41 protein-coding genes, 1 tRNA gene and 2 pseudogenes are annotated in these 41,217 nt (G+C 44.1%); 32 read left to right on the forward strand and 12 right to left on the reverse strand.

Annotation, left to right across the window (positions count from 1 at the left end):
* Positions 1-47 precede the first annotated feature (47 nt).
* The gene (locus tag RAC86_RS09210; protein ID WP_222593570.1) at positions 48-1,256 is read right to left on the reverse strand and encodes a multidrug efflux MFS transporter; all 1,209 of its coding nucleotides are present in this window, start codon (positions 1,254-1,256) and stop codon (positions 48-50) included.
* Between RAC86_RS09210 and RAC86_RS09215 the strand changes: the two genes are divergently transcribed.
* Together RAC86_RS09215 and kapD are read left to right on the forward strand one after the other, a co-directional pair.
* On the forward strand, positions 1,159-1,362 hold the full coding sequence (locus tag RAC86_RS09215) for a hypothetical protein (RefSeq protein ID WP_041521190.1): 204 nt from the start codon (positions 1,159-1,161) through the stop codon (positions 1,360-1,362). The genes RAC86_RS09210 and RAC86_RS09215 overlap by 98 nt on opposite strands.
* A gap of 75 nt (positions 1,363-1,437) precedes the next feature.
* Positions 1,438-2,055 (forward strand): 3'-5' exonuclease KapD, encoded by a 618-nt coding sequence (gene kapD, locus RAC86_RS09220; protein ID WP_014114965.1) that lies wholly within the window; start codon positions 1,438-1,440, stop codon positions 2,053-2,055.
* Positions 2,056-2,081: 26 nt separating this feature from the next.
* Here kapD and kapB read toward each other — a convergent pair whose 3' ends face one another.
* The 3 genes from kapB to patB all read right to left on the reverse strand — a co-directional run bounded on the left by kapB (position 2,082) and on the right by patB (position 5,092).
* Positions 2,082-2,468: a kinase-associated lipoprotein KapB gene (kapB, locus tag RAC86_RS09225; protein ID WP_061188042.1), complete on the reverse strand. Its 387-nt coding sequence runs from the start codon at positions 2,466-2,468 to the stop codon at positions 2,082-2,084.
* Between the two features lie 45 nt (positions 2,469-2,513).
* On the reverse strand, positions 2,514-3,800 hold the full coding sequence (gene kinB, locus RAC86_RS09230; RefSeq protein ID WP_072565197.1) for a sporulation sensor histidine kinase KinB: 1,287 nt from the start codon (positions 3,798-3,800) through the stop codon (positions 2,514-2,516).
* A gap of 128 nt (positions 3,801-3,928) precedes the next feature.
* On the reverse strand, positions 3,929-5,092 hold the full coding sequence (gene patB, locus RAC86_RS09235) for a cystathionine beta-lyase PatB (protein WP_072565196.1): 1,164 nt from the start codon (positions 5,090-5,092) through the stop codon (positions 3,929-3,931).
* 86 nt (positions 5,093-5,178) lie between these two features.
* Between patB and RAC86_RS09240 the strand changes: the two genes are divergently transcribed.
* The gene (locus tag RAC86_RS09240; RefSeq protein ID WP_014114961.1) at positions 5,179-5,439 is read left to right on the forward strand and encodes a YugE family protein; all 261 of its coding nucleotides are present in this window, start codon (positions 5,179-5,181) and stop codon (positions 5,437-5,439) included.
* 27 nt (positions 5,440-5,466) lie between these two features.
* Here the strand turns inward: RAC86_RS09240 and RAC86_RS09245 are convergent, their stop codons facing one another.
* Entirely contained in the window at positions 5,467-6,288 is an 822-nt protein-coding gene (locus tag RAC86_RS09245; RefSeq protein WP_014114960.1) for an alpha/beta fold hydrolase, read from the reverse strand.
* Positions 6,289-6,436: 148 nt separating this feature from the next.
* Here RAC86_RS09245 and RAC86_RS09250 point away from each other — a divergent pair, with 148 nt between their 5' ends.
* The 3 genes from RAC86_RS09250 to yugI all read left to right on the forward strand — a co-directional run bounded on the left by RAC86_RS09250 (position 6,437) and on the right by yugI (position 8,693).
* Entirely contained in the window at positions 6,437-6,937 is a 501-nt protein-coding gene (locus tag RAC86_RS09250) for an Lrp/AsnC family transcriptional regulator (RefSeq protein WP_003220765.1), read from the forward strand.
* Entirely contained in the window at positions 6,938-8,098 is a 1,161-nt protein-coding gene (locus tag RAC86_RS09255; RefSeq protein ID WP_014114958.1) for an aminotransferase, read from the forward strand.
* 202 nt (positions 8,099-8,300) lie between these two features.
* Positions 8,301-8,693 (forward strand): S1 domain-containing post-transcriptional regulator GSP13, encoded by a 393-nt coding sequence (gene yugI / locus RAC86_RS09260; protein ID WP_003228864.1) that lies wholly within the window; start codon positions 8,301-8,303, stop codon positions 8,691-8,693.
* A gap of 204 nt (positions 8,694-8,897) precedes the next feature.
* Here yugI and RAC86_RS09265 read toward each other — a convergent pair whose 3' ends face one another.
* Positions 8,898-9,134, reverse strand: coding sequence for a DUF378 domain-containing protein (locus RAC86_RS09265; protein WP_003220771.1), 237 nt, complete (start codon positions 9,132-9,134; stop codon positions 8,898-8,900).
* Between the two features lie 230 nt (positions 9,135-9,364).
* On the opposite strand from RAC86_RS09265, the gene RAC86_RS09270 reads away from it, so the two are divergent.
* From RAC86_RS09270 to RAC86_RS09290, 5 genes are all read left to right on the forward strand, one after another.
* Complete coding sequence (locus RAC86_RS09270) at positions 9,365-10,528, forward strand: iron-containing alcohol dehydrogenase (RefSeq protein ID WP_072182185.1); 1,164 nt, start codon at positions 9,365-9,367, stop codon at positions 10,526-10,528.
* 103 nt (positions 10,529-10,631) lie between these two features.
* Positions 10,632-11,804, forward strand: coding sequence for an iron-containing alcohol dehydrogenase (locus RAC86_RS09275; protein WP_014114956.1), 1,173 nt, complete (start codon positions 10,632-10,634; stop codon positions 11,802-11,804).
* Between the two features lie 111 nt (positions 11,805-11,915).
* Positions 11,916-13,268 carry a glucose-6-phosphate isomerase gene (locus RAC86_RS09280; protein WP_003220778.1) on the forward strand — a complete coding sequence of 451 codons (1,353 nt, stop codon included), beginning with the start codon at positions 11,916-11,918 and terminating at the stop codon, positions 13,266-13,268.
* A gap of 58 nt (positions 13,269-13,326) precedes the next feature.
* Positions 13,327-13,698 carry a hypothetical protein gene (locus RAC86_RS09285; RefSeq protein ID WP_072566771.1) on the forward strand — a complete coding sequence of 124 codons (372 nt, stop codon included), beginning with the start codon at positions 13,327-13,329 and terminating at the stop codon, positions 13,696-13,698.
* 59 nt (positions 13,699-13,757) lie between these two features.
* Positions 13,758-14,162 carry a YugN-like family protein gene (locus RAC86_RS09290; protein ID WP_072565195.1) on the forward strand — a complete coding sequence of 135 codons (405 nt, stop codon included), beginning with the start codon at positions 13,758-13,760 and terminating at the stop codon, positions 14,160-14,162.
* Here the strand turns inward: RAC86_RS09290 and kbfO are convergent.
* Together kbfO and mstX are read right to left on the reverse strand one after the other, a co-directional pair.
* Entirely contained in the window at positions 14,159-15,145 is a 987-nt protein-coding gene (kbfO, locus tag RAC86_RS09295) for a potassium channel protein KbfO (protein WP_072565194.1), read from the reverse strand. The two genes, RAC86_RS09290 and kbfO, sit on opposite strands and share 4 nt — an antisense overlap.
* A complete protein-coding gene (gene mstX, locus RAC86_RS09300; RefSeq protein WP_014114951.1) occupies positions 15,142-15,474 on the reverse strand; it encodes a biofilm formation protein MstX in 333 nt (110 codons plus the stop codon). Before mstX ends, kbfO begins: the two co-directional genes overlap by 4 nt.
* A 46-nt stretch (positions 15,475-15,520) precedes the next feature.
* Here mstX and RAC86_RS09305 point away from each other — a divergent pair, with 46 nt between their 5' ends.
* The 8 genes and pseudogenes from RAC86_RS09305 (at position 15,521) to RAC86_RS09340 (ending at position 21,475) form a co-directional block, all read left to right on the forward strand.
* Entirely contained in the window at positions 15,521-15,784 is a 264-nt protein-coding gene (locus tag RAC86_RS09305; protein WP_014114950.1) for a YuzI family membrane protein, read from the forward strand.
* A gap of 44 nt (positions 15,785-15,828) precedes the next feature.
* Positions 15,829-16,506, forward strand: coding sequence for a zinc metallopeptidase (locus RAC86_RS09310; protein ID WP_003220791.1), 678 nt, complete (start codon positions 15,829-15,831; stop codon positions 16,504-16,506).
* Positions 16,507-16,550: 44 nt separating this feature from the next.
* Complete coding sequence (locus RAC86_RS09315; protein WP_014114949.1) at positions 16,551-17,843, forward strand: hemolysin family protein; 1,293 nt, start codon at positions 16,551-16,553, stop codon at positions 17,841-17,843.
* Between the two features lie 126 nt (positions 17,844-17,969).
* Complete coding sequence (locus tag RAC86_RS09320; RefSeq protein WP_072565193.1) at positions 17,970-19,634, forward strand: glycoside hydrolase family 13 protein; 1,665 nt, start codon at positions 17,970-17,972, stop codon at positions 19,632-19,634.
* Positions 19,635-19,660: 26 nt separating this feature from the next.
* Positions 19,661-19,793 (forward strand): annotated as a pseudogene (locus tag RAC86_RS09325) (hypothetical protein).
* Positions 19,753-20,151: a secondary thiamine-phosphate synthase enzyme YjbQ gene (locus RAC86_RS09330; RefSeq protein WP_072182189.1), complete on the forward strand. Its 399-nt coding sequence runs from the start codon at positions 19,753-19,755 to the stop codon at positions 20,149-20,151. The pseudogene RAC86_RS09325 and the gene RAC86_RS09330 overlap by 41 nt, the downstream one beginning before the upstream one ends.
* A gap of 13 nt (positions 20,152-20,164) precedes the next feature.
* Positions 20,165-21,196, forward strand: coding sequence for a nitronate monooxygenase (locus RAC86_RS09335; RefSeq protein ID WP_014114946.1), 1,032 nt, complete (start codon positions 20,165-20,167; stop codon positions 21,194-21,196).
* Positions 21,197-21,220: 24 nt separating this feature from the next.
* Positions 21,221-21,475 carry a hypothetical protein gene (locus RAC86_RS09340; protein ID WP_014114945.1) on the forward strand — a complete coding sequence of 85 codons (255 nt, stop codon included), beginning with the start codon at positions 21,221-21,223 and terminating at the stop codon, positions 21,473-21,475.
* A 12-nt stretch (positions 21,476-21,487) separates the two neighbouring features.
* Here the strand turns inward: RAC86_RS09340 and RAC86_RS09345 are convergent, their stop codons facing one another.
* The gene (locus RAC86_RS09345; protein ID WP_072565192.1) at positions 21,488-22,225 is read right to left on the reverse strand and encodes a protein-glutamine gamma-glutamyltransferase; all 738 of its coding nucleotides are present in this window, start codon (positions 22,223-22,225) and stop codon (positions 21,488-21,490) included.
* Positions 22,226-22,384: 159 nt separating this feature from the next.
* Here RAC86_RS09345 and mcpB point away from each other — a divergent pair, with 159 nt between their 5' ends.
* From mcpB to rhaA, 10 genes and pseudogenes are all read left to right on the forward strand, one after another.
* Positions 22,385-24,373 (forward strand): methyl-accepting chemotaxis protein McpB, encoded by a 1,989-nt coding sequence (gene mcpB, locus RAC86_RS09350; RefSeq protein ID WP_072565191.1) that lies wholly within the window; start codon positions 22,385-22,387, stop codon positions 24,371-24,373.
* A gap of 175 nt (positions 24,374-24,548) precedes the next feature.
* The gene (tlpA, locus tag RAC86_RS09355) at positions 24,549-26,540 is read left to right on the forward strand and encodes a methyl-accepting chemotaxis protein TlpA (protein WP_072565190.1); all 1,992 of its coding nucleotides are present in this window, start codon (positions 24,549-24,551) and stop codon (positions 26,538-26,540) included.
* A gap of 266 nt (positions 26,541-26,806) precedes the next feature.
* Positions 26,807-27,703: pseudogene (locus RAC86_RS09360) on the forward strand (cache domain-containing protein); the annotation flags it as partial.
* On the forward strand, positions 27,698-28,648 hold the full coding sequence (locus RAC86_RS09365) for a methyl-accepting chemotaxis protein (RefSeq protein WP_373861660.1): 951 nt from the start codon (positions 27,698-27,700) through the stop codon (positions 28,646-28,648). The pseudogene RAC86_RS09360 and the gene RAC86_RS09365, both read left to right, overlap by 6 nt.
* A 112-nt stretch (positions 28,649-28,760) precedes the next feature.
* The gene (locus tag RAC86_RS09370) at positions 28,761-30,749 is read left to right on the forward strand and encodes a methyl-accepting chemotaxis protein (protein WP_014114939.1); all 1,989 of its coding nucleotides are present in this window, start codon (positions 28,761-28,763) and stop codon (positions 30,747-30,749) included.
* Between the two features lie 135 nt (positions 30,750-30,884).
* Positions 30,885-32,954 (forward strand): bifunctional aldolase/short-chain dehydrogenase, encoded by a 2,070-nt coding sequence (locus RAC86_RS09375; protein ID WP_072565188.1) that lies wholly within the window; start codon positions 30,885-30,887, stop codon positions 32,952-32,954.
* Between the two features lie 59 nt (positions 32,955-33,013).
* Entirely contained in the window at positions 33,014-33,790 is a 777-nt protein-coding gene (gene rhaR, locus RAC86_RS09380) for a rhamnose catabolism operon transcriptional regulator RhaR (protein ID WP_014114937.1), read from the forward strand.
* Positions 33,791-33,794: 4 nt separating this feature from the next.
* Positions 33,795-35,255, forward strand: a complete 1,461-nt coding sequence (gene rhaB / locus RAC86_RS09385) for a rhamnulokinase (RefSeq protein ID WP_072565187.1) — start codon at positions 33,795-33,797, stop codon at positions 35,253-35,255.
* 14 nt (positions 35,256-35,269) lie between these two features.
* Positions 35,270-35,584 (forward strand): L-rhamnose mutarotase, encoded by a 315-nt coding sequence (gene rhaM / locus RAC86_RS09390; RefSeq protein WP_061188059.1) that lies wholly within the window; start codon positions 35,270-35,272, stop codon positions 35,582-35,584.
* Positions 35,585-35,609: 25 nt separating this feature from the next.
* Positions 35,610-36,884, forward strand: coding sequence for an L-rhamnose isomerase (rhaA, locus tag RAC86_RS09395; RefSeq protein WP_072565186.1), 1,275 nt, complete (start codon positions 35,610-35,612; stop codon positions 36,882-36,884).
* 40 nt (positions 36,885-36,924) lie between these two features.
* On the opposite strand, the gene iolU is transcribed toward rhaA, so the two are convergent.
* Positions 36,925-37,911 carry a scyllo-inositol 2-dehydrogenase gene (iolU, locus tag RAC86_RS09400; protein WP_072565185.1) on the reverse strand — a complete coding sequence of 329 codons (987 nt, stop codon included), beginning with the start codon at positions 37,909-37,911 and terminating at the stop codon, positions 36,925-36,927.
* A gap of 180 nt (positions 37,912-38,091) precedes the next feature.
* On the opposite strand from iolU, the gene RAC86_RS09405 reads away from it, so the two are divergent.
* The 3 genes from RAC86_RS09405 (at position 38,092) to RAC86_RS09415 (ending at position 40,358) form a co-directional block, all read left to right on the forward strand.
* Positions 38,092-39,258, forward strand: a complete 1,167-nt coding sequence (locus tag RAC86_RS09405; protein ID WP_014114932.1) for an AI-2E family transporter — start codon at positions 38,092-38,094, stop codon at positions 39,256-39,258.
* A gap of 92 nt (positions 39,259-39,350) precedes the next feature.
* Entirely contained in the window at positions 39,351-40,181 is an 831-nt protein-coding gene (locus RAC86_RS09410; protein WP_014114931.1) for an undecaprenyl-diphosphate phosphatase, read from the forward strand.
* Positions 40,182-40,285: 104 nt separating this feature from the next.
* A tRNA-Ala gene (locus RAC86_RS09415) sits at positions 40,286-40,358 on the forward strand.
* A gap of 107 nt (positions 40,359-40,465) precedes the next feature.
* Here RAC86_RS09415 and cdoA read toward each other — a convergent pair.
* Together cdoA and RAC86_RS09425 are read right to left on the reverse strand one after the other, a co-directional pair.
* The gene (gene cdoA, locus RAC86_RS09420) at positions 40,466-40,951 is read right to left on the reverse strand and encodes a cysteine dioxygenase (RefSeq protein ID WP_061188063.1); all 486 of its coding nucleotides are present in this window, start codon (positions 40,949-40,951) and stop codon (positions 40,466-40,468) included.
* Between the two features lie 82 nt (positions 40,952-41,033).
* A partial coding sequence (locus RAC86_RS09425) for a hypothetical protein (protein ID WP_377885529.1) occupies positions 41,034-41,217 on the reverse strand: 184 nt, incomplete at its 5' end.

The raw sequence follows: 41,217 nt of genomic DNA on the forward strand, positions 1-41,217 counted from the left end.
TTTACGAGAAGGTTAAATTTAGAAGATTCCTCAGTTTTTTCTGAGAATCAGCTTGCTTTGGCATAAGAATCTTTCCGGAATTTCTGCATGATCCAAAGCATGCAGGCGCCGGCGAAAAAGAGAAACGCTGTGACATAAAAGGCGGCTGAAATTGTAAAATGGCTCGATATGATTCCGCCCAGAAGAGGCCCGAGCACGTTTCCTAAAAAGCGAAAGCTGACATTGTAGCCGAGTACTTCTCCTTGAATGCTGCCGGGAGCCTGAACGCGGATCGCTGCCGTGATGCATGGCAGCAAACCGCCCATCGCCATTCCGAATAAAAATCTGAAAACAAGGAGCACGTTGAGTGAGGACGCGAGCGCCTGCGGAATAAAAAAGAAAGAGGCGGCAAGTAAAAGTCCGATTAAAATGCGGCGGTGGCCGTAGCGGTCGCCCAGATCACCCCATTTTCTAGCCAGCAGCAAACTTCCGAGTCCAGTTGCTGAAAATGCCATGCCGGAGAAAAAGGCCAGGTTGACAGGTCCGTGCAGCTCATTTACATATAAAGCGAGCAGCGGCTGGATACTGAAATTGCCTGTTTGAATCAGCATGGTTAACAGCATCATGACCCAAAGCGCCGGCTGGTGAAAAATATAGGAGAGCACTTCTTTTCTCGTGTAAGAGGTACGTTTGGCTGTCTTCTCTGCAAGGGGTTTTTCTTTGACACCGAATAACACGAGAAGAACAGATAAGAAAATCACAAAGGATGTGATAAAAAAGGTATACGTAAAGCCGAAATTATCAGCAAGCATGCCCCCCAAAAGCGGGCCGAATAAGCTTCCGGACACTTGCCCCATTTGCAGCGTGCCGAGTGTTTTACCGGCTGAGCTCTTCGGAGTCTGTGCCGAAATCATCGCAAGAGATGTCGGGATGAATCCGGTTACAAGCCCCATTGCCATACGCAGAAAAAACAATTGGTACACCGATGTAACAAAGCCCATTAATAAAATGCTGAGGGCTATGCCCGTTCCGGTTGCCATAAGAATTTTCTTGTATCCGCGTTTGTCTCCGAACCGCCCCCAAAACGGGGATACCAAAAACGCCATGAGAAATGTAATGCCGAACACATAGCCGCTCCACCTTTGCACAAAGCCGTTTGAAAAAGTGCTGAGCGTCTCAATATATAAGGAGAGAAAAGGAACGATCATCGTTGTGCTGGCAGAGACAAAAAAGTTGGCCAGCCACACAATGACAAAGTTTTTCTTACGGATAGAAATAACATCACCTTCTTATTATTTCGGGTTCCTTACTAATTATAAAGAAACGATTCACAATTTAAAAGAAACAAAGCGGCTGGGAAAATTCATTATTTTTAGAAAATGAAGAAAGGTCGAGAAGGGAAATAGATATACTATAAAGATAGCATTTTCTGATCGGAGGAAAGGCAGGTGTAAAAAGGTGACGACAAACAGCTTACTCATTATTGATTTCGAATTTACGATGCCCGAAGGAAAGTACAGCCCGCAAAACTTTTTCCCGGAAATCATTGAAGCAGGAATTGTAAAGTCGGTTGATGATGAAGTAGTTGAGACGTTTTCTAGCTATATCAAACCGAAAAAATTCCCGAAGCTGACGAAACGCTGTAAATCATTTTTGAAAATAACACAAAAGCAGGTAGACGAGGGGATGAGGTTCGAAGATTTTATCCGTAAACTAAACGAGCTTGATCCTGAGAAAAACAGCACGATTATTACGTGGGGAAACATGGACATGAAAGTTCTGAAGCAAAATTGTATGTTTAACCATATTCCTTTCCCATTTAAAGGAGAAATGAGAGATTTATCGCTTGAATACAAAAACTTTTTTGGAGACCGCACGCTCACGGGTTTATGGAAAGCTGCCGAAGAGTATGGAGATACCGGAACCGGCACCCATCATAAAGCGCTTGATGACGCCCTCACTGCTTATAAGCTTTTTAAGCTTGTCGAGCAGGATAAGCAGTATCTCGAAAAGCCAAAACCTCCGACAATCGGCGAAAGAATCGATTTATCCGAACTGTTCAAGCGCGCAACATAAAAAACCCAATCTTTTGTCAGACTGGGCTATGGCCGGTTAAAATATTCTTTTTCTAAAACGTCCAGATTATTCAGGGAGCGCTTTGCCCACTCCGAACCATCCTCATTCAATTTGGCTCTCAGTTGTGCTGCCGCCTCCCGCAGAGACTCGGTATAATCCGGCACTTCACCGTCATATGGCTTCACCATATGATGGGGGATATTGGTCTGTTCGCCGTATGCGAGCGCTTTTCTCTCATGAAAAAAAGGCACATCAGCCTGTTTTGGATGATGAAGGTCTCCTTGAGTGGGATGGGTGAGAACCGCTTTGATTTTCACTAAATAATGCTGTGGCCTGCAAGCAGTAATTTCTCCTATGTATACACCTGTTTTGTAAAATCCTTTAACGATAGAGCCAGTTTCAAACGTGCTCATCTTTCATCACCTCGCATTTATTCTATAAAAGTTCCAATCGATTTGCTAGTGAGGAAGATCAGCGGGAAGCTTAATTGTCACCGTGGTGCCTCTTTGGAAGCTGCTGTTAAAAGAAATGGTCCCGTGATGATGTTCAATAATTGAAAAGGTCACAGTAAGCCCGAGTCCCGTTCCGTTCGTTTTTAATGAGTAATAAGGTTCGCCGAGTTTTTGCATTTGATTGTCTGTCATGCCGACTCCATTATCTGAGATGTTAATCGTAATCGTATGGCTGCTTCTTTTGGCAGATATGTGGATCAACCCCTTCCCGTGGGGAACGGCTTCAATGCTGTTTTTCATCAGGTTGATGACAGCCTGCTTCAGCTTTGTTGCATCTCCGTATATAAAAAGGTCCGGCTCTGCTTCAGCCTCGACGGTTACAGACTTGTAATTGGCATACGACACCATAAGGGAGCTTGTCTCTTTGATAAGAGCTGATAAATCAAAGACCTCTTTTTCGTACAATTGCTGTTTGGCCATATCGAGATAGTTTGTAATAATGTCTTGCGCCCGATCAAGCTCTGACAGTACAAGCTTTTTGTAATCCGCACTCGACTTGTTCTGAAGGGTTTCGTCATTAAAAAGCAGCTGGACAAACCCGCGGACAACTGTCAGTGGATTCCTGACTTCATGAGCGACGCTCGCTGCCAGTTCACTTACAATCGTCATTTTTTCTGAATGGATAAGCTGTGAACGCAGGGCGATATTTTCGGCGATGCTTTCTATAATATAGATGCTTAAAAGAAGAACGCTGGAGCGGAACAGCCCTGAGACAGCTGCCTCACAAAGTAAAATTCCTGATTTTTGAAAATTTAAAATATTCAAGGTGGAAAAAATCCAGCTGGAGGCGAAAAATAAGAAGATCTCCAAGCAGCTGATCAACAAAGACAGCAGCAGTTTTTTCGCTTTGGACATGAATGGCCATTTTTTCTGAAATAAGATTGGGATGATGATAAGAAAAGGCAGCAAAGTGAAAACAAACATTGCGGAAGGTTCGTAAAACAGCAGTTCAAAACATAAGACAGCTGCGGCGACTGTAAGGCCGGAAGCAGTACTAATGTAAAATAAACAAATGATAACGGGAATCATCTGAAGGCCGTATTGTATGTAGTCCATTTCATGAATAGGGAATATAATGCATAAAACAGAGGCGCCGCAGGCGAATAACGTGACCAACCCGCTGTTTATTTTGGGCACAAGGATCGCCGGCTTTCCAAGCCAAAACACTTGGTAGAGAAGAATAGGAAACAAAATAAAGCAGATATGCAGGAGATAGTCTTTTAGAATTTCCATTCGTGTGAAATCCTTTCGTATAAAATATGAATCTATTATAACACTAAATATTAGAAGTAAAATATAAAATTCCTTTATAAAGAACGCCTTTACGAATGTAGACGTAAAGGCGTTTAACAGGCTATATTTTACGCTAAGGCTGCTTTGATGCGGCGCAGGCCGTCCTGCAAGGTTGCGAGAGAGCATCCCGCGTTTAGGCGCATAAATCCTTCTCCGCCAGGCCCGTATTTCGTTCCGGGCTCTAAAATAACTTTTCCTTTTTTCAGCATCCTTTGCTGAAGCTCCGCGTCGGACAAGCCGTAAGCGCTGAAGTCGAGCCAGATCAGGTAAGATGCGTCCGGTCTCATCATTTTGACTTTCGGCAGCTCGGTGCTCAAAAAGGCTTCAGCTTCGTTCATGTTTTTCTCAAGGTAAGAGATCAATTCATCGAGCCATGGTCCGCCTTTTGAGTAAGCAGCTTCGATCGCTGTGACGGCAAATGCGTTCAGTCCACCTAAACCATTGCGCTGCAGGCTTGCGGAAAACTTGGCGCGCTTCAGCCGGTCCGGAATAATGATGGCCGACGCCTGCAATCCGGCGATATTAAATGTTTTGCTTGGTGCAGCACATGTCACAGATATCTCCGCGAAATCGTCAGAGAGAGAAGCGAACGGCGTGTGTTTATGTCCGTACAGCATGAGGTCGGAATGGATTTCATCCGACACAACTGTAACCCCATGCTCAAGACACAATTCGCCGAGCTTCAGTAAATCTTCCCGTCCCCATGAACGTCCTGAAGGGTTATGAGGATTGCATAAAATAAACAATTTGACGCTTGGATCACTAAGCTTCGTCTCCAAATCTTCAAAATCCATTGCATACGTGCCGTCTTTTTTTTGCAGCGGATTATGTAAAATGCGCCGGCCGTTTTTCTCAATCATATGGTAAAAAGGTGTATAAACAGGAGGCTGGACAACCACTTGGTCTTCAGGCTCTGTGAAAGCTTGTACCGCCATGCCCAAAGCTGTGACAACGCCCGGGCTGAATGTGATGCTTTCTGGGTTCACCTTCCAGCCGTGCCTGTTTTGCATCCATCCGCACACAGCATCCTTTGTTTTTTGATCTGGAGCCGTATAACCGAAAATCCCGTGGTCAAGGCGCTCTTTTAATGCTTCAGTTATCGCTTCCGGCGCGCGAAAATCCATATCCGCCACCCACATCGGGAGTGCGTCTGTAACGCCGAATAATTCGCCTGCTTTGTCCCATTTGACCGATTGGGTGCCAAGGCGTTCTTCTCGTTTATCAAAGTTCATTCTGTTACCCCCTCATGTATGTTTATTCTTCTTAACGTAACTATGATAAAATTGAACTGCAAATTTTATTATAAGCGGTGATGAATATGGAAGAAAGTCAAGCGGTCAGGGAAATGATCAAGATCATTGCCAAATGGGACCCGTTTAAATATGGAGAAGAGTTTTACGAAACGGAGGCTGTTGATGTCGTGCAGGCTGTCTATGATGAAGACGATCCCGACGTGCTGGCAAAAAGCATTCAGCATATATTTGAAGCTTCTTTTGAACAAACGCTGCCGATTGACAGTTGCCGGGAAGTGGCTGGCCAGCTTTTATTCATTAAAGACAGCAGCTCCTGCACGCCTTAAAAAACCGGTTCAGCACCGGTTTTTTTGTTATTTGATAAACTCTGCAATGTGTTCGGAAACGAATTCAGGCCGTTCCTCAGGCACCAGATGTCCAGTCTGACCTAGTGAGTACAGCACGGAATCGGGCAAATCTCCGTGCAGCCGTTTACCAATCTCCACAGGGACGATTCGGTCCTCCTCGCCCCAAATCAATAAAGCAGGCTTGTTCATTTTCTTTAATTGCTCGGGTTCTAAATCTCCTTCTCTATGACGGATAAACCTTGTCATGGCTTTGAAAATCTGCTCGTCTTGAAACGGCCTGCCATAGCCGTCAATCATTTCTTCATCGATCAGCGATTTGTCATGCACAACATTTAATAAATTTTTCATCACGCCTTCTTTCGAAAGCCAGCGCTTGATATAAAGATGAAAATACGGGAGGTGGGTCCCGAAAATGATCGATGGGTGCGAACGTTTTAAATACCCTGAACTGCAAAGCAGCACAACCTTTGAAAAAAGCTCCGGCTTTTGGAGAGCAGCGGCCAGCGAAATCTGTCCGCCCATAGAATGGCCGACAAGCGCAGCCTGCTTGACTTGCAAGTGTTCCAAAATCCCAATGACAAGCTTAGCGAGGTTTTGATAGGTATAGATAAAAGTTCTTGATTTTTCAGATTGGCCGAAAGGAGGCAGATCAAGCGCGATGATGTCGTACCTGTCCCGAAGGAGAGGGATGACTTTTCTGAAGCTGAAAGCAGACGATAAAAAACCATGTATGCAAACCAGCGTGTGCCTGCCCGGATTTTGATAATGTTCGTAGTATACATTTACGCCATCGACTGTAAGCCGCCTTGTTGGTGAAACCGCCTCCATTCTATGTCACTCCCTTTCATGTGATGTCTGTATTGTGCCCTGAAATTGTCAATTCTAGCGGAAGTTTCTCCTCGTTTTTTCTTAGCATTCGTCAAAAAACGTGATATAATGTCATGAGATTTCTTGACATTGCAAAGGTGTGAATCGAATGAAATTGACAGAAAAAGAAACAGAAATATTAGAAATTTTAGACGAAAACAGCCGCGCCGATTTAGAAACAATCGCAAAGATGGCGGGTATCCCTGTAAATGAAGTACAAACAATTATTGACAAGCTGGAAAAAGAAAAGGTTATCATCGATTATTCCGCTATGATTGACTGGCGAAAAGTCGACGGACATGAAGGCGTCACAGCCATGATTGACGTTAAAGTAACGCCGAAGCGGGGAGTCGGTTTTGATGAAGTGGCGGAACGGATTTACCGGTTCCAAGAGGTTGAATCAGTTTACCTGATGTCAGGCGTGTACGATTTGTCTGTCGTGATTCGCGGCAATTCGATGTCTGACGTAGCGCGTTTTGTTTCAGATAAACTATCCACGCTTGATTCAGTTGTATCTACGACAACCCATTTTATCCTGAAAAAATACAAGCATGACGGCAAAGTGTTTGAAACAGGAGACGACGACAAAAGAATCGTGGTGTCACCGTAAATGACTTCGTATTTATCTGACTATGTACAACAAATAAAGCCGTCCGGCATCCGCAAATTCTTTGATTTGGCGGCAACGATGGAAGGCGTCATTTCTTTAGGCGTCGGCGAACCTGATTTTGTTACCGCATGGAATGTCCGCGAAGCAAGCATTCTCTCCCTTGAACAAGGATATACGTCATACACTGCAAATGCCGGCTTATACTCATTGCGAGAAGAAATCAGCCGTTATTTGAGCAGCAGGTTTGACCTTAGCTATTCGCCAGACAATGAACTGATTGTGACAGTAGGAGCAAGTCAAGCTTTGGATATTGCGATCCGCGCCATTGTGAATCCAGGTGAGGAAGTCATCATTCCTGAGCCGTGTTTTGTGGCGTACGATGCGCTTGTTTCCTTGGCAGGAGGCATCCCGGTTCACGTTCATACAACGGCAGACAAAGGATTTAAAGCAACGGCTGCGGATTTTGAAGCGGCAGTCACTGAAAAAACAAAAGCCATTCTCATCTGCTCGCCATCGAATCCGACAGGTTCGGTTTATTCGAAGGAAGAGCTGAATGAGATTGCTGAGTTTGCCAAAAAACATGATGTCATCGTCTTAGCCGACGAGATCTACGCGGAGCTGACATATGATGAGGAATTTACAAGCATAGCGGCTTTACCGGGAATGAAGGAACGGACGGTTGTCATCTCAGGCTTTTCAAAAGCGTTTGCGATGACGGGCTGGAGGCTCGGTTTTGCCGCAGCACCACCTGTGCTTCGGGATGCAATGCTTAAAATTCACCAGTATGCGATGATGTGCGCGCCGGCAATGGCACAGTTTGCCGCCCTTGAAGGCTTGAAGAACGGCATGGAAGACGTAGAAAAAATGAAAAAAAGCTACCGAAGAAGACGGAATTTGTTTGTGGAAACGCTCAATGAAATCGGCCTCAGCTGTCATCATCCGGGCGGCGCTTTCTATGCTTTTCCATCCATCAAAAGCACGGGAATGAGCTCGGAGCAGTTTGCCGAAGAGCTTCTGACGCAGGAAAAAGTGGCTGTTGTTCCGGGAAGTGTGTTTGGTCCGAGCGGTGAAGGGTATATCCGCTGTTCATACGCAACCTCGATCGAACAGCTTCAAGAAGCGTTAGTCAGAATGAAACGCTTCCTGCATAAAACAACATAAAAAAAAGATACGAACCTTTTGTTCGCATCCAATAAAAGGGGGGAATACTAGAAAGCCTTTGGTATTTTCAGTTTACCCCCTTTTTGCTGTGCATAAACCTGATTTTTTAATAAAAAGTTTTCTTTGCGGAAATAAGACATGTGTGATATAATTTTAAATTGCGTATAAACAGATATTTAATTTAACTTAGGAGTTGTTATGAATGGCAGCAAAATTTGAAGTGGGCAGTGTTTACACTGGTAAAGTTACAGGATTACAAGCGTATGGTGCGTTTGTTGCATTAGATGAAGAAACTCAAGGTTTAGTACACATTTCTGAAGTGACTCACGGTTTCGTAAAAGATATCAACGAGCACCTTTCAGTTGGCGACGAAGTACAAGTAAAAGTACTTGCTGTTGATGAAGAAAAAGGAAAAATCAGCCTTTCAATTCGTGCGACACAAGCTGCGCCTGAGAAAAAAGAAAGCAAACCAAGAAAACCTAAAGCTGCGCAAGTAAGCGAAGAAGCTTCTACACCACAAGGTTTCAACACATTAAAAGATAAGCTTGAAGAGTGGATCGAAATGTCCAACCGCAAAGACCTTATCAAAAAATAAGCATGAAAAAAGCACCGGGCAGGAATGTCCGGTGCTTTTGTTTCTTTTTTCAGCGTGATTGAAAACCTTTGAAGTCTAGGAAGGGCGAGCATTGGAGCACAGCGAATGTACAATTCGTGAGCACCGACGCACAGACCTGACAACGAATGCGAAGGTTTGTCAACTCGCTGAAGCACCGACAGGAATGTTCGGTGCTTTTTTATCCTATCGCATTTCAGGATTTGCTGCCTCTTCACGTGATCTTTCCTCGTTTGGTTTAAACAGCAGACCGAGGTTGATTAAGCCGGCGATTCCGACAAGTCCGTAAATGATGCGGGAAAGGGCTGACCCTTGGCCGCCGAAGATGGCCGCTACTAAGTCAAATTGGAAAAATCCGATCAGTCCCCAGTTAATAGCGCCAATGATCGTTAAAACAAGACAAATTCTTTGGATGGTACTCATGTTTTGCAACCTCCTCCATGAATTATTAAAACAGTTATAGATTGTGACATATTGGAGAATCTATACATGCATTCTCCATATTGAGGGAAACGGGTCTGCCCTCACCTATATCAGTTTCTTTCCCAGCATCTTGCCATATAAAACCATGCCATATGTTGGCCGGTGAGAGCTGATTGCTTTACATGTAGTGAGGACATTCTGCATAATAAAAAATCTAAGGAGGAGATGTCATGCAAAACTTTACATACTGGAATCCGACCAAATTAATTTTCGGGCGCGGAGAAGTGGAAAGACTGCCAGAGGAACTCAAACCGTACGGGAAAAACGTATTGCTTGTCTACGGAGGCGGAAGCATTAAACGCAGCGGCCTGTATGACCAAGTGATTGAACAGCTGAATAAAGCCGGAGTGACCGTGCATGAATTAGCAGGTGTAGAACCGAATCCGCGTGTGTCGACTGTTAATAAGGGTGTTGCCATCTGCAAAGAACATAACATTGATTTCTTGCTTGCTGTCGGCGGCGGAAGTGTCATCGACTGTACAAAAGCGATTGCCGCAGGAGCGAAGTATGATGGTGATGCGTGGGATATCGTCACGAAAAAGCATCAGCCGAAGGATGCTTTGCCATTCGGAACCGTATTGACTCTTGCTGCAACTGGTTCTGAAATGAACTCAGGCTCGGTTATTACAAACTGGGAAACAAAAGAAAAATACGGCTGGGGCAGCCCGCTCGTATTCCCTAAATTCTCGATTCTTGATCCGGTGAATACGTTCACCGTTCCTAAAAATCACACGATCTATGGTATGGTTGACATGATGAGCCACGTATTCGAACAATACTTCCATCATGTATCAAACACGCCGTATCAGGACCGTATGTGTGAATCACTTCTGCGCACAGTCATTGAAACAGCGCCTAAGCTGATCAATGATCTCGAAAATTACGAATTGCGTGAGACGATCCTGTACACAGGAACAATTGCATTAAACGGCATGCTTTCTATGGGTGCAAGAGGGGATTGGGCAACTCATAATATTGAACATGCAGTATCAGCCGTTTATGATATTCCTCATGCCGGCGGACTGGCGATTCTGTTCCCGAACTGGATGAGACACACATTGTCTGAAAACCCTGCCCGCATGAAACAGCTTGCAGTTCGCGTGTTTGGAGTAGAAGAAGCTGGTAAAACAGATGAGGAAATCGCACTTGAAGGTATCGATAAGCTGTCTGCGTTCTGGACAAGCCTTGGCGCTCCGAATCGTCTTGCTGATTATGATATCAATGATGAGCAGCTTGACACAATTGCTGACAAGGCTATGGCGAACGGTACATTCGGCCAATTTAAATCGCTCAACAAAGAAGATGTGCTTGCCATTTTGAAAGCATCTCTATAAAAAAAGGGGAAACAGCCGTTTGGCTGCTTCCCTTTTTCTTTTTGCCTGCTTATGTTACAATGGAAAATCTGTTTTTTTACCAGCATTATTTGGAGGTTTTACAATGGAAAATTTCACTTATTATAATCCGACGAAGCTGATCTTCGGAAAAGGTCAGATTGAACATTTAAGAAAAGAATTAAAACAATACGGCAAGAAGGTGCTGCTTGTCTACGGAGGCGGCAGCATTAAACGCAACGGTCTCTATGATCAAGTTACAGGCATTTTAAAAGAAGAAGGCGCTGTTGTTCATGAGCTGTCAGGTGTAGAGCCGAACCCGCGTCTTGCAACAGTGGAAAAAGGCATAGCCCTATGCAGAGAGCATGACATTGATTTTCTGCTTGCTGTCGGCGGCGGGAGTGTCATTGACTGCACAAAAGCGATTGCTGCCGGCGTCAAATACGACGGCGACGCTTGGGATATTTTCAGCAAAAAAGTAACAGCAGAAGATGCGCTGCCGTTCGGCACTGTTTTAACTCTTGCTGCGACAGGTTCTGAAATGAACCCTGATTCCGTAATTACAAACTGGGAAACAAACGAGAAATATGTTTGGGGCAGCAATGTGACTCATCCGCGTTTCTCGATTTTAGATCCTGAAAATACGTTCACTGTCCCAGAAAATCAAACAGTATACGGCATGGTTGACATGATGAGCCACGTATTTGAACAATACTTCCATAATGTTGAAAATACGCCGCTTCAGGACAGAATGTGTTTTGCGGTTCTGCAGACGGTCATCGAAACAGCTCCTAAGCTTCTTGAAGACCTGGAAAACTATGAACATCGTGAAACGATTTTATATGCAGGTACAATCGCTTTAAACGGCACGCTCCAAATGGGCTACTTCGGCGACTGGGCTTCTCATACAATGGAACACGCTGTTTCAGCTGTGTATGATATTCCGCATGCGGGCGGACTGGCGATTCTGTTCCCGAACTGGATGAGATACACGCTTGATACAAATGTCGGCCGCTTTAAAAACCTCATGCTCAACATGTTTGACATTGATACTGAAGGCAAAACAGATAAAGAAATTGCGCTTGAAGGCATCGACAAGCTGTCTGCATTCTGGACAAGCCTCGGCGCGCCTTCCCGACTTGCCGATTACAATATCGGAGAAGAAAAGCTTGAGCTGATTGCTGATATCGCAGCCAAAGAAATGGAACACGGCGGCTTCGGCAACTTCCAAAAACTGAACAAAGATGACGTGCTCGCCATCCTTCGCGCGTCTCTATAAACCCAGAGGGCGGAATACAGTCATTCCGCCCTTTCTTCTTGACTTGATTTCACAGATAAGTTCATATAAAGTGAAAGATGAAAACATTATACCGTTATGGAGGGACAAGCAATGACGCATGTACGCTTTGACTACTCAAAAGCGTTGACTTTCTTCAACGAACATGAACTTACATACCTGCGGGACTTTGTAAAAACAGCACACCATAATATTCATGAAAAAACAGGCGCGGGCAGCGATTTTCTAGGCTGGGTGGACCTCCCTGAACATTATGATAAAGAAGAATTCGCGCGCATTAAAAAAAGCGCGGAAAAAATCAAATCTGACTCTGATGTATTGCTTGTTGTCGGCATCGGCGGTTCTTACCTTGGGGCGCGGGCAGCGATTGAAGCGCTTAATCACGCGTTTTACAACACCTTGCCAAAAGCAAAACGCGGTAATCCGCAAGTTATTTTCATCGGAAACAACATCAGTTCATCTTATATGAGAGATGTCATGGATCTTCTTGAAGATGTTGACTTCTCTATTAATGTGATTTCTAAATCAGGTACGACAACTGAACCTGCAATCGCTTTCCGTATTTTCCGCAAGCTTCTTGAAGAGAAATACGGCAAAGAAGAAGCGAAAGCGCGGATTTACGCGACAACTGATAAAGAGCGCGGCGCATTAAAAACGCTATCTAACGAAGAAGGCTTCGAATCATTTGTCATTCCTGATGATGTCGGCGGCCGTTATTCTGTATTAACAGCTGTAGGCCTCTTGCCGATTGCTGTCAGCGGCGTCAACATTGACGACATGATGAAAGGCGCACTGGATGCGAGCAAGGATTTTGCAACATCTGAATTGGAAGAAAACCCTGCATACCAATATGCGGTCGTTCGCAATGTGCTTTATAATAAGGGCAAAACAATCGAAATGCTCATCAACTACGAACCAGCGCTTCAATACTTTGCAGAATGGTGGAAGCAGCTGTTCGGAGAAAGTGAAGGGAAAGATGAGAAGGGCATTTATCCTTCTTCAGCTAACTATTCAACAGACCTTCATTCATTAGGCCAGTATGTACAAGAAGGCCGCAGAGATTTATTCGAAACGGTACTGAATGTAGAGAAACCTAAACATGAGCTGACAATCGAGGAAGCGGATAACGATCTTGACGGCTTAAACTATTTAGCCGGAAAAACGGTAGATTTCGTTAACAAGAAAGCGTTCCAGGGCACGATGCTTGCTCATACAGACGGAAATGTTCCGAACTTAATCGTCAACATTCCTGAGCTGAATGCATATACTTTTGGATACCTTGTATACTTCTTCGAAAAAGCCTGCGCGATGAGCGGTTATCTCCTTGGCGTCAATCCGTTTGACCAGCCTGGAGTAGAGGCATATAAAGTCAATATGTTTGCATTGCTTGGCAAACCTGGCTTTGAAGAGAAAAAAGCTGAGCTTGAAAAACGTCTGGAAGATTAATGTGAGAAAGCTGACTGGCATTTGCCGGTCGGCTTTTTATAAAATCAGAAAGGTGCTGATGTTCATGAAACAAATGGTTAAACATCTCATCATTGCCGGTTTTTCTGCGGCTGTTCTAAGTATCCTCATCTCCTTCGATGCCGTGTATACAGAGTTTTCTTCAAACTTTGGCGGCACGTTATCACACTTCTTCATCCACGCCTTTCTTCTTATTGGTTTGCCGCTTGCGCTTTTTACCGATGCGGTACACCGGATGATGCAGTTAAAACGATCTCATACTCTTTTCACTAAATTAGGACTCTATGCCGCAGTTGTTTATGTTTCATGGGAATCTGCTGCAGGGCTTGCAGCGGCAATGGCTGTTTACTTTTTAATTGAATGCGCTTTCTTTTCTGTTAGCCGCACCAAAGAAACAACGATTTCCATGTAGTGCGCCTCTGAATGAAGTCTTGTTCGGCAGGACAGGATAAGTGAAAAAGGGGCATTTTGATGATACCAATACCTTCCGCGATAGATGGGCAGTCTTTTCTGCTTCAAGAATTGGAACAAGTAATGAAGCCGCTCGGTTATGTGATAAACGGCGGCTGGGAATACGATCACGGCTACTTTGATTATAAAATTGATGATACAAATGGCTATTTGTTTTTAAGGATTCCAGTCAACGCGGTACAGGGCAGTCTCAATGAACGCGGGGCGGCCGTTCGGATCGGAACGCCGTTTATGCTGAGGCAGGTGTTTCAGGCGGATCTTGACGATTATGCCGAGGGAGGTCCTTTCCAATCACTCTTTAATCAATTTTCCGAGCCGGAAAGGCGCGACGCGGAAATTGATCCGGCGTATTTGGATATCGGCGCCTCCCTTGTGAAAGAATTGGAGGATGTTCTGCTGCATTAGATCGCAAGAAATTGGTCTGTTTCGAGCACCTTGTATGTAAGAGGAGGGGAAATCATCGGCCCTTCCTCTTTTTGTACGCCGATAATTGTCGTGTTGTGATCAAGGAAATAGAGGACACACGTTTTGTAAGCGGCTCCCCTTAGATCGTCAGGAACAGGAAGAAGCTTCACATGCTGATCAAGTGTCAAATTGATTCCATTCTGCTGTTTAGACGGCCGTAATTTGATTTGGTAATGCTGCAGCATCGCCCGGCTGATAAATTCTGAAGTTCCGATGATTTGATTAGCGCCTGCCCGCTCTGCATTGGTGACAAACCGGTCAGTCAAAATCTCAACGATGCAGTAAGCAAGGGGATTAAGCCCTTTAACTGATAAAAGAATCAGCACTGACAGCATATCTGCTTCAGCTTCACTTTTATACTGATCGGCTGTAATCATCACTGATTCCGCTTCAGTAATATTGGCCCGTTTCAGTGTCTCATCATCGGCTGCGTGCCCGCGTATGAAATGGACGTTTTCGATAAGCGGGCCTTCTTTTAAAGATTCATCGATCAGTACAACCGTTTTGGAAGGGGCCGTAAACTGCAGGTCCTTCAGAAGCCGGTTTGTTTTTTCATTCCACCCGATCAGAATGATGTGGCCGCGCCCTTTGTAAGCAACTTTTCCTTCGATGTAACGGTGCTGTCTGCTGAATGCGGCCGCTGATAACGTGGCGAAATATGCAGTGACAAAGCTTGCCCCGCTCAAAATCAGCAGTATTCCGGCCGCCTGTCCCAGCGGCGTGTGCGGCACATAATCTCCATAGCCGACTGTCGAAACGGTAACGACAGCCCACCAAATGCCCTCAAAAACCGAAGTGAACTGCTTCGGCTCAAGAATATAAATGATTTGGCCAAACAAAAGAATCAGAAATAAAATAATAACCCCGATTCGGATAAATAACGGCCATTTGAGCCATGAAATAAATATCCGATTTGATTTCATTCTTTTTCTCCTTCTTCAGATAATGAGATGGATAAAATCTGTTTAATAATCGTATTTAATTTCTCGTTTAGCTTTTCCTGGCCGTACATATCTCGGGCCTGCTTCATTAAATCGGCTGTATCATCATCAAGCTGAATAAGCGGCTCATCGATTTCCGATTCATTATAAAGCTGAATAAATGCGTCCAGACCTTCATTCATTCGGTCGATTGCTGTGCTCAGCTGTTCCTTTTCCTCACTCGTCACTTTCATGGCTTCCATCACACCCGTGCTTTTTTCTAACAGTATGTCCCACTTCCGGTGATGTTTTTCAAAAAATGAACAAAACATATAAAACGGATTTCTCCATAAACTAAAACAAAAAGGATGAAAAAAGATGACGATCATTCAAAGAACGATCGTGGTTTTGATCGGTACGCAGCTGGCGGCATCCGCGGTGATTTTGTTTATTTTCGATTTGAATTCATATAATCACTTTTCCGGCAGCTTCTCCTGGCTTCGCTTTCTGAAAGAGCTTGTCGGCAGCTTTGCCTTTTATTTGTTTTCAGCAGGCCTGCTCTTTCTGCTGATTGGAATGTGTGCTCCGAGCCGGAAGAAGAAGCGCTTTTCTGTACACGAGAAAGAAAACTCATTAAAATAATTGTAATAAAGAAAGATTTGATTATGGAAAAAGGATGATGAAAAATGCTGTTTATATTTTTAACAATAGCCGCATTGGGATTGTCGTTTTGGGCACAATTTAAAGTGAAGAGCAACTTTGAAAAATATTCAAAAGTGGAAGCCTCAAGCGGACGTACAGGGGCAGAAACGGCAAGACGGATTTTAGATATAAACGGTCTTTACGACGTGCCGGTCGAACCGGTAAGAGGCACTTTAACAGACCATTACGACCCGACAAGACGGGTGGTGCGTTTATCTGAGCCGGTCTATTATGGCCGCTCAATTTCCGCCATCTCCGTAGCTTCCCATGAAGTCGGACATGCCTTGCAGCATCAGGAGTCATACGGTGCGCTTGTGCTGAGACATAAAATCTTCCCAGTCGTGAATTTTGCATCCGGTGTAGCTCCTATGCTTTTCTTAGGAGGTATGCTTCTCGGCAGCCTGAATTTGATCGGGCTTGGCATCATTCTATTTTCAGCCGCTGTCTTTTTCCAGCTGATTACATTGCCTGTCGAATTCAATGCAAGTTCACGCGCGAAGCAAATTATTGTGTCAGAAGGATTCATCCGGAACAATGAAGAGAATGGGGTAAATAAAGTGCTGAGCGCCGCCGCTTTAACGTATGTGGCCGCCGCCCTGGTTTCCCTGTTTGAACTTCTTCGCTTTGTGATGATCTTCTTAAACGGTCGTAATGAGAATTAACGTTAAGGAGGTGGCCCCTTACCATTTATGGTAAGGGTTTATTTTTGCTTATTTTACAATTGATCGCCATTTTTGTTTTGATCGGCATTACGGCTGTTTTCGTTGCAGCGGAATTTGCAATCGTCAAAATCAGAGGTTCAAAAATCAATCAGCTCATCGAAAGCGGTGACAGCCGGGCGCTTGCCGCACATAAAATCATCTCCAATCTTGACGAGTATTTATCAGCCTGCCAGCTCGGGATTACGATTACAGCCCTCGGCCTTGGATGGCTTGGTGAACCGACATTTGAACGCATTCTTCATCCCTTATTTACAGCGACAGGCATACCGGAACCGTTTAACCACATTGTCACATTTGTAATTGCATTTATCATCGTCACTTTTTTGCATGTGGTAATGGGTGAGCTTGCCCCGAAAACGGTTTCCATTCAAAAGGCTGAAGCTGTCAGTTTATGGATTGCAAAGCCGCTGATCTGGTTTTATAAAATCACGTATCCGTTTATTAAAGCATTGAACGGCTCTGCAAGTTTTCTTGTGAAATTGTTTGGCTTTCATTCAGTGAAGGAGCATGAGGTTGTCATAAGCGAGGAGGAACTGAGGCTGATCCTTTCAGAAAGCTATGAAAAGGGAGAAATCAATCAGTCTGAATTCCGCTATGTGAATAAGATTTTTGAATTCGACAACCGTGTAGCAAGAGAGATTATGATTCCGCGGACAGAAATTGCGGTCATCTCTCTGGAGCAGTCGCTTGAAGAAGCGATTCATCACATCATTAATGAACGGTATACACGTTACCCTGTCATTAAAGAAGACAAAGATCATATTTTAGGGATCATCAACAGCAAAGATATGTTTAAAGCTTATTTTCTCGGACAGCCGATTAAGCTGAAGCAGATTATGAGGCCTGTCATCAGAGTCATTGAAAGCATCCCTGTTCAGCAGCTTTTGATTCGCATGCAGAAGGAGCGGATTCACATGGCCATTCTCGTAGATGAATACGGGGGAACGGCGGGGCTTGTCACTGTCGAGGATATTATAGAGGAAATCGTCGGGGAAATCCGCGATGAATATGATCAGGATGAAACGCCGCATATTTTGAAAAAAGGCGAGCATCATTATGTAATGGATGGAAAAGCGTTAATAGACGAAGTAAACGATCTGTTCGACATTGCGATTGAAAACGAAGAAATTGATACGATTGCAGGCTGGCTTCTGACGCAAAAAATGGAGCTGAAAGCAGGAGATGTGATACACGCGGAGGGGTGTGAATTTAAAATCCTCGACGCCGAAGATCATCACATCCGTTTTGTAGAAATTAAAAAAACCGACTTTTTATAAAAAGCAGCCGGAGATTGAACGGCTGTTTTTTTTTATGACGGCTGGCGGTTTTCAGAAAAAGCAATGCTGTAAAGCCTTTTTTCTACATAAGATATATAGACCACACACTTAGAAGGGAGTGGCTGTATGAAAAAGGCTTGGTGGAAGGAATCGGTTGTCTACCAAATTTACCCCCGCAGTTTTAAAGATTCAAATGGCGACGGAATCGGGGATATTCAAGGAATCAGATCCAAACTTGATTACATAAAAGAGTTGGGCGCTGATGTCATCTGGATTTGCCCGCTGTATGATTCGCCCAATGCGGATAACGGCTATGATATCAAGGATTACAAAAACATATTAAGCGATTTCGGCACCATGGAGGATTTCGACCAGCTGCTTGGTGACATTCATGAGCTGGGCATGAAGCTGATTATGGATCTTGTCGTGAACCATACAAGCGACGAACATCCATGGTTTATCGAATCCCGTTCATCCATACACTCCGAAAAGCGCGACTGGTATATTTGGAAGGACGGCAAAAACGGAAAAGCGCCGAACAATTGGGAAAGCATTTTCGGCGGACCGTCATGGCAATATGATCAAAAGACTAGCCAGTATTATCTTCACCTTTTTGATAAAAAACAGCCTGATTTGAATTGGGAGAATGAAAAGGTGAGAAATGCCGTTTACGACATGATTAATTGGTGGCTTGATAAAGGAATTGACGGATTTCGGGTGGACGCCATTACGCATATTAAGAAAAAAGAAGGGCTTCCCGATATGCCGAATCCAAAAGGGCTGGACTGCGTTCCTTCCTTCCCCTATCATATGAATGCTGACGGCATAATGGATTTACTAAGAGAGCTGAAAGAAAACACATTTTCCCGCTATCCGATTATGACAGTCGGTGAGGCAAACGGTGTCGCTGCAAAGGAAGCGGCAGATTGGGTTGGAGAAAAAAACGGCATCTTCAGCATGATTTTTCAATTTGAGCATCTCGGCCTGTGGGATGTAGAGATCAATGAAAGCATTGATATCGCTTCCTTCAAACGAATTCTAACTGACTGGCAGGACAGTCTTGAAGGGATCGGCTGGAATGCTTTGTTTATGGAAAATCACGACCAGCCCCGTTCTGTTTCTGTGTGGGGAGATGACGGAGTGTACCTGAAGGAAAGTGCAAAAGCGCTTGCCACTGTCTATTTTCTCATGAAAGGCACACCGTTTATTTATCAGGGGCAGGAACTCGGCATGACAAACGTGGCATTTCCGTCTATTGAGGACTATGATGATGTCGCAATGAAACGCCTATATGAAATAGAAACGGCGAAAGGCGCATCACACGAGGACGTGATGAAGATTGTCTGGAAAAAGGGAAGGGACAATTCACGAACGCCGATGCAATGGAATGCCGATCCATACGCCGGATTTTCTGAAGCCGAACCGTGGATCGGAACCAATGAGAATTACAAATGGCTGAACGCCGAGGCGCAAATAAACGATAAAACATCTGTATACCACTTTTACAAGAGCCTGATCAAGCTGCGCCAAACATACGATGTTTTTATCAATGGGACATATACGCTCATTTTACCGGAAGATCAGCAAATCTTTGCATATCTTCGGAAAAACGATAGCCATACTGCACTGATTGCAGCCAATCTGACAGGAACGCCGACCTTATTTAAGCACTCCGGATTGCCATTGTCATCAGGCGCACTCCTATTGTCAAATGTGGAAACAGACCCGCATAAGCACATGACATCAGTACTGTTAAAGCCGTATGAAGCAAGAATATATCTATGGCGCTAAACTCCAGCCAGAGACTGGAGTTTTTTATTTTTTATCAGGTTTATGAGAGCGGTTTAACAGGAAAAAAAGAACACAGAACGAATTAGCAAATAGAGCGGACAAATGAAAGGAGAAACAAATGCTGAAAACACTGCAAATCAACACGAGCAAACGAGATGAAATGATTGAAATCACCAGCGAGGTGGAAGCGTTTCTTCAAGAAACAGGTGTAACGAGCGGCGCGGCGCTGATTTACTGTCCTCATACGACAGCGGGCATTACAATTAATGAAAATGCCGATCCGGATGTCAAAACAGATATGCTCAGAAGGTTTGATGAGGTGTATCCGTGGGAACACGAGCTGGACCGCCACATGGAGGGCAATACTGCTGCGCACATGAAGTCGAGTACGGTGGGAGCTTCACAGCTTGTCATTATTGAAAACGGCCGGCTGATTCTAGGAACATGGCAGGGCATTTATTTCTGTGAATTTGACGGCCCGCGTACACGGACTTGTTATATCAAAATCATGGGGTAACAGGAGGGTTTTCATGACGGAATGGATGAAAGTATTATCGCTGACAAAACCTGTCATCCAGGCGCCAATGGCCGGGGGGCTTGTCACGCCCGTCCTGGCAGCCGCTGTGTCAAATGAAGGCGCGCTTGGAAGTCTGGCATCCGGATATCTCAGTCCCGACATGCTCGAAAAGCAGATCATTGAGATGCAGCAGCTGACTGATCGAGTATTTCAGGTGAATGTGTTTGTTCCAGAAAGCAGAAAAGAACCGGATGAGGACATCGTTCAAACTTGGAAAAATAAGATTCCGTGCGCCGAACAGGCTCCTTCATTCTCTTCAGAGGAAGAAGAATGGGACGACTTCCATAAAAAAATGAACATCATTCTCAAACACAATGTAAAAGCCTGTTCATTTACGTTTGGCATTCCGCCGGATGAAAGCATTCAAGCGTTAAAGAAAAATGGCTGCTGTCTCATCGGGACAGCTACGACTCCGCAGGAAGCCGTTCTGCTTGAAGAATGCGGAATGGACATCATTGTACTGCAAGGTAGCGAAGCGGGCGGCCACCGCGGGTCTTTTCTGCCGGTCAGCGGAGAATCGACACTTGGCCTCATGTCGCTCATTCCCCAAGCGGCAGACGCCGTTTCCGTTCCAGTGATCGCGGCAGGCGGAATTGCCGACCGGCGCGGTGTCCAGGCCGCTCATTGTCTCGGAGCCCAAGGCGTACAGATCGGGACGCCGTTTCTCATGTGTGAGGAATGCGAAGTATCTGAAGCGTACAGGCGCGAATTAAAAAAAGCGCAAGGAACAGACACACGCCTCACCGCATTGTTTTCAGGTAAGCCTGCAAGGGGTATAGTCAATCAATGGATGAAAGAGCAGCAGGCTGAGGAGGCAAACGTGCTGCCTTATCCATTGCAAAACACGTTAACAAAGCCGATGAGAAAACACGCAGCCAAAGAAAAAGATTCCGGGTACATGTCTTTGTGGGCTGGGCAATCTGTCGGAATGCTGAACAGGCCCGCTGATGTGAAAACGCTGTTAGCCGAGCTTTGCCGAACGTAACTTGATAAACAGAGGTGACAGATGATGAACATTCTTCAATATTCTTATAAAAAAAGAGGGAAAATTGAGTTTGTATTTGAAGGCTGGCCTCACTCAAAAGTTACAATGGCTCCTATCAAAGGCTACTATTTTGTCCGCTTTATCAAATGGAGCAGTCTAGATCCAATTGTGACAAGACATGACCTTGAAAAAATGGAGTGGGCTGCGAACCAGTTTTTCGGCACAGCCCCTTTTTATCGAAAACGAAAAGCATTTGAAACCCCATCGTCTCGAAAATAGGCGATGGGGTTTTTAGCGGACGATGCGGTAAAGAGACGGAACATCCAGTCTGGTCGCCTGAGACAGAAGGTAGGCTGGCTGTATGGCTCCTTTTCTTCTAAAAGAATTCAGCTTATCGATAATTTGCTGTCCGCTTAAGATTCCGAGGCCATGGGCGAAATATTTATCTTCTCGCAGTAAAATCACATTTTCGCCTCTCCACTGGGCTTTTTGCGGATCAAATTCAGGATTTTTAAAATACAAACAATCTCCGAGAAAAAAGTGATGTCCTGTTTCCGTATATATCGGCAATTTCTCATAATGCCAGTCATATAAAATAATTCTGTTAAAGGTGGCATCAAATTTTTCTTCCCCGATGGTATCGATCAAGGCCAAGTAATAAATGACAACAATTGCGGTCGCACATTCAAACGCGTAAAACGGGCCGTTTTCAGCTATGTCCCGAATCGCTTTTGAAGGCGGCATTCTGTATTTCAGCTCTAAGGCGCCTTCCGGTGAAACCCTCCAATGCGCTGTATTCCCGTATGTTTTTAAAAAAGTGGCAAACTTCGCCCCGCTTTTGTGCAGCGTTTTAGCAGCTGCAACGATATTCATCCGCAGTTTAAGCTCAAACATCAGTTCTGCAATTGAATGATAATCAAACTGAACAGGCGTCTCAATCATCTCTTTTAACAGAGGATTTAGATTCTCATCAATCTGCCAGTTTTCAATATCTTGGGGACGGAGCAATTGTCCGGATACAATAATCATCTTTAGCCCCCCTTGTTTTTTATAAGATATGCAAAGGGCTTGGGCAATGAAAGTTAAAAAGACAGAAGACAGCCGAAAAAGAACTTCTTCCATTTTTTATTTTAAAACTTTTTTAAGCAGCCGATATATACTGTATCAAACCTGAAGGAGAAACTGGACATGAAGACTTTTATCAATTGGCTGAAGAAACCGTCTATCTCAAGAAAATTAATCGTCTCATTTATTGCGATTCTCATTATCCCTATTCTTATATTGGAATTTAGTTCTTATCGAAGCGCAAGCGGAAAGCTGGAACAGGAAATTATGGGAAATGCGAAAAGCAGTGTCGATACATTTAATACAACCGTTACAAATGATCTGGGAACAAAAGTGACAGCGGTCACCTTTTTCAGTGAAACTCTTAAAAGCTCCGCATTCAAAGGAAAGTCTAATCAAGAAGAGCTCAAGGCCAAATTTTCACAATACGTATCTATCAATCAAGGGGTAGCCAGAATTTATGGAGGCGCAGAAAACGGCACCTACGTACAAGCACCCAAAGAACAATTGCCGGATGGATACGATCCGAGACAACGCCCTTGGTACCAAGATGCGATGAAGGCAGGCGGTGAAATTGTCGTGACAGATCCTTACGTGGCAGCGAGTGACGGAAGTATGGTCATTACCATTGCCCAGAAGCTGAAGGACGGATCTGGCGTTGTCGCCATGGATATCACCATTGATAAATTGTTAGAACAGATGAAACAAATCAAGGTCGGAAAAGAAGGCTATGTTTTCATTGCAACGAAAAACAAAACCTATGTTGCCCACCAGAACCATAAGGCTGGAGAAAAGCTGTCAGGAGACTGGGTTGCCAAAATGTATGCCGATAACAGCGGTGAACTCCAATACACTCTGGGTAACGAAGATAAAAAGATGACCTATACAACAAATGAACTGACTGGGTGGAAAATAGCCGGCACAATGTATATGGATGAAATAAAGGATGCCTCAAAGTCTGTGCTCATAACAGGCATGATCGTGCTGATCGCTTCCATTGTGGCAGGCGGGTTTTTAATTCTGTTTATCGTTCGTTCGATTACAAAACCGTTAAAACGTCTCGTTCAATCATCGAAAACGATCAGCAGCGGGGATCTGACAGAAACGATCAAAATCCGTTCAAAAGATGAGCTTGGAGAGCTTGGGGTGAGCTTCAATGAAATGGGACAATCTCTCCGCTCACTGATCAGTGCTATTCAGGACTCGGTAAACAATGTGGCTGCATCGTCCGAACAGCTTACTGCATCTGCCGGACAAACAAGTAAAGCCACCGAGCATATCACGATGGCGATTGAGCAGTTCTCAAACGGAAACGAGGAGCAAAGCGAAAAGGTTGAATCCAGCTCTCATCAGCTGAACTTAATGAATGAAGGGCTCCAGCAAGTCTCACAAACATCATCAGACATTGCAAAGGCGTCTATCCAATCAACGGAAATCGCCGGAACGGGTGAAAAGTTTGTCCAGCAGACAGTCGGACAAATGTACTCGATTAATCAATCGGTTCAGCAGGCTGAAGCTGTTGTCAAAGGCTTAGAAGGAAAATCAAAAGACATTACAAGCATTTTGAGAGTCATAAACGGCATCGCTGACCAAACAAACCTGCTGGCATTAAACGCAGCCATTGAAGCTGCGCGTGCTGGAGAATCAGGACGCGGCTTCTCTGTCGTTGCGGAGGAAGTGCGCAAACTGGCTGTTCAATCAGCCGATTCAGCAAAAGAAATCGAAAAGCTGATCCAAGAAATTGTAGCAGAAATCGAAACTTCTCTTCACATGTTTAAAGAGGTCAATCAGGAAGTACAGTCTGGACTTGTTGTCACAGACAATACAAAAGAAAGCTTCCAGAGCATTTTCAGCATGACAAACGAAATCGCGGGCAAATTGCAGACGATGAATTCCACCGTCGAACAGCTGTCAGGCCGTTCACAGCATGTTTCAGCAGCAGTCAGCGGCATTGCCGATGTGTCGAAAGAAAGCTCGGCAAGCATCCAAGACATTGCCGCATCAGCCGAGGAGCAGCTTGCCTCTATGGAAGAAATCAGTTCATCAGCGACCACTCTTGCGCAGATGGCAGAAGAGCTTCGTGATCTGACGAAGCAATTCAAAATCGAATAAAAGCAGAAAAACAGCGCTTATCAAGGCGCTGTTTTTTCGTGAAGGAAATAATCCTAAAGACCTTATATCAACGGTGATATTAGAACTATTTTTCATTTTTACCTTCAATTTCAATGTAATATAAAGGAAGAACCGCCGATATAATTTGTAAATTATTGAAAGAAGGTTCAATAGGATGAAAAAAACACTCACCACTATTCGCAGGTCATCAATTGCCAGGAGACTTATTATTTCTTTCCTGCTGATCTTAATTGTTCCCATTACCGTCCTTTCGGTAAGCGCTTATCAATCAGCAGTTGCCTCTCTTGATATACAGATGACGCAAAGCGCAAAGGAAAATGTTCAAATATTAGATCATATCATTGATGATAAAATCAGCACGACTGAAAAAAGCCTCGCGTTTTTCAGCGATTGGGCTACAGCAGATAAGTTTAAGGATAAAAAGAAAACAGAGATGAAACAGGAATTCAAACAATTTATTCAAATGAATGACAATGTAGCTGCGGTATTTTCCAGCAGTAAAGACGGAGAATTCACACGTTATCCGTACGCAGACATGCCGAGTGACTTTAATGCTTTAGAACGAGATTGGTACAAAGAAGCAATGGCCAATAAAGGCAAAACAATCGTCACTGAGCCTTATGAATCTATTTCATCAGGAAAAATGGTCGTCACCATTGCCCGACAGACGGAGGATGGATCAGGCGTTGTCGCTATTGATATGAAAATTGATGATCTGGTCACAACTGCTAAAGGAATTAATATCGGCAAAGAAGGCTATGCTTTTATCTTAAGCCCAAATAAAAAAGTCATTGCCTACTCCGGAGAAAAAGCGGGAACAGAGTTAAAAGGGGACTGGGTTGATAAGCTCTACAAGAATAAAAGCGGCGACTTTGAATATACGTACCAAGGCAAAGAGAAGAAAATGGCGTTTGCCACAAGCGAAACAACAGGCTGGAAAATCAGCGGAACGATGTATACGGATGAGATCCGCGATGCTGCAAGCAAAGTTCTGACCATGGCTTCAATCGTTCTGGCGATTGCCATCGCAGCTGGAATTACGGCAATTTATTTTGTAATTCGGTCGATCACAAAGCCATTAAGACGCATTGTCACATCAGCTGAAAAAATCAGTGAAGGCGATCTAACCGAAACGATTGAAATCAATTCAAAAGATGAACTCGGTGTTCTGAGCCAGAGCTTCAATCATATGGCCCACTCGCTTCGCTCACTCATTCACGGCATCAAAGATTCAGTAGAACACGTTGCTTCATCATCAGAAGAATTGACTGCATCCGCTGACCAGACAAGCAGAGCTACTGAGCATATTACGATGGCCATCGAGCAATTTTCAAACGGCACCGAAAGCCAAAGCGACAAAATTGAGACAACAACCGGGCAAATTAATGAAATGAACGATGGATTGGCTGAACTGGCGCGGGCTGCCGCAGTGATTACAGAAACATCCGCAAATTCCACAGAAGCATCAAGCGAGGGTGAGACACTTGTACAGAAAACAGCCGGCCAAATGAATACGATTGACCACTCAGTAAAAGAAGCGGAACAAGTGGTGAAGGGGCTGGAAGTCAAATCAAAGGATATCACGAATATTTTGCGGGTTATCAACGGCATTGCAGATCAAACCAATCTTTTGGCTTTAAATGCCGCCATCGAAGCGGCCAGAGCGGGAGAATACGGCCGGGGCTTCTCCGTCGTCGCTGAGGAAGTGAGAAAACTCGCGGTACAATCAGCTGACTCGGCAAAGGAAATTGAATCACTGATCAGCGAAATTGTGAAAGAAATTCACACATCATTGAACGTGCTTCAGTCCGTAAACAAAGAAGTTGAAACAGGGCTTGTCATGACAGGTGAAACAAAACAAAGCTTCAAACATATATCTCACATGACCAATCAAATTGCTTCCGAACTGCAAAACATGAATGCGACGGTTGAGGAGCTGTCAGCAGGAGCTCAAGAAATTTCCGCTGCTTCAAATGATATCACAGCCATTTCTAAGGAAAGCTCGGACGGCATCCAAGATATAGCCGCTTCAGCCGAGGAACAGCTGGCATCCATGGAGGAAATCAGTTCATCGGCACAGACGCTTGAAAGAATGTCTGAAGAACTCCGTGATCTGACAAAACGATTTAAAGTGGATAAGGAATAGTGCTAAATAACTATCTATTTATGGGAAATTAGTTACTTTCGTTAAATTTCTTCTTTTTTACTGTATATATTTACCCATTTCCTGCCGATATGAAGGGTAGCATAAAAAAGGAGAAATGAATGATGAAAAAAATACTCCAACTAATAAAACAAAGATCTATTACACGGAAGCTACTCGTTTCCTTTCTGTCGATTCTCATCATACCGGTTGTCATATTGGCTGCCATTGCGTATCAATCGGCAAGCAGCTCGCTCGACAGACAGATGATGGGGAGCGCATTAGAAAATGTACAGCAATTAAACGAAATCATTAACACCAGCATCGGTGAAAAAGAAAACAGCGCTGCTTACTTCAGCGAATGGCTGACAAAAGAGAGATATAATGCAAAAAGCAATGCAAGTATTAAAGAGAAATTCTCACAATATATCAGCATAAACAAAGATGTAGAATCCATTTACACAAGTGACAAAAACGGGCGCTTTACCCGTTACCCGGATCTTCAGATGCCGAGCGATTATAACCCGGTTGAACGCGACTGGTACAAAAAAGCGGTTGCGAATAAAGGGAAAGTCGTGGTTACAGACCCGTATAAAACAGCCTCTACGAACACAATGGTTGTGACAATCGCTCAACAGACAAAAGATGGTTCAGGCGTTATCGCAATCAACATGACGATTGAAAATCTGCTGAAAACAACTAAAAAAGTCAACATCGGCAAACAAGGCTACGCATTTATCATGACGAAGGACAATAAGGTTGTCGCCCATCCTAATGAAACCTCAGGAACTGAATTGAAAGGTGACTGGACCGATAAAATGCTAAATGCTGATAAAGGCGATTTTCAATATACCATGGACGGCGATAAGAAAAAAATGGCCTTTGACACAAACAAGTTAACGGGTTGGAAAATTGGCGGCACCATGTATTTGGATGAAATCCATGAGGCAGCCCAGCCTGTCCTTCATCTTGCTTTAATTGTCTTGGCCGCAGCTATTATCATAGGAATTATTGTCATGACACTGATCATTCGGTCGATTACAACGCCGCTGAAACAGCTTGTCGGTTCCTCTAAGCGGATCAGCGAGGGAGATTTGACTGAAACCATTGATATCCGTTCAAAAGATGAATTGGGCGAACTCGGCAAAAGCTTTAACAATATGGCGTCGTCACTTCGTTCTCTCATCCACGCTATCCAGGATTCCGTGGACAATGTTGCTGCTTCCTCTGAGGAGCTGACCGCATCAGCCGCGCAAACGAGCAAGGCAACAGAGCACATTACATTGGCGATTGAACAATTTTCTAACGGCAATGAAAAACAAAACGAAAACATTGAAACTGCAGCAGAGCACATTTATCAAATGAATGACGGATTGACGAATATGGCCCAAGCTTCTGAAGTCATCACAGATTCATCTGTTCAGTCAACAGAAATTGCAAGCGAAGGCGGCAAGCTTGTTCATCAAACCGTCGGCCAAATGAACGTCATTGACAAGTCTGTAAAAGAAGCAGAACAAGTCGTACGCGGATTGGAAACGAAATCGAAAGACATTACCAATATTTTGCGTGTGATTAACGGTATCGCAGACCAGACGAACCTGCTTGCCTTAAACGCAGCAATTGAAGCGGCGCGCGCAGGCGAGTACGGCCGAGGCTTCTCCGTTGTAGCGGAAGAAGTGAGAAAACTGGCAGTTCAGTCAGCAGATTCAGCAAAAGAGATTGAAGGATTAATCATCGAAATTGTGAAGGAAATCAATACATCTCTCGGCATGTTCCAGTCTGTCAATCAAGAGGTGCAAACAGGCCTTGACATCACAGATAAAACAGAAATAAGCTTTAAACGCATTTCTGAAATGACGAACCAAATCGCCGGCGAACTGCAAAACATGAGTGCAACGGTTCAGCAGCTTTCTGCCAGCTCCGAGGAAGTTTCTGGAGCGTCCGGGCACATTGCATCGATTTCAAAAGAAAGCTCAGCTCATATACAAGATATCGCGGCGTCAGCCGAAGAGCAGCTTGCTTCCATGGAAGAAATCAGCTCGTCAGCAGAAACCCTTTCGTCGATGGCGGAAGAGCTTCGCGATATGACAAAACGATTCAAAATCGAATAGTAAGCCAAAACACCCGGGCCTGTACGCTCGGGTGTTTTTTTTAGTTTTTTTATTAAACCTTTTATCCTAGTTTGACGATATTAGATTTAGCTTAAAGGAGGAGTCAACTAGAATGGGAAAAATGATACAATGGATCAAACAGCCATCGATCAGCAAACCGCTTATCGCTGCGTTTCTGGCAGTGCTTATTTTGCCGGTTGGGGTTTTAGCATATTTCAGTTATCAATCAGCTTGGAACGCACTGGACAGGGAACTTACGAGTAGTGCAATGGGGAACGTTGAAGAGCTCAACAGCACCCTGCAAAACAAATTGAATAATAAAGTAAAAGCAATTGATTATTACAGTGAGACGATCGATAAAGATCTATTACAAGGAAAAAATAAAACCTCACTAAATGAGAAATTTAAGCAGTATACAACATTGAATGCCGATGTAGGCGCAATCTATGTTGCTTCAGAAGATAAGAAGCTTTACAAATATCCGGATAGCGGCGTTCCTAAAGGCTTCGATCCGACAGGGCGTGACTGGTACAAACAAGCCGTTGCGAAAAAAGGACAGGCTGTTTTCTCAGAACCGTATACTGATGAAGCAACAGGGGATATGGTTGTCACAATTTCAAAACAATTAAAAGACGGTTCAGGGGTTATAGCACTTGATTTAAATCTGGATGAAGTGCTTTCCGCTTCACAGAGAATCAAAATCGGCAAAAACGGCTTTGCCTTTATTACAACGGGCAACAAAAAATATATCGCCCATCCGACGATTAAGCCTGGGACAACTGGATCCGGCGACTGGACAAACCAAGTATATTCCAAAGGAGAAGGCTCATTTGAATATACTTTCGAAGGCAAAGAAAAGAAAATGGCCTTTACGACAAATAAACTGACAGGCTGGAAAATCGCGGGCACGTACTTTGTCAGTGAATTGCAAGATGCTTCAAGCCCGGTTCTGAACACAGCGATTATCATTCTATGCGTGTCACTTGTCATCGGCGGCATACTTATTCTCTTTATTATCAGTGCCATTACCAAGCCGTTAAGAAAACTGGTTTCTACATCCGCGAAAATCAGCAGCGGAGATCTGACAGAAGTCATTGATATTCACTCGAAAAACGAGTTTGGACAGCTTGGCGATAGCTTTAACGAAATGTCTGCCTCATTGCGTTCTGTGATCGGGGTTATTCAAACGTCTGTAGAAAACGTCGCTTCATCTTCTGAAGAGTTGACGGCAAGTGCAGCCCAAACGAGCAAGGCAACCGAACATATCACACTTGCCATCGAACAGTTCTCAGATGGCAACGAGGCGCAAAGCGAGAAACTGGAAACAAGTTCAAACCATCTTTCTCAAATGAACGATGGGATTTCAAAAGTGGCTCAGGCTTCTTCAACGATTACGAAGTCATCGATCCAGTCCTCCGAGGCAGCAGGCAGCGGAGAAAAACTGGTGGAGCACACAGTCGGTCAAATGAAAACAATCGATCAATCCGTTCAAAAAGCGGAAGCGGTGGTGAAGGGTCTTGAAACAAAATCGCAAGACATCACAAGTATCTTGAATGTGATTAACGGCATTGCTGATCAAACCAACCTGCTGGCATTAAATGCTGCGATTGAGGCGGCAAGAGCGGGAGAATACGGAAGAGGCTTCTCAGTAGTTGCGGAAGAGGTCAGAAAACTTGCCGTACAATCAGCAGGCTCTGCCAAGGAAATTGAAGGGTTAATTCAAGAGATTGTCAGAGAAATCAGCACTTCGCTTGCGATGTTCCAATCTGTGAATCATGAAGTGAAGGAAGGCTTGCAGATTACTGACCAAACAGCGGAAAGCTTTAAACAAATCTACGAGATGACAACCCAAATTTCTGGTGAATTGCAAAACCTAAACGCAACGGTTGAACAGCTGTCAGTTGGATCGCAGGAAGTGACAAGTGCGGTTGAAGACATTTCTGAAGTGTCGAAAGAAAGCTCAGCAGGCATTCAGGACATCGCAGCTTCGGCGGAAGAACAGCTTGCTTCCATGGAAGAAATCAGCTCTTCAGCTGAAACATTGGCAAACATGGCGGAAGAACTTCAGGACATCACGAAGAAATTTAAAATTGAATCATAATAATGAAAGAGAAAGCGGCATCAGCTGCTTTCTTTTTTTATTGAAAACAAAAATAAACAAAAACAATTCAAAAATAAACAAATATCATATATAATGAAAACGGATACAAATAAAAGGGACGGAGGAATATCAAATATGGTGAAACATGTATGGGATTCAGAGCGTGCTGCACAGCTGCCGAAAGGTGTAGAGGAATTGGTGTACAGGTCCAATCTGATCGGGTCAGATCGCACTGTCTGCAACTGGGGTGGCGGGAATACGTCTATGAAAACAACGGAAAAGGATTTCAGAGGCCGTGAAACAGAAGTCATGTGGGTGAAAGGAAGCGGTTCAGATTTGGCAACAATGACAGCGCATAACTTTACCGGTTTAAAATTAGATGACATCCGCCCGCTGATTGAAAGGGACCACATGTCAGATGAAGAAATGGTAGACTACTTGTCTCATTGTATGATAGACAGCAAACATCCCCGTCCTTCAATTGAAACGCTGTTACACGCTTTTCTGCCATACAATCATGTTGACCATACCCACCCCGATGCGATTATCAGCATTTGTTGCGCTGATAATGGAAAACAAATTGCAGAAGACATTTACGGAAACTGGTTTGTATGGGTGCCATACGTCCGCCCTGGATTTACTTTGTCTAAAATGATCGCTGAAGGCGTAGCGAACAATCCCAACGCCGAGCTTGTGTTAATGGAGAAACACGGCTTAGTCACTTGGGGAGAGACGTCTGAAGCATGTTATGAAAAAACGATATCCATCATTCAAGAAGCCGAGCAGTATATTAACGACCGGATCAATCCAAATAAGATATTCGGAGGCAAAAGATATCAGCCGCTGCCGGAAGATCAAAGAAAACAAATCTTGGCAGGCATCATGCCTGTGATCAGAGGCGCTGTAAGTGAAGAAAAGAAAATGATCCTTTCCTATGATGATCATGACGACGTCTTGGAATTTGTAAACAGTGTTCAAGCGCCAGTGCTCTCGCAAATCGGTGCGGCATGCCCGGATCACCTAGTTCACACAAAACGGGTTCCGCTGTACATTGAGTGGAATCCGGAAACTCAAGATGTGCGCAAGCTTGTGGAACTGGTCAAGTCAGGAGTCGAGCATTTTGCATCAGAATATCATGCTTACTTTACACGCAATCAGCAGGAGGGGGATCAAATCTTTGAATCAGCCCCGCGGGTGATATTGATTCCTGGCATCGGAATGGTGAATACGGGAAAAAGTTATGCCATGTCTAAAGTGAGCGGCGCTTTATACCGGAGAGCCATCGCCGTTATGAAAGGGTCAACAGCTCTTGGTCACTTTGTTTCTTTAAATGAAAATGAATCCTACCATGTCGAATATTGGCCGCTCGAATTATATAAGCTCACGCTAGCCCCGCCGGAAGCAGAATTTTCCCGTAAAGTAGCGTTGATAACAGGAGGAGCCGGCGGAATCGGCAGTGCAGCATGCCGACGCTTTGCAGCTGAAGGAGGGCACGTGATCGCTGCTGATCTTAATATAGAGGGTGCACAGAAAATTGCCGGGGAAATAAACGATGCATACGGAGAAGGACGGGCAATGGCTGTCAAAATGGATGTGACAAAGGAAGAGGAAGTACGGTCAGCCTTTGAACAAGCGGCGCTTGCTTACGGCGGCATTGATATCGTCGTCAATAATGCCGGACTGGCCACATCAAGCCCATTTGACGAAACAAGTCTAAAAGAATGGAATCTTAATATGAATGTATTAGGAACTGGCTATTTCCTTGTGGCCCGTGAAGCGTTTAAACAAATGAAACAGCAAAGCAGAGGCGGAAGCATGGTATTTGTCGGATCTAAAAATTCGGTTTATGCGGGAAAAAACGCCTCTGCCTACAGCTCGGTAAAAGCGCTTGAAACCCATTTGGCGAGATGTATCGCAGCAGAGGGTGGAGAATTCGGTATTCGGGTCAACTCCGTTTTGCCTGATGCGGTTCTTCAAGGATCGGCAATCTGGGGGTCAAGCTGGCGGGAGGAACGGGCCGCGGCGTACGGGATTGAGCCAGATCAGCTGGAGGAACATTATCGGAAACGAACGGCGCTGCTCGTCAATATTTACCCGCAGGATATTGCCGAAGCCATCGCATTCTTCGCTTCTTCTAAAGCCGAAAAAACAACGGGCTGCATGATCACGGTAGACGGCGGCGTCCCGGCTGCTTTTACGCGTTAGAAATATGCTATGATAGAAAAACAATAAGACGGATTATGATATGAGGAAGGGCGTTACCAATGCTAGTAGCAGAACGGCAGCAAAAAATAGTGGAAATAGTGAATATGCGTTCAAGCATCCGTGTATCCGAATTAAGTGACATATTTTCTGTCACAGAGGAAACCATTCGGCGCGACCTTGAGAAGCTTGAGAAAGAACATAAACTGAGCCGGAGCCACGGAGGAGCGGTCAGTATTCAGCAGCAGGAATCAGAAGTTCATTTTTCTGAACGGGAAATTACAAATGTCGTAGAAAAAAAAGCCATCGCTCATGAAGCGGCCAAATATGTAAAGAGCGGAGACCGAATCATTCTCGATGCAAGCACCACCGCCTGGTACATGGCGAAAATACTCCCTGATATTGAGCTCACCGTCATTACAAATTCAATGAAGGCAGCCTTTGAGCTCAGCAATAAAGAAAACATATCAGTCATTTCGACAGGCGGCATTTTGCTGGTAAAATCATTATCGTTTGCCGGCCCGTTAGCAGAGCGTTCACTTGAGACCTATCACGTCAACAAAACCTTTCTGTCATGTAAAGGCTTTGACATAAACAACGGGATGAGCGACTCAAACGAGTGGCAGGCGCTGCTCAAAAAACGGATGATCGAAAGGTCGGACCAGACCATTTTGATGGCCGATTCAAGCAAATGGGGGAACCGCGAGTTTTCACATATTGCCTCGCTGCAAGATGTCAGCCGCCTTATTACGGATTCTGGACTTGATCCGGCATCGGTAAAAGCTCTCGAGGACAAAAAGGTGAAGGTGACAGCTGTTCCTCTTTCGAAGAGAGGGTGAAAGGATGATTTATACTGCCATTGATATAGGCGCATCAAGCGGGAGAATCATGGTAGGTGAACTGAAGGAAGGGAAGCTTGACATACAAGAGATTCACAGATTCGCTAACGGTTTCAGTCAAAGAGACGGGCATTGCTTTTGGGATATTAATCATTTGCTAAAACAAATCCTGCAAGGACTGCAAAAAGTAAAGACGCTTGGGTATGAACACTGCACCGTAGGCATTGATACATGGGCAGTTGATTATGTCTTACTGGACGACAAAGGCGATCGGTTGCGGGAAGCAATATCCTACCGTGATAGAAGAACAGATCACACAATAGACAAACTGGAACATACCCTCTCAAAAGCCGCAATCTATCAAAAAACAGGAATACAATTTCAGCCTTTCAACACGATTTATCAATTGTATGAAGAAGACCGTGAGCTGCTGAAAAAGACAGATAAAGTCATGATGGTTCCTGATTATTTAGGCTATTGTTTAACCGGAAAAGCCGTAACAGAAATCACAAATGCATCCACAACACAGCTTTTAAACGTCTCAACCGGAAAGCTTGATCCTGAATTGCTTGAAGCCGTGTCTGTTCAGGAACAGCAATTTGCTCCGCTGACTGAACCGGGGCGTGAGCTCGGGATGCTGAGAAATGATTGGTTTCCGGATTATGATCTGCCGACTTGCAAGGTGATGACAGTCGCAACGCATGATACTGCCTCGGCCGTCATCGCGGCCCCAGGTGTAAACGATAGCTGGGCGTATATCAGCAGCGGAACATGGTCGTTAATCGGGGTTGAAAACAAAACGCCGATATTAACCGACCTGGCTTTAAAAAACAACTATACAAATGAACGCGGCGCAAACAACACCATTCGTTTTCTCAAAAACATCATCGGCATGTGGGTGATACAAGAAGTAAGACGGCAATTACAAGCAGATTACTCTTTTCAGCAGCTTGCAGAAGCAGCCCGAAAAACAGAACCATTTCAGCAGTTTATAAACTTAAATGATGAACGTTTCCTGAATCCAGACAGCATGATAGAGGAAATAGAACATTATTGCAGAGAAACCCGCCAAAAGATTCCCCACACTGCAGGCGAACTTGCCTGTTGCATCTACAGCAATTTAGCCATCATCTATGCGATAGCCATCAAAGAGCTGGAAACGATCACAGAAAAACCGATTGAGCAGCTTCATATCATCGGCGGCGGAGCCCGAAATGATTTCTTAAATCAATTAACAGCAGACATGAGCGGAAAAGCGGTATACGCAGGGCCCATAGAGGCAACCGCCATCGGAAATCTGCTGATGCAAATGATTGCTGCCAAAGAAGTCAAAGACATAAAAGAAGCCCGGCAAGCCGTCAGAAATTCCTTTCCGATCAAAGTGTTTACACCAAAAGACATTGACAGAAGCACGATCATTCAGTCATTTCATCAAACTGTTGTGAAAGCGCTATCTAAAAGGTGAAGAGGTGATCAGGTTTGATTAGAAAAGCCAGTATCATGTTTGTCCATCAAGACAAGTACGAAGAATACAAACAGCGGCATGATGACATTTGGCCTGAAATGGCAGAAGCACTCAAAGCTCATGGAGCGCACCATTATTCCATTTTTTTAGACGAGGAAACAGGCCGGCTTTTTGCTTATTTAGAAATAGAGGATGAAGAGAAGTGGAGAAAGATGGGAGACACAGAAGTTTGCCGGAGATGGTGGAAATCGATGTCGCCATTAATGAAAACAAATCCAGATTTCAGTCCTGTTTCGATAGATCTTAAGGAAGTTTTTTATTTGGATTAAAAAACTGAAAAAGGGAGAGAGCCGCATGACCATAAAAACCAATTATGACAGTGCAAAACAGGCATATGAAAAATGGGGAATTGATGTTGAAGAGGCGCTTCGGCAATTAGAGCAAGTGCCCATTTCAATCCACTGCTGGCAGGGTGATGACATTGAGGGCTTTGAAGTAAATAAGGGTGAGCTTTCAGGCGGAATTGACGTGACCGGCAATTATCCCGGAAAAGCGCAAACCCCTGAAGAATTAAGAAGAGATTTGGAGAAGGCTCTTTCTCTCATTCCTGGAAAGCACCGCGTAAACCTGCATGCGATATACGCAGAAACAAACGGGGAAGCGGTAGAACGGGACAAATTGAAGCCGCATCATTTTGAAAACTGGGTGAAATGGGCAAAAGAGCTCGGTCTCGGTTTAGATTTTAATCCGACCTTGTTTTCGCATGAGAAAGCGGCTGACGGACTCACCCTTTCACACCCCGATCCGACCATCAGGGAATTTTGGATCAGGCATTGCATCGCTTGCCGCCGTATTGGAGAATACTTCGGGAAAGAATTAGGCACACCTTGCTTGACGAATATTTGGATTCCTGACGGCTATAAGGATATCCCGAGTGACAGGCTGACACCGCGTAAAAGACTAAAAGAATCACTGGATCGGATCTTCGCAGAGGAGATCAATGAACAACACAATCTTGATTCGGTCGAGAGCAAGCTGTTCGGGCTTGGTTCTGAATCATATGTTGTCGGATCTCATGAATTTTATTTAGCTTACGCTTTGACGAATCATAAGCTTTGTTTACTTGATACAGGCCATTACCACCCGACTGAAACGGTATCAAACAAGATCTCGTCAATGCTGCTTTACACAGACAAACTCGCCTTGCATGTGTCTCGGCCTGTTCGCTGGGATAGCGATCATGTTGTGGTTTTAGACGATGAATTGAGAGAAATCGCTCTTGAAATTGTACGCAATCAGGCTATCGAGAAGGTCGCCATCGGCCTGGATTTTTTCGATGCCAGCATTAACCGTGTTGCCGCCTGGACCATTGGAACGAGAAATATGATTAAAGCTTTATTGTATGCATTGCTTCTCCCGAACGGCTATTTAAAACAATTGCAGGAAGAGGGCCGCTATACAGAAAGGCTGGCGCTGATGGAGGAATTCAAAACATATCCTTTCGGGGCCATCTGGGATTCCTACTGTGAGCAAATGGGCGTGCCGGTAAAAGAGGCATGGCTTCATGACATAAAAGAGTATGAACAAGAGGTGCTTTTAAAGAGGAAGGCATCTTCTCCGATTGTCTAATAAAAAAATCCGCCGCGGCATTTGCACGCGGGCGGATTTTTTAGGCTTGATCAGCAGGGTACACAATCCCCATTTGCTTTCTTGCTTCTTCCATGATTTTTGCAGTGATCATTGACCGTTCAAATGTATTTTCTTCAGATTCCTGTTTGTTCTCTTTTATGAGCGTGACAAATTCTTCCGCTTCGTAGAACATCGCCGGTTTAGGATCGTGAATCGAAATATTTTCCAGACGGCCATCGCGATAGCGGATTTCCACTCGTTCTGGCCGGTGAATCGTATCGATTACAATCGTCCCGTCTTCACCCTGGATTTCCGCCGGGGCATAGGAAGTTGAGATTTTAGAATGCATCAGAACGGCTTCGAACCCGTCGTAAGACAGAATGACGGTTCCTTCCCCATCCACTCCGGAAGATAAAGCGTACCCATTCGCTTTCACATCCTGCGGCTCACCAAACAGCACGACGGCAGGATAAATACAATAGACTCCGATATCCATTAATGACCCATTGGAAAGCTCAGGCTGAAACGCATTCAAGACGGTACCGTTTCTGAACGCGTCATACCGTGAGGAGTACTGGCAGTAGCTCGCGGTAAATCTGCGGACAGTGCCGATTTTATGTAGGTGGTTTTTCAGCTCTTTAAAATTCGGCAGGAAAGTGGTCTTCATCGCTTCCATGAGGACAACGCCGTTTGCCTTAGCCGCTGAAATCATCTCTTCCGTTTCTTTTGTATTCGAAGCAAACGGCTTTTCGCAAAGCACATGCTTGCCATGGTTCATAAAGAGAACGGCTTGTTCCTTGTGAAAGGCATTCGGACTGGCTATGTATACGGCATCAAAGCAATCGCTTGCCGCCATTTCCTGAAGGTCTGAGAAAGTGTGTTCAGCGTTATGTTTAGCAGCAAACTCGGCAGCGCGGTCAGCCGATCTTGAATAAACAGCTGTCAGCTGAAAATCTTCTATCTCCGCTGCTGATTCAAGAAAGCGGTCTGTAATCCAGTTGGTTCCTATTATTGCAAAACGTATCACTCTTATCGCTCCTTTTGCATGATATAGCTAAATTATAGCTTAAAAAGGAGAAAAGCACATGATAGATCAAATCACATTTTTAAAGCAAGGAAGTTTTTCCAGCAATTAACGGTTTTTATTTTTCATTATAGGGACGATAGTGTACAATTTAATTAAACTATATATGACGGAGGAACGATAGTGGAGACGTTGCAAACATGGAGCGGCAGATTCAAGCGATTCTTCTTGGACAATAAGTTTGTTTTATTTTTGCTTGTGCTGCTGCTGATTGGTTTAAATATTCTCGTTTTTACAAAAACATCATTTATTTTCACCCCGATTATTGTTCTTCTCAAAACGATTTCACTGCCGATTATTTTAACAGGCATTGTTTATTATCTGTTAAACCCAGTCGTCGATTTCCTTGAGAGAAGAAGAATTAGAAGAATCTATTCTATTTTGCTGTTATATCTATTGATTATCGGGCTGATCACGATCACGATCGTGTCCATCATTCCCTTTTTAAAAGAACAAATTATGAGTTTGATTGACAACATACCGAGATATGTGGATGTCGTTGAAGATCAGACGAAACAGCTGATCGGCAGTAACTTCGTCAATCAGGCCCAGCAAACAATGAACATCAATATATCTGATCTCGCAACAAAGGTTTCAGATCAGGCAGCGACGATTGTGAACAGCACCTTTACCGGCGTTGGGAATTTTATCGGTGCTCTGACTGAGATTATCATTTCAATCGTTACGGTTCCGTTTATTCTTTTCTATTTATTAAAAGATGGAAAGAAATTGCCGGTCTACATACTAAAGTTTGTGCCGACTCGATTGAAAGAACAGACATACACAGTCTTAAGCGAAATGAATCATCGGTTAAGCTCTTATATCAGAGGCCAGATCATTGTCAGCTTCTGTATCGGCTTTTTGCTGTTTATCGGTTATTTGATAATCGGGCTGGATTATGCTTCATTGCTTGCCGTCATTGCGGCTTGTACAAGCATCGTTCCGTATTTAGGACCGACGATTGCCATTACGCCAGCGATTATCATCGCCATAGTGACATCGCCGCTCATGCTGCTCAAGCTGGTGATCGTTTGGACCATTGTTCAGCTGATTGAAGGGAAGCTGATTTCGCCGCAAATTATGGGAAAAAACCTTCATATCCACCCAATTACGATTATTTTTCTGCTGTTAACAGCCGGCAAGCTGTTTGGCGTTGTTGGAATCATTCTAGCAATTCCGGGCTATGCAGTTGCCAAAGTCATTACGACACATTTATTTGACTGGTTTAAAATGCGGTCACATTTATACGACGAAGAAAAAAATGAAAATACGTCAGGTCATAAAGTGTGATTTTCGTTTATAGTTATATAAGACGGGCTTTCCATTTATGGAAAGCTCCCGTTGTGTAAAAAAATAAATGTCTAATGGGGAGAATCAAAATCATGACTCTATGGGAATTGTTTGTAGCTGCCATTTTAGGAATCGTAGAAGGATTAACAGAGTACGCGCCGGTTTCTTCGACAGGACATATGATCATAGTAGACGATATCTGGCTTAAATCAAGCAATCTGATGTCAGAAGAAGCTGCTAACTCATTCAAAGTGGTTATTCAGCTAGGCTCCATTTTAGCAGTAGTTATCGTGTTTAAAGATCGGATTTTGAATTTGCTCGGCTTGAAAAAGAATATTACAAGCGACCAAAAGCAGGGACATAAATTAAGCATTGCCCAAATTGCCGTCGGGCTCGTGCCTGCAGCTGTTCTAGGCTTTTTGTTTGAAGATTACATTGATGAATATTTATTTTCCGTTAAAACTGTGGCCTTTGGTTTAATCGCCGGGGCAGTCCTGATGCTTTTTGCTGATTGGGTAAATAAACGGAAAGCAGCGACAGATACCCTCGACCGCATTTCCTATAAGCAGGCGATAGGGGTCGGCTTATTCCAATGTCTTGCCCTTTGGCCTGGTTTCTCGCGTTCCGGTTCAACCATTTCCGGAGGCGTTATTCTTGGTTTGAATCATCGCGCGGCAGCTGACTTTACGTTTATTATGGCAATGCCGATCATGATGGGAGCAAGCTTTCTAAGCCTTGTGAAGCATTGGGACAGCTTAAGCTCGGATCTGATGCCGTTTTTCATCGTCGGCTTTATCTGTGCCTTTGTTGTCGCGCTGTTTGTCGTCCGTTTCTTCCTAAAACTGATTAACAAAATCAAACTCGTCCCATTTGCAATCTATCGAATCATTCTCGGTGTGATTTTACTTTTGATCATGATGTAAGTTAAAAAAAGGCTCTTTTCGGAGCCTTTTTTTTCTGTCAATTTAAGAGGAAACAGCTTGTTTTTCAAAAAAAAATCATCTATAATAAATTTGACGTTACATACGGGGCCATAGCTCAGCTGGGAGAGCGCTACGCTGGCAGCGTAGAGGTCAGGGGTTCGAGCCCCCTTGGCTCCATACCTGTAAACCCTTATTCTATAAGGGTTTTTTTGTTTGTGAGGAAAAGGCCATTCGCTGAACCCTTTTGTTGTTCAGAAATCAAAGTAAAGCAGTTCACCTGTAAATCATGAATTTTCCAATACACCCCTTTGTTCCTCAAAGACCGTCATGTCTTCCAAAGGGGGTGAGTAGACATGAAGAGACACCATTCGTTCGGACGTAGGATTGGACATTTTGTGAATTAAACCTTTGGTTGAAATAAGGCATTCTCCTTCGTGGACAAAGTATGAATTAGAGAGTTCTGCGTGTTCGCCGGTTGAGCGATAAATTGAATTAAGAAGCTTTCCTTCTAGCACCATTGCACAACCAATGGATTGGCCATGATCGTGGACTGCTGTCTCCTTGTTTGGCGGAATGTTAATAACGATAATTTCCAATTCGTTGTTTCTATAGATGGCATTTCGGCCGTAAGCGTACTGGTCTGGTTCCTTAATATACGGTTGACTCAATTTTGATGCGTTTGGAATTTGTTTTAAAGAAGTTGCCAAATCTTTAATCGATGGATTTTTCAAGCCGCTAAAAATGTCTTGGATGCACTCATACAGTTCCATTCGTTTTTGCCTCCCGGATTATTTAAAATTTACAAACATTGGTATTTCGCAGATTAATTTATGGTATTTACCCATACACAATTTAGAGGCGGCAAACGCCCAGTGAATAAAAAAATTGTGCGGCCAAATGTTGTCTTATCACCAATTTATTCGAGTTTATTAGTGGGAATAGGGAATTGAAAGGGTTAAAGCCGCCTTGTCTCCAAAATACGATATCGGTCAAAAGCTGTTCAGCTTTTATTTTTTTGCTTGAAATTTGCGCCATT

Source organism: Bacillus sp. LR_5, assembly GCF_042709275.1.

Bases quoted from the DNA above. Each gene is read 5' to 3' on its own strand.
- kapB (WP_061188042.1), bottom strand. From the start codon at position 2,468: ATGAGCACGTTTGAAACTGGCTCTATCGTTAAAGGATTTTACAAAACA.
- kinB (WP_072565197.1), bottom strand. From the start codon at position 3,800: ATGGAAATTCTAAAAGACTATCTCCTGCATATCTGCTTTATTTTGTTT.
- patB (WP_072565196.1), bottom strand. From the start codon at position 5,092: ATGAACTTTGATAAACGAGAAGAACGCCTTGGCACCCAATCGGTCAAA.
- RAC86_RS09240 (WP_014114961.1), top strand. From the start codon at position 5,179: ATGGAAGAAAGTCAAGCGGTCAGGGAAATGATCAAGATCATTGCCAAA.
- RAC86_RS09245 (WP_014114960.1), bottom strand. From the start codon at position 6,288: ATGGAGGCGGTTTCACCAACAAGGCGGCTTACAGTCGATGGCGTAAAT.
- RAC86_RS09250 (WP_003220765.1), top strand. From the start codon at position 6,437: ATGAAATTGACAGAAAAAGAAACAGAAATATTAGAAATTTTAGACGAA.
- RAC86_RS09255 (WP_014114958.1), top strand. From the start codon at position 6,938: ATGACTTCGTATTTATCTGACTATGTACAACAAATAAAGCCGTCCGGC.
- yugI (WP_003228864.1), top strand. From the start codon at position 8,301: ATGGCAGCAAAATTTGAAGTGGGCAGTGTTTACACTGGTAAAGTTACA.
- RAC86_RS09265 (WP_003220771.1), bottom strand. From the start codon at position 9,134: ATGAGTACCATCCAAAGAATTTGTCTTGTTTTAACGATCATTGGCGCT.
- RAC86_RS09270 (WP_072182185.1), top strand. From the start codon at position 9,365: ATGCAAAACTTTACATACTGGAATCCGACCAAATTAATTTTCGGGCGC.
- RAC86_RS09275 (WP_014114956.1), top strand. From the start codon at position 10,632: ATGGAAAATTTCACTTATTATAATCCGACGAAGCTGATCTTCGGAAAA.
- RAC86_RS09280 (WP_003220778.1), top strand. From the start codon at position 11,916: ATGACGCATGTACGCTTTGACTACTCAAAAGCGTTGACTTTCTTCAAC.
- RAC86_RS09285 (WP_072566771.1), top strand. From the start codon at position 13,327: ATGTTCATGAAACAAATGGTTAAACATCTCATCATTGCCGGTTTTTCT.
- RAC86_RS09290 (WP_072565195.1), top strand. From the start codon at position 13,758: ATGATACCAATACCTTCCGCGATAGATGGGCAGTCTTTTCTGCTTCAA.
- kbfO (WP_072565194.1), bottom strand. From the start codon at position 15,145: ATGAAATCAAATCGGATATTTATTTCATGGCTCAAATGGCCGTTATTT.
- mstX (WP_014114951.1), bottom strand. From the start codon at position 15,474: ATGTTTTGTTCATTTTTTGAAAAACATCACCGGAAGTGGGACATACTG.
- RAC86_RS09305 (WP_014114950.1), top strand. From the start codon at position 15,521: ATGACGATCATTCAAAGAACGATCGTGGTTTTGATCGGTACGCAGCTG.
- RAC86_RS09310 (WP_003220791.1), top strand. From the start codon at position 15,829: ATGCTGTTTATATTTTTAACAATAGCCGCATTGGGATTGTCGTTTTGG.
- RAC86_RS09320 (WP_072565193.1), top strand. From the start codon at position 17,970: ATGAAAAAGGCTTGGTGGAAGGAATCGGTTGTCTACCAAATTTACCCC.
- RAC86_RS09330 (WP_072182189.1), top strand. From the start codon at position 19,753: ATGCTGAAAACACTGCAAATCAACACGAGCAAACGAGATGAAATGATT.
- RAC86_RS09335 (WP_014114946.1), top strand. From the start codon at position 20,165: ATGACGGAATGGATGAAAGTATTATCGCTGACAAAACCTGTCATCCAG.
- RAC86_RS09340 (WP_014114945.1), top strand. From the start codon at position 21,221: ATGAACATTCTTCAATATTCTTATAAAAAAAGAGGGAAAATTGAGTTT.
- RAC86_RS09345 (WP_072565192.1), bottom strand. From the start codon at position 22,225: ATGATTATTGTATCCGGACAATTGCTCCGTCCCCAAGATATTGAAAAC.
- mcpB (WP_072565191.1), top strand. From the start codon at position 22,385: ATGAAGACTTTTATCAATTGGCTGAAGAAACCGTCTATCTCAAGAAAA.
- tlpA (WP_072565190.1), top strand. From the start codon at position 24,549: ATGAAAAAAACACTCACCACTATTCGCAGGTCATCAATTGCCAGGAGA.
- RAC86_RS09365 (WP_373861660.1), top strand. From the start codon at position 27,698: ATGGCGTCGTCACTTCGTTCTCTCATCCACGCTATCCAGGATTCCGTG.
- RAC86_RS09370 (WP_014114939.1), top strand. From the start codon at position 28,761: ATGGGAAAAATGATACAATGGATCAAACAGCCATCGATCAGCAAACCG.
- RAC86_RS09375 (WP_072565188.1), top strand. From the start codon at position 30,885: ATGGTGAAACATGTATGGGATTCAGAGCGTGCTGCACAGCTGCCGAAA.
- rhaR (WP_014114937.1), top strand. From the start codon at position 33,014: ATGCTAGTAGCAGAACGGCAGCAAAAAATAGTGGAAATAGTGAATATG.
- rhaB (WP_072565187.1), top strand. From the start codon at position 33,795: ATGATTTATACTGCCATTGATATAGGCGCATCAAGCGGGAGAATCATG.
- rhaA (WP_072565186.1), top strand. From the start codon at position 35,610: ATGACCATAAAAACCAATTATGACAGTGCAAAACAGGCATATGAAAAA.
- RAC86_RS09410 (WP_014114931.1), top strand. From the start codon at position 39,351: ATGACTCTATGGGAATTGTTTGTAGCTGCCATTTTAGGAATCGTAGAA.
- cdoA (WP_061188063.1), bottom strand. From the start codon at position 40,951: ATGGAACTGTATGAGTGCATCCAAGACATTTTTAGCGGCTTGAAAAAT.